This is a genomic window from Deinococcus sp. (assembly GCF_018260405.1).
Classification (GTDB): domain Bacteria; phylum Deinococcota; class Deinococci; order Deinococcales; family Deinococcaceae; genus Deinococcus.
Genome location: NZ_JAGLBG010000011.1, coordinates 1 through 41,370 on the forward strand (window position 1 = coordinate 1; position 41,370 = coordinate 41,370).

General features: G+C 63.4%; 38 protein-coding genes and 1 pseudogene. 22 read left to right on the forward strand and 17 right to left on the reverse strand.

Annotation, left to right across the window (positions count from 1 at the left end):
* A partial coding sequence (locus QZ269_RS02920; protein ID WP_291424135.1) for a malate synthase A occupies positions 1-1,043 on the reverse strand: 1,043 nt, incomplete at its 3' end.
* A 145-nt stretch (positions 1,044-1,188) separates the two neighbouring features.
* Here QZ269_RS02920 and uraD point away from each other — a divergent pair.
* The 7 genes from uraD (at position 1,189) to QZ269_RS02955 (ending at position 7,199) form a co-directional block, all read left to right on the forward strand.
* Positions 1,189-1,845: a 2-oxo-4-hydroxy-4-carboxy-5-ureidoimidazoline decarboxylase gene (uraD, locus tag QZ269_RS02925; protein WP_291424137.1), complete on the forward strand. Its 657-nt coding sequence runs from the start codon at positions 1,189-1,191 to the stop codon at positions 1,843-1,845.
* A gap of 318 nt (positions 1,846-2,163) precedes the next feature.
* Positions 2,164-3,051 (forward strand): factor-independent urate hydroxylase, encoded by an 888-nt coding sequence (gene pucL / locus QZ269_RS02930; RefSeq protein ID WP_291424139.1) that lies wholly within the window; start codon positions 2,164-2,166, stop codon positions 3,049-3,051.
* Positions 3,048-3,440: a hydroxyisourate hydrolase gene (gene uraH / locus QZ269_RS02935; RefSeq protein WP_291424141.1), complete on the forward strand. Its 393-nt coding sequence runs from the start codon at positions 3,048-3,050 to the stop codon at positions 3,438-3,440. Before pucL ends, uraH begins: the two co-directional genes overlap by 4 nt.
* A 267-nt stretch (positions 3,441-3,707) precedes the next feature.
* Positions 3,708-4,367, forward strand: coding sequence for an alpha/beta fold hydrolase (locus QZ269_RS02940; RefSeq protein WP_367272193.1), 660 nt, complete (start codon positions 3,708-3,710; stop codon positions 4,365-4,367).
* The gene (locus QZ269_RS02945; RefSeq protein ID WP_291424145.1) at positions 4,364-5,188 is read left to right on the forward strand and encodes an alpha/beta hydrolase; all 825 of its coding nucleotides are present in this window, start codon (positions 4,364-4,366) and stop codon (positions 5,186-5,188) included. Before QZ269_RS02940 ends, QZ269_RS02945 begins: the two co-directional genes overlap by 4 nt.
* An 80-nt stretch (positions 5,189-5,268) precedes the next feature.
* Complete coding sequence (locus QZ269_RS02950) at positions 5,269-6,441, forward strand: alanine--glyoxylate aminotransferase family protein (RefSeq protein WP_291424147.1); 1,173 nt, start codon at positions 5,269-5,271, stop codon at positions 6,439-6,441.
* 221 nt (positions 6,442-6,662) lie between these two features.
* Positions 6,663-7,199: a flavin reductase family protein gene (locus QZ269_RS02955; RefSeq protein ID WP_291424149.1), complete on the forward strand. Its 537-nt coding sequence runs from the start codon at positions 6,663-6,665 to the stop codon at positions 7,197-7,199.
* 94 nt (positions 7,200-7,293) lie between these two features.
* Here the strand turns inward: QZ269_RS02955 and QZ269_RS02960 are convergent, their stop codons facing one another.
* The 6 genes from QZ269_RS02960 to QZ269_RS02985 form a co-directional block, all read right to left on the reverse strand.
* On the reverse strand, positions 7,294-8,676 hold the full coding sequence (locus QZ269_RS02960; RefSeq protein ID WP_291424151.1) for a S8 family serine peptidase: 1,383 nt from the start codon (positions 8,674-8,676) through the stop codon (positions 7,294-7,296).
* Between the two features lie 202 nt (positions 8,677-8,878).
* Positions 8,879-10,837: an efflux RND transporter periplasmic adaptor subunit gene (locus tag QZ269_RS02965; protein ID WP_291424154.1), complete on the reverse strand. Its 1,959-nt coding sequence runs from the start codon at positions 10,835-10,837 to the stop codon at positions 8,879-8,881.
* A gap of 54 nt (positions 10,838-10,891) precedes the next feature.
* Positions 10,892-12,466, reverse strand: a complete 1,575-nt coding sequence (locus tag QZ269_RS02970; RefSeq protein WP_291424156.1) for an MDR family MFS transporter — start codon at positions 12,464-12,466, stop codon at positions 10,892-10,894.
* Positions 12,463-13,497 (reverse strand): TolC family protein, encoded by a 1,035-nt coding sequence (locus QZ269_RS02975; protein WP_291424158.1) that lies wholly within the window; start codon positions 13,495-13,497, stop codon positions 12,463-12,465. The genes QZ269_RS02970 and QZ269_RS02975 overlap by 4 nt, the downstream gene beginning before the upstream one ends.
* A 16-nt stretch (positions 13,498-13,513) precedes the next feature.
* Positions 13,514-14,914, reverse strand: a complete 1,401-nt coding sequence (locus tag QZ269_RS02980) for a TolC family protein (RefSeq protein WP_291424159.1) — start codon at positions 14,912-14,914, stop codon at positions 13,514-13,516.
* Positions 14,911-15,486 carry a MarR family transcriptional regulator gene (locus QZ269_RS02985; protein ID WP_291424161.1) on the reverse strand — a complete coding sequence of 192 codons (576 nt, stop codon included), beginning with the start codon at positions 15,484-15,486 and terminating at the stop codon, positions 14,911-14,913. The genes QZ269_RS02980 and QZ269_RS02985 overlap by 4 nt, the downstream gene beginning before the upstream one ends.
* A 447-nt stretch (positions 15,487-15,933) precedes the next feature.
* Here QZ269_RS02985 and QZ269_RS02990 point away from each other — a divergent pair, with 447 nt between their 5' ends.
* The 6 genes from QZ269_RS02990 (at position 15,934) to fetB (ending at position 22,124) form a co-directional block, all read left to right on the forward strand.
* Positions 15,934-17,253 (forward strand): ABC transporter substrate-binding protein, encoded by a 1,320-nt coding sequence (locus tag QZ269_RS02990; protein WP_291424163.1) that lies wholly within the window; start codon positions 15,934-15,936, stop codon positions 17,251-17,253.
* Between the two features lie 127 nt (positions 17,254-17,380).
* A complete protein-coding gene (locus tag QZ269_RS02995; protein ID WP_291424165.1) occupies positions 17,381-18,235 on the forward strand; it encodes a branched-chain amino acid ABC transporter permease in 855 nt (284 codons plus the stop codon).
* On the forward strand, positions 18,232-19,197 hold the full coding sequence (locus QZ269_RS03000) for a branched-chain amino acid ABC transporter permease (protein WP_291424167.1): 966 nt from the start codon (positions 18,232-18,234) through the stop codon (positions 19,195-19,197). The genes QZ269_RS02995 and QZ269_RS03000 overlap by 4 nt, the downstream gene beginning before the upstream one ends.
* Positions 19,194-20,711, forward strand: coding sequence for an ATP-binding cassette domain-containing protein (locus tag QZ269_RS03005; protein WP_291424169.1), 1,518 nt, complete (start codon positions 19,194-19,196; stop codon positions 20,709-20,711). The genes QZ269_RS03000 and QZ269_RS03005 overlap by 4 nt, the downstream gene beginning before the upstream one ends.
* 13 nt (positions 20,712-20,724) lie before the next feature.
* Complete coding sequence (locus QZ269_RS03010; RefSeq protein ID WP_291424172.1) at positions 20,725-21,309, forward strand: ATP-binding cassette domain-containing protein; 585 nt, start codon at positions 20,725-20,727, stop codon at positions 21,307-21,309.
* Positions 21,306-22,124 (forward strand): iron export ABC transporter permease subunit FetB, encoded by an 819-nt coding sequence (gene fetB / locus QZ269_RS03015; protein WP_291424174.1) that lies wholly within the window; start codon positions 21,306-21,308, stop codon positions 22,122-22,124. The genes QZ269_RS03010 and fetB overlap by 4 nt, the downstream gene beginning before the upstream one ends.
* Here fetB and QZ269_RS03020 read toward each other — a convergent pair.
* The gene (locus QZ269_RS03020; RefSeq protein WP_291424176.1) at positions 22,095-22,346 is read right to left on the reverse strand and encodes a hypothetical protein; all 252 of its coding nucleotides are present in this window, start codon (positions 22,344-22,346) and stop codon (positions 22,095-22,097) included. The genes fetB and QZ269_RS03020 overlap by 30 nt on opposite strands.
* 181 nt (positions 22,347-22,527) lie before the next feature.
* On the opposite strand from QZ269_RS03020, the gene QZ269_RS03025 reads away from it, so the two are divergent.
* Both QZ269_RS03025 and QZ269_RS03030 read left to right on the forward strand, forming a co-directional pair.
* The gene (locus QZ269_RS03025; RefSeq protein ID WP_291424177.1) at positions 22,528-22,878 is read left to right on the forward strand and encodes a potassium transporter TrkG; all 351 of its coding nucleotides are present in this window, start codon (positions 22,528-22,530) and stop codon (positions 22,876-22,878) included.
* 18 nt (positions 22,879-22,896) lie between these two features.
* Entirely contained in the window at positions 22,897-23,901 is a 1,005-nt protein-coding gene (locus QZ269_RS03030) for a potassium transporter TrkG (protein WP_291424179.1), read from the forward strand.
* Between the two features lie 252 nt (positions 23,902-24,153).
* On the opposite strand, the gene rimO is transcribed toward QZ269_RS03030, so the two are convergent.
* Complete coding sequence (rimO, locus tag QZ269_RS03035) at positions 24,154-25,653, reverse strand: 30S ribosomal protein S12 methylthiotransferase RimO (protein WP_291424181.1); 1,500 nt, start codon at positions 25,651-25,653, stop codon at positions 24,154-24,156.
* Between the two features lie 529 nt (positions 25,654-26,182).
* Between rimO and ribD the strand changes: the two genes are divergently transcribed.
* From ribD to QZ269_RS03060, 5 genes are all read left to right on the forward strand, one after another.
* A complete protein-coding gene (gene ribD / locus QZ269_RS03040; RefSeq protein ID WP_291424183.1) occupies positions 26,183-27,259 on the forward strand; it encodes a bifunctional diaminohydroxyphosphoribosylaminopyrimidine deaminase/5-amino-6-(5-phosphoribosylamino)uracil reductase RibD in 1,077 nt (358 codons plus the stop codon).
* Between the two features lie 177 nt (positions 27,260-27,436).
* The gene (locus QZ269_RS03045; protein WP_291424185.1) at positions 27,437-28,102 is read left to right on the forward strand and encodes a riboflavin synthase; all 666 of its coding nucleotides are present in this window, start codon (positions 27,437-27,439) and stop codon (positions 28,100-28,102) included.
* Complete coding sequence (locus tag QZ269_RS03050; protein ID WP_291424186.1) at positions 28,099-29,292, forward strand: bifunctional 3,4-dihydroxy-2-butanone-4-phosphate synthase/GTP cyclohydrolase II; 1,194 nt, start codon at positions 28,099-28,101, stop codon at positions 29,290-29,292. Before QZ269_RS03045 ends, QZ269_RS03050 begins: the two co-directional genes overlap by 4 nt.
* A 204-nt stretch (positions 29,293-29,496) precedes the next feature.
* On the forward strand, positions 29,497-29,961 hold the full coding sequence (ribH, locus tag QZ269_RS03055) for a 6,7-dimethyl-8-ribityllumazine synthase (RefSeq protein WP_291424188.1): 465 nt from the start codon (positions 29,497-29,499) through the stop codon (positions 29,959-29,961).
* A 73-nt stretch (positions 29,962-30,034) separates the two neighbouring features.
* Positions 30,035-31,660 carry a S41 family peptidase gene (locus QZ269_RS03060; protein WP_291424190.1) on the forward strand — a complete coding sequence of 542 codons (1,626 nt, stop codon included), beginning with the start codon at positions 30,035-30,037 and terminating at the stop codon, positions 31,658-31,660.
* Between the two features lie 45 nt (positions 31,661-31,705).
* On the opposite strand, the pseudogene QZ269_RS03065 reads toward QZ269_RS03060, so the two are convergent.
* From QZ269_RS03065 to uvsE, 4 genes and pseudogenes are all read right to left on the reverse strand, one after another.
* A pseudogene (locus QZ269_RS03065) lies at positions 31,706-31,807 on the reverse strand (IS5/IS1182 family transposase); the annotation flags it as partial.
* A 56-nt stretch (positions 31,808-31,863) separates the two neighbouring features.
* The gene (locus QZ269_RS03070) at positions 31,864-32,907 is read right to left on the reverse strand and encodes an MBL fold metallo-hydrolase (protein WP_291424192.1); all 1,044 of its coding nucleotides are present in this window, start codon (positions 32,905-32,907) and stop codon (positions 31,864-31,866) included.
* Positions 32,904-33,182 (reverse strand): hypothetical protein, encoded by a 279-nt coding sequence (locus QZ269_RS03075; RefSeq protein WP_291424195.1) that lies wholly within the window; start codon positions 33,180-33,182, stop codon positions 32,904-32,906. The genes QZ269_RS03070 and QZ269_RS03075 overlap by 4 nt, the downstream gene beginning before the upstream one ends.
* Before the next feature lie 183 nt (positions 33,183-33,365).
* Positions 33,366-34,256: a UV DNA damage repair endonuclease UvsE gene (uvsE, locus tag QZ269_RS03080; protein WP_291424197.1), complete on the reverse strand. Its 891-nt coding sequence runs from the start codon at positions 34,254-34,256 to the stop codon at positions 33,366-33,368.
* On the opposite strand from uvsE, the gene crtI reads away from it, so the two are divergent.
* Both crtI and QZ269_RS03090 read left to right on the forward strand, forming a co-directional pair.
* Entirely contained in the window at positions 34,257-35,912 is a 1,656-nt protein-coding gene (gene crtI / locus QZ269_RS03085; protein ID WP_291424199.1) for a phytoene desaturase family protein, read from the forward strand.
* A gap of 145 nt (positions 35,913-36,057) precedes the next feature.
* Positions 36,058-36,513: a PA2169 family four-helix-bundle protein gene (locus QZ269_RS03090; RefSeq protein ID WP_291424201.1), complete on the forward strand. Its 456-nt coding sequence runs from the start codon at positions 36,058-36,060 to the stop codon at positions 36,511-36,513.
* Between the two features lie 262 nt (positions 36,514-36,775).
* On the opposite strand, the gene QZ269_RS03095 is transcribed toward QZ269_RS03090, so the two are convergent.
* From QZ269_RS03095 to QZ269_RS03110, 4 genes are all read right to left on the reverse strand, one after another.
* Positions 36,776-37,768: an SDR family oxidoreductase gene (locus QZ269_RS03095; protein ID WP_291424203.1), complete on the reverse strand. Its 993-nt coding sequence runs from the start codon at positions 37,766-37,768 to the stop codon at positions 36,776-36,778.
* 208 nt (positions 37,769-37,976) lie between these two features.
* Positions 37,977-39,446 (reverse strand): aldehyde dehydrogenase, encoded by a 1,470-nt coding sequence (locus QZ269_RS03100; RefSeq protein WP_291424205.1) that lies wholly within the window; start codon positions 39,444-39,446, stop codon positions 37,977-37,979.
* A complete protein-coding gene (locus QZ269_RS03105; protein ID WP_291424207.1) occupies positions 39,443-40,591 on the reverse strand; it encodes a Zn-dependent alcohol dehydrogenase in 1,149 nt (382 codons plus the stop codon). Before QZ269_RS03105 ends, QZ269_RS03100 begins: the two co-directional genes overlap by 4 nt.
* Entirely contained in the window at positions 40,588-40,980 is a 393-nt protein-coding gene (locus QZ269_RS03110; RefSeq protein ID WP_291424209.1) for an SCP2 sterol-binding domain-containing protein, read from the reverse strand. The genes QZ269_RS03105 and QZ269_RS03110 overlap by 4 nt, the downstream gene beginning before the upstream one ends.
* Between the last annotated feature and the right edge of the window lie 390 nt (positions 40,981-41,370).

A 41,370-nucleotide genomic window follows, 5' to 3' on the forward strand; every position in this document is an offset into this window, starting at 1 on the left:
ACCTGCTCGAAGGCCCGCGCATTTTCTTCCTCGTTGCCCTTGACCGGAATAAACGCACTCATGCCACCAATCGCCGGTGCGCCGCGTCTGTGGCAGGTGCGGATGGCGAGCTTGGAGTAGCTCTGCATCATCGGGGTCGCCATCGTGACCTTGGCGCGGTCAGGCAGCACGCGGGTCTTGTCGCTGCGGAACTTCTTGATGTAAGAAAAAATGTAGTCCCAGCGCCCGCAGTTTAGCCCCGCCGAGTGGTCGCGCAGCTCATACAAAATCTCATCCATCTCGAAGGCGGCCACGATGGTCTCGATCAGTACCGTGCCCTTGATCGTGCCGTGTGGCACGCCCCGCGACTCCTCGGCGTAGGAAAAGACATCGTTCCACAGCCGCGCTTCGAGGTGCGATTCCAGTTTGGGCAGGTAGAAGTACGGCCCGCTGCCGCGTGAGAGCAGTTCCTTGGCGTTATGGAAAAAGTACAGTCCGAAGTCAAACAGACTGCCCGACATGGTCTGGCCATCGACCGTAACGTGCTTTTCGGGCAGGTGCCAGCCGCGTGGTCGGCACAGCAGGACGGCGGTTTTGTCATTTAGCTTGTAGCTTTTGCCGTTTTGTTCCAGCGAGATGGTGCGGCGAATAGCGTCGCGCAGGTTGATCTGGCCTTCTACACAGTTCTCCCAGGTGGGGCTGCTGGCGTCCTCGAAGTCGGCCATAAAGACCCGTGCGCCGCTGTTGAGCGCGTTGATAATCATCTTGCGGTCCACCGGCCCGGTGATTTCCACCCGGCGGTCTTGCAGGTCGGCGGGCAATGGCGCAATTTTCCAGTCGCCTTCACGCACACTCCTGGTTTCGGGCAGGAAGTCGGGCATCTCGCCTGCGTCCAGCTGCTTCTGGCGCTCCTCACGGGCCGCTAGCAGTTCCAGGCGGCGGGCACCGAAGCGGCGCTGCAAGTCGGCCACAAAGGTCAGGGCTTCGGGCGTCAGCACCTGCTCATAGCCTTCCTTGATGGGGCCAGTGATGTTCATTCCGTCGGGCAGTTTAAGGTCGGTCATGTTCGGAAACTCCTTGAATCGGGGTGTAAACGGGGCCAGCAGCAACTCAACTTTGAACGTTATTTTTCATTGTACAGCAATCGAGTTCATGGCGTGAAACTCCGGGCGGCCAGGCCGTCTCTATTGCAGGGACAGCTGAGGCGGCGTGACTGGGCGGGAAACTGACGCACGCGGCGTGGCGCAAGCGGAAAGTGGCGCTGCCTGGAACGGTGCTGCTGGGCGCGGGATTAGCGGCAATAATGCAGCCATGCCACAGCGTCCCCTGAGTCTGCCGGAGGTCAATGCCCTGAGTCCTGACGAATTTACCCGCTACTTTGCGGGCGTGCTGGAATACTCGCCCCAGTACGCTGCCTGGGCCGCGCAGCAGCGTCCTTTTGCCAGTGCCGAGGCTGTAGCGGGCGCCTTCAAAGACGCCGTGGCCGCCGCTACTGCCGAGGCCCAGCGCCAGCTGATCCGGGCCCATCCTGACCTCGCTGGCAAGGCCGCGCTGGCCGGTGAACTCACGGCGGAAAGTACCCACGAGCAGGCTTGTGCCGGTCTGGACCGCCTCAGCAGAGAGGAATACAGCGAGTTCCACCGCCTCAATGCCGCTTACCACGAAAAATTCGACTTTCCCTATGTGGTGTGCGTGCGTGAACATACCAGGGAGACCATCTTCGAGGGCGCACGCCGCCGACTGGCCCATACCCCCGAGGAAGAGCAGTTGGCCGCGCTGCACGAGATTAGCCGGATTGCCCGTCTGCGCGTGCTCGATCTGGTGCGCCAGGAACCGGGCGAGGAAAAGAACGAACAAAACAGGTGACCCGGCGACGATGCAGATCACGCCCTCTGCTGCCGCCGGGTCGGGTTCGTTGCCAGTCGCTGTCCACCTGCCTCAGCAGCGCGGGGGTCTGGCTCCGCGAATTTATGTGTTCTGTACGCTAACGCGTTCCTTTGCTCTCCCCGCTGCCAGCCTGCCAGCACGTCTCCCCGCTGCCGGAGACTGCTAGACTAGGCCGACCACAATGACATAGGCGTCTAAGTATCTTGCCTGGTCGTCTGTTTCCAGCGGTGCCCCCGGCCCCTTTCCGCGCTCGTAAAGCCTATGTTCGTAAAGTAGGTGCCCCCAGGAGCAAATAGCATGTCCGGAACCCAGCAGCCCACCCAGAAGGTCAAGGTTAACGTCAGGCTCGGCGACAACAACTACGGCAAGGCCGAAGTTCAGCTGATGAAAATTAGGCGTGATCGTCCCAGTCATGAACTCAAGGACGTGCGCGTGCGGGTGGGGATGTACGGCGATTTCGATGCCGCGCACACCAGGGGCGACAACACTGACCTGATCGCCACCGATACCGTGCGGAACACCATCTACGCGCTGGCCAAAGAAGGGTTTGGCGGCAGTATCGAGGAATTTGGCAAGGAACTGGTTAGGCATTTTGTGGGTACTGGCCCCAAGGTGACGGGAGCCTTCGCGGAATTTACTGAGCACCTCTGGGATCATGTGCAGGTGGCCGGGCAACCGCATAACCACTCCTTCGTGCGTCAGATGCCTAAGCACACCGCCCGCGTGGAGAGCCGTGACGGTCAGACCTTTCAGGTGACTTCCGGCATCGAGGAACTGTATGTCCTGAAAACCACGCAAAGCGGCTGGGAAGGCTTTTTGCTCAAAGAGCGCTTTACCACCCTGCCCGAAACAAACGACCGCGTGATGGCGACCTTCGTGACCGCCAAGTGGGAATACGCCGTGGACAGCTGCGACTACGACGCCGTGTGGCAGGCCGTCTTCAGCCAGATTCAGGAGACCCTGACCGACCACTACTCGCCCAGTTTGCAGCGCACCCTGTATCTGATGGGCGAGGCCGTACTGGGCCGCTGCCCGGAAATCTCGCGGATCTGGTTCCAGATGCCCAACAAGCATCACCTCAAGTACAACCTTGAACGCTTTGGCCTGGAAAACAACAACGAGATCTATCATGTGGACCCCGAGCCTTATGGCCTGATGGAAGCCTGGGTGGAGCGGGCCGAGTGAGTCAGCCCTCTCCCCGTGCTCCGGCCCATTCCGGCCTGACCACCCATGTCCTGGACACGGCGCGGGGAAAACCGGCTCAGGGTATCCGGGTCGAGCTTTACCGGGTGGCAGCCGAAAGCGGCGGCGAAACGCGCCAGAAGCTGACCGAGACGGTGACCAATCAAGATGGCCGCACCGACGCGCCGCTGATCGAACGCGGTTCGCTGATCCCCGGCACCTTCGAGCTGACCTTTTACGTAGCCGAGCATTTCCGGGGGTTTCCGGGCGTGTCTGAGCCGCCCTTTTTAGACCGGGTCACGCTGCGGTTTACCGTTCCAGACACCGCCGGGCACTACCATGTGCCGCTAGTAGTGACGCCGTGGTCCTACAGCACCTACCGGGGCAGTTGATCTGATCGGATAGAATCCGAAAAATTCCGTCTGGCGCGCTTATATTTTAAAGAAATAGGTAAACGCTTGTATGCAAAATAGCGGGAATAGTTTACCCATACCAGGCGTATATCGCTAGCTTACCGAGCGGTCAATACCCGTTAATCAGCTCTCCCGCGCCAGGCCACACCGACTTCCCGCTATGGTGTGGTCGTGCACGGTGTGACCACAGTCTTTGAGCAGGAAAATAGAAAACTACAAATTACCCGCTATGGGCAGGGTAGACCAGTGATCTTCATTCACGGCCTGAGCGGGTCGGGCCACTGGTGGAAGCGCAATCTGCCCGCGTTCACGCCGCATTTCGCGGTGTACGTTGTCGAACTGGTGGGGTACGGCAACGCCCACCGGCAGCGGTCGCTGGGTGTCCAGGCCGACGCCCGGATGATCGCCGCCTGGCTGGAGCAGGCCGACCTGACAAAAGCCGCGCTGATCGGCCACAGCCTGGGCGGGCAGATCGCCACGCGGGTCGTGGCCCTGGTGCCGGGGCGCATCCACGAGCTGGTGCTGGCCTGTTCCACCGGCCTGCTCCGGGGCAACCTGGTTCAGCTGGCTCTCAAACTGCCCCGCGCCGGGGTGTCGGGGCGACTCAGCTTTTTGCCGCGCATTCTGGCCGATTCAGCGCGGGCGGGCCTGCCGAACCTGTGGCGCACTGGCCAGAGCCTGCTGCTCGACGACGTGACCGAACTGCTGGCGCTTATGCAGGTCAAGACGCTGGTCATCTGGGGCGGGCGCGACGTGCTGGTACCCGCTTCACTCGGGCGGCAACTCGCCCAGGCCATTCCCGGTGCCCGCTTCTACGAAATTCCCCGTGCCGGACACGTCGTGATGGTGGACGCTCCCGAAGAATTCAATCGCACCGTCCTCGATTTCCTGAGCGCCGGAGGATGAAGGGCCGCAGCACGGCTCACCGGGAGGGAGGTCACTCCGAATTTACCCGCGTCGGCGGCTTGTGGACCCACGCCTGGGTGCGGGGGCAGGGGAGAGCGCTGGTGATCGTGCCAGGACTGGGCTGCGCGTCATGGATGTACCAGCGCGTTTCGCGTGAACTGGCGCGGGAACGCAAAGTCTATCTCTACGACCCCCCCGGCCACGGCTGGAGCCAGGGCGAACGCCACCTGCCCCGGCGTATAGAAGAATTGACCGACCACCTCGCCGCGTGGTTGCAGGCGGTGGGCCTGAGCCAAACCGCGCTGTTCGGGCACTCGCTGGGGGGCGAGGTGATTCTTGATCTGGCGGCCCGCTACCCGCACCTGATATCGGCGCTGATCGCCTGCGCCCCGACTGGCGTTCCAGACAATCCGCACATTACCTTGCAACTTCTGCGCCTGCTGCGCGACCTGCCGCGCGAGCGTCCCGGACTGCTGCCGCTGGGCCTCAGTGCCTACTGCCGCTGCGGAGTGCGCCGCATGTACGCTTTGGCCCGCGATCAGGAAAAGCACCAGACCCAGCCTTTGCTCGGGCGTATTCGGGCACCCACCCTATTAGTGGAGGGAAACCGCGACCCGGTCATTCACGCCTGGACCATCGAAACGATTGAGCGCGGAATTCCCGACGCCCTCTCCCGCACCATCTACGGCGGAACCCACGCCCTGACCGATTCAAACCCTAAAACAGTGGCCCGTCTGACCCTTGACTTTCTAAAACTGACTGAAGAGAAACGTGACACCAACTGGGCAAACAAACTGAAATCTGGCGAATCTGAGAAATAATGTTGCTTTACTCCCCGAATAATCAGGCCATCAAGCAATAGTGTTGCTAAATCCTGGGCCAAGCGGTGTAAGATGAACACATGTTTGAGGACACCCACAACGAACACGTCTTGCTGACTCCTGGCCCGACACCGATTCATCCCCGCGCGCAGAAGGCGCTGATGCGCGGGATGCTGGGCCATATGGACCCGGAAGTCTTTGCGCTTAACCGCGAGATTCAGGCCGATCTGCGCGTCATGTACGGCACGGAACCCGAAGCCTTTACCGCCCTACTGGCTGGAACAGGCAGCCTGGGGATGGAGGCGGGGTTTGCCAACCTGGTCGAAAAGGGCGACGAGGTTCTGGTCTGCGCCAACGGCAGCTTTGGCCGCCGCATGGCCGAGATGGCCGCCCGTTACGGAGCGAAGGTTCGGCTGGTCACGGCCCCGCTGGGCGAGGCGATCAACCCGCAAGACGTGGCGGACCATATCGACGGCGTGGCTATGGTCGCTGTCGTGCACGGGGAAACCAGCACCGGCGTACTGAATCCGGTTCCCGAAATCGCCGAACTCGTGCGCCGCAGCGGGGCCCTCTTTACTGTGGACGCCGTGACCACTGCCGGAATGGAACCGTTCAAGATGCAGGACTGGGGCGTGGACTATGCCTACACCGGGGCGCAGAAGTGCCTCTCGGCTCCTCCCGGCCTGGCCCCGATTGCCGTTAGTGAACGGGCCTTTGCCCGCTTTGATTCGCGCCGTAGCCCCACGCCGCTGTGGTACTGCGATTTCGGCGGTCTGAAGGACTACTGGATCGACCATACCTACCACCACACCGTCCCGGTCAACCTGCACTACGCCTTTCACGCTGCGCTCCAGGCCGCGCTGGAAGAAGGACTGGAAAACCGCCAGCGCCGCGTGCGACTGATGGGCCGCGTGATTACCCGTACGCTGGAGTTCTACGGCTTCTCGCACTACGTCCGCAAGGAAGCCGACCGCCTGCCGACGGTGCTGGCCCTGCGCCTGCCCGAAGGCTTCGACGATGCCGGGGTGCGCCAGGCCCTGCGTAAACGGGAAATCAGCGTTACAGGCGGCCTCGGCCCGACTGCGGGCGTGATCTGGCGGCTGGGTCTGATGGGCGAAAGTGCCCACCCAGAGCCTTACCGCAAGTTGATGGCGGCGCTGCAAGACCTGATGGGTGAACCCGGTCTGCTGGCCCGCTATGAGGAAGTGCTGGTCGAGGAAGCAGTCCAGAAACCCTCCCTACTCTCTGTCTGAGTGCCAGTGCTGGGCGGCGCTTTACTAGTGCCTCCCACTGGCGCCTCCAGCCGCGACAGCGACCTGCAACAACCCCGAGCCGCGTCCGCTGACTAGCCTTAGCACCGGGGCACCGCCCTCGACGGCTGGCAGGAGAGGCGCTGGCAGGAGAGGCGTGGGCACTGAGCACCCAGGGAAGTGCCGGGCTTGTTCCTTTGCCCCGGCTCAGCGAGACTGCGCCTATGACCGAAACTTCTGCGACTGGAACTCCACTGCCCCCCACCCTGGCCGACTCGTACAAGGCGCTGGCCCGTGCCTGGGCTGCCACCGTTACCGTGGTCACGCTGCTCGACCAGCACGACCAGCTTGACGGCTTTACTGCCACTGCCTTTCTAACCGTTTCTATCGACCCGCCGATCATTCTGGTATCGGTGCAGCGCACCTCGTTGGCCAGTGAAGCCCTGAAAAACAGCAAGGCGTTTGCCGTCAACCTGCTGGGCCAGGGTCAGTCGGAGCTGGCTAACACCTTTGCCCGCCCGGTGGCCCAGCGTAAGGCCGCCTGGGACACGCTGAAGTACGCAGCAGGCCCCGGCGGTGTGCCGCTGCTCCAGGGTACGGCGGGGGCCTTCAGCGCCAGGGTGCGTGAAGTGATCGAGGCCGGAGACCACCTGCTGGTGCTGGGCGACGTGCAGGATGTCCATCTGCATGAGGGCGGCCACACCCTGCTGTACCATAACCGCAAATACGGCACGGTCGAGTACCACCCCGAACAACAGTAGAGCGCCGCTGTGGTGTGCTAGCCCACCAGCTGCTGAAGCTCACTCTGGGCAGGGAAGGGGGTTCAGCAGCTGGCGGTGGTAAAGCGTGTAGGGTTCAGTTCGCCCGCAAAGCCGCTTTAACGGCGGCGTTGGCGTCTAGCAGAGGCAATCCGCTGGCCCAGTTCACACTGCCGATCAGCAGGGCGCGGGTCTGGCTGGCCGTTAGTTTCGGGTTGGCGGCCCGCATCAGGGCGGCGACGGCGCTGACCTGTGGGGCGGCAAAACTGGTTCCGGCGTCCAGTATGTAGCTGTTGTTCGGTGCCAGCAGCAGCAGGTCTTGGTCCAGCGTCGCGCCGTCACACCCGCCCTCGTACCCCGCGCCGCCGGGGGCCACGATATCCAGCGTACGGTCGATTCCGTTGCCGGGGCGGGCGCTGTAGCAGGCCAGGGCCGAGTCGCTGCTGCCGGTGCTGCCCACGGCAATCACGCCGGGCAGGTTGGCAGGGTAGTACACCCCCTGATCTGGCCTATTGCCCGCCGCGACGACCACCACTGCGCTTTGCTGCGCCTTGAGGATGCTGTTGGTCAGCACGGTATCCCCGCTGTTTCCCGGTTCGCCCAGACTCAGGTTGATGACCCTGGCCCCCCTACTGACCGCGTCGTCGATGCCCAGAGCAATCTGACTGGTCGTGCCGCCATCGGCGGCGAGCACTTCCTCGGAAAGCAGCTGGGCGTTCCAGACGATTCCGCTCAGGCCGCTGCCGTTGTTGGTATTCGCCGCGATCAGACCGGCTCCGGCGGTGCCGTGTCCGGTTCCGGTTGCGGCAGGGAGCCGCGCCGCCCCCACAGTGATCCGGTTTTTCAACTCGGAATGGGCCGAATCGAGCGGCGTATCGACCATGGCCGTCAGTGCCCCCTGCGGAGTTAGGCCGCAGATCGCCAGCGTGTTCCAGGCCTGCGGCACGCGGGTACGCGTCAGGTAGGTCTGAAACATTTTGAACTGGCCCACCAACAATCCGCTGTTGCCCGGAAAGCCAGGGTCGTCGACCATCCCCAGCGCGTGATAGATGAAGTTGGGCTGAACATTCAGCCCCGCCGCCCTCAGGGTTCTGGCAAACGCCTGATCGGTCTGGCCGCCGGGTGTTTCGGCCCGCTGCACGCCGGTTGCCACAGGCGTCAGCTTCAGGCCACTCAGTCTGCTGGTGGCCTGGGCGCTCAGTTGGCCGCTCCCGATAACCAGCACCTCGCCAGCAACGTGCGGGGCGGCCCAGTCCGGCGCGGTCTGCGTGCCTGGGCCAGTAGTCACGGCTTGCCCAGTGAGCAGGGCCGGGGCCATGACGGGGTTTAGCCCCGCTGGTTGACTGCTCAGTCCAATCGCGGTCTGGCAGGCGGCAGAAAGGGAACTGCCGTTGCCTCCCGTGGTTTTGGGCGACTGGGTGCAACTGGTGATCAGCAGGGTCAGGCCCAGCCCCAAGCAGAGAAGCAAAGAAACTTTCACAGTTGTTAGAGTACCGAGTTTAGGGGCCGCACAGTTCATTCTCAGGTGATACAGATTGCCGTCTGTTTCGTTGAGAGTTCGGAAGGACGCCGGATGGCTGACTCTACGCCTGGAACCCGTTTCCTTCCCACTCGCTCTGCGGCGCAGCCCTACGAGTCCGCTCGGGTTGCACGGTTTTTGCAGCTCTTCTTACCGGGCGGCCTTATTGGGCAGCCACAACTGCGCCGTCCCACAACGCATTGACGTTACTGGTCACGACTTTTTGCCCTATTGCCAGGCCGCCGATGACCGCCACCGCGTCCTCGGAACCCTGCTGACCGCTGAGGCCGAGCTGCACCGGGGTACGCACCGCCTTGCCGTCCTTGACCACGTACACGTAGTTCTGGCTGCCGATACGGGCCACGGCGCTGGTCGGCACAGTGGGGGTACCGCCGGGCACGTCGGTTTCGATGGTCGCCGTCGCCACCATCCCGGCGCGGAGTTCAGGGTTGCTGGTTGCCAGAGTCGCCTCAATCGGGTAGAAGTCCCCGGTCGCCACCGAGCTGGGGTTGATCGCCGTGATCTTGGCCGGGTAGACCTTGTTGGGGAAGGCGTCGAACTTGACTTTGAGCTTATCCCCGGTTTTGATTAGGTTGGCCTGAGTCGAGGGAATAGTCGCCACGATCTTGCGCGGCTCTCCGGCCACGATGGTCAGCAGCGGCAGGGCGGGCGAGGCCACTTCGCCGGGCTGGGCGTTGCGGGCCGAAACCACCCCGTCAATCGGGCTGGTGATCACGGTCTTGGCAAGCGTGACTTTCAGGTTGTTGATGACGGCCTGCGCCCCTTGCACCGAAGCCCCGCCCGCATTACGGCTGGCGACCACGGCGTTATCGTACTGGGTCTGGGCATTTTGCACCTCCTGAAGTGACGCGCCGCCGTCGGCGTACACCGCCTTGAGGCGATCAAGCGTGCGGGCGGCCTGCGCGAGATTGGTCTGCGCCGCCGTTCCGCCGTTCTGAGCCTGGGCCAGTCCGGCCTGAGCTTGGGCCAGTTGCGCCCGGATAGCGCTGTCATCAATGCGGGCCACCACCTCACCCCTGTGAACCTGATCGCCCACCTGCGGCGTCAGGCTCAGGATGGTGCCAGTCACCTGCGCCGTGATATTCACGTTGCTGCCCGAAGTCAGGGTGCCGACCACGTTTAGGTTGGTCTTAAGGGAGTTGGCCGCGGCAGTGGTGGTCTTGACGTTGACTGGCGTACTCGACGGATCACCCAGATCCACTGTGACCGAGGCGCTGGCCCCAGGCCGCAGTTTGGCGTGGTCGGCGTCGGTCAGGTAGATGGACACCGGAATGACCTGCTCGACTTTGGTGAAGTTGCCGCTGTCGGCCCCGCCGCTGGGCAGAATCGAGAACGAACCGGCGGTGGCCTGCCCGATTTGCTGCACCACGCCGGTCAGGGTCTGGCCGGGCAGCGAGTCGAGCTTGACGTGTACGGTCTGGCCGGGCTTGATCTTGGCGATCTGGCCTTCTTTGATGTTGGCCGAGATGTAAGAACTCCGGTCGTCGGCAATAACCGCCAGCGACTGCCCGGCAGCGACCATCTGACCGACCAGGGCGGCTGTCTGAATGACCGTCCCCGAAATGGGGGCGCGAATCAGCGAGCGCGAGGCGGTCAGCGGAGCGACCTGTGAGAGTGCCCCGGCGTTGGCGGCGCTCGATTGGGCCACGGTGCTGGTGTCGATCTGGCCGATCACGTCGCCCGCCTTGACGGGGGTGCCCACGGCCACGTTCCATTGCAGCACGCGCCCCGGAATTTCGGGGGTCACGGCGGCGGTGTTGGCCGCCACGCGGGCGTTATCGGTGCTGACGTGGTGCGAGCCGTTGTAGGCGTAGTAGCCCACGATGCCCGCCACCCCGAGCGCCGCCACCAGACCGATGGTGATGCCCATGGCCCGGTTGCGCTTGGGCTTGGGCGCGGCAGGCACCGTTTCCCTGACTGGCCCGTCTTCCCTGATCGGTTCAGCTGGTGTGGTCGGCCGCGCACTACCGGGGGCCGCGCTGCTGGAAGTCGAAACGGTGTTCACCTCGGGGGCGGCGGAAGCCACGATCACTTCTTTCGCTTGTTGTTCAGTGCCGGAAGGCTGGCGCGGGTTATCTGAATCTTTGTTGATTCTGGTCATAGGTTGTTTCCTTTTTCAGTTGAGTGGAGCGCACGGTTCGGTGGGGGCCGGAGCTTACTCCATGATGTGGCCGGGTTCGTCGGATTTGACCTGACCTTTGCGCAGGAAGAGGGCCAGTCCGGCGCACCCCACCAGAGACGCGGCGATGATGACCATCACGATGTCGAAGGTGTTGGTAAACGCGGTCGTCGCCATTTCGCGCTGCCACAGCGACATGAAGACGATCCGGGCCTGATGAAAGCTCATGCCGGTGGCCTGAAGCTTGGCGACGCCCTCTTGCATCAGGTTCGTCTGCACCGGGTTGCCCTGCTGCATCAGGTTGGCGTAACCCGCCACCTGCAAGTGGTTGTAGTGGTCGAACATCTGCACCATGATCACGATGCCGAAGGTGCCCCCCAGGCGGTTGACGATGTTGGTGATGGCGCTGGCCTGCCCGGACTGTGCGGGCGGAATTTCGGACATCGAAGCCGACTGCGTGGGAATCATGGCGAGGCCCATGCCTACCGAACGAACACAGTTCCACAAGATGATAGTTACGACCGGAGTGTCGATAGTCAGGTCACGGAACAAGAACATGCCGTAGGCCATCACCAGCAGCCCCACCGGAATCAGGATTTTGGGGCCGATCTTGTCGTACAGGCGCCCGGCAATCGGCATGATCATCCCGGTCAGCAGGGCGGGCGGCAGCTGTTGCAGGCCTGACTGGAACGCCCCGATGCCGCGAATGGTCTGTAGGTACACCGGCAGGTAGAACAGCACACCGAACATCGAAATACTGATGAGCATAAGCAAGACGTTGGCGATACTGAAACTCGGGTACTTGAACAGCCGCAGGTTGAGGAGCGGCTCTTCAATACTCAGTTCCCACCAGATGAAGGCGATAAAAGACATCAGGCTGATAAACAGCAGCAGCACCACCGGTTCGGCACTCCAGCCGCCCCAACTGGCCTGTTCGCTGGTCGCCAGCAGGAGCGTGAAGAGGGCCAGGGCAATACCGACCGCGCCGGGAAAGTCGAATTTGCCCGCATTGCCCGGCGGAAACTGGTGAACCCGCCGCAGGGCCAGAAAGATCCCGATGATCCCGATGGGCAGGTTAATCATGAAAATCCAGCGCCAGTTGACGAACTCGACGAGGTAGCCGCCCAGGGTCGGGCCGATGGCGGGGGCCAGCAGCACGGCCATGCCGAAGATGCCGCCCGCTGCCCCCAACTGGTTGCGCGGCACCATGCGGATCATCATGGCCTGCACGGCGGGCATGATCAGGCCGCCCCCCACCGCCTGGATGATGCGGAAGAAGATCATGCTGTTTAGGCTCCACGACAGCCCGCACAGCACCGATCCGATGGTAAAGATGACCAGGGCGACCATATACATGTTCTTCAGGCCGAATCTGGCCCCCAGCCAGGCCGAGAGCGGCGTGATCACGCCCAGGGCCAGGGTGTAGGCCGTCGAGACCCACTCGATTTTGGCCTGATCCACCCCGAAGATGTTCATCATGTCCGGGATGGCGACGTTCACAATGCTGGTGTCCAAAATGGCCATGAAGGCCCCGATCACCAGGATCAGTAGCGGGGCCATCCAGGTGTTGCCGGGCATGGTGGTGGGAGCCGCAGCAGCCGGGGCGCTCATTTCCCTCCGGCGCTCGCACTGGGGTTGGGGGTGCCTGCCAACAGGTTGTAGTAGGCGGTCAGCACGCTGTCGTCGGCCTGCTCACGGGCCAGCTTGGCCTGCCCGTAGGCGATCTGGCTTTGCAGCAGGGCCAGCTGGCTAATAAGGCCCTTGGCGTAACGCGCCTGGTCGGCGGCGTATTGCCGCTCGGCGTTTTGCAGCGCCGTGAGCTTGACGCTCCGGTTCTTGATCGCCTGGAGGTAAGAGTTGTACAGCCCCTGGGTCTGAATCCGCAGGCCGCGCGAGGCGTTTTGAGCCGCCGACTGTGTCTGCTGAAGCTGGGTCTTGAGCGCGTTGATCTGCGAGGCCGACACAGCGATGGGGTCGGCGAGATTCAGCTGGAGTTGCAGCGCGGCGCTGCCCTGCTGGGCCTGGATGTAGGCGGGGTTACGGGCCACCACGGTATCCACGACGCTGCTACTGACATTGTCGGGCACGGCGCTGGCCGGAATCGGGGCCACCGAGGTAAACGGTCCGACCAGGCTCATCAGGTTGCTGGTCGCCAGGTTCAGGCCGTCGCGGGCGGTATTCAGCGTCTGCTGCGCGGCGGCTGCCTGGTTCTGGGCAACCTGCGCGGCGATCTGGGTGCCGCCGCCCTTGGCGTACTGGGTCTGGGCGACTTTGGCGGCCTTGGTAGCCAGGTCGAGCGCCTGGGTTGCCAGGCTCACGCCGTCCTGAGCTTCAAGCACCTGGGTGTAGGCCTGGGCGATCTGGGCGTCGGCCTGGGTGTCAGCGCTCTTGACGCTCGCCACGGCCAGCTCATAGGCCTGCTGCGCCCGGAGCAGGGTGACCTTCGTCGCCAGCGGGTCGGCCTTGGCCTTGGCGTATTCGGACTGGGCGTTGCTTAGGGCGGTGCGGGCGGCGATCACGTTGGGCTGGTTGCCGCTCTTGGCAAGGGCGCTTGCCAGACTCAGCGTGGCGGCCTGGGCGGAAGCGGCGCTTAGCGAAAGCAGCAGGGCGGTGGTCTTCAGGAAACGGCTGGTGTGTGTCATTTTGTTCTCCGTGGGGTCAGTTCAGGGGCGTAAGAGGAAGGCCGAAGAAGGTGTAGAAGTTGCTGGCGGCAGTGGTCTGCGAGAGGGTCGCCTGATCGGCAGCCAGCTGCGCCTGATAGGTGGCGACGGCGGCCTGCGCCGCTTCGAGGGGCGAGATCAGGCCCAGATCGCGCCGGGCCTCGGCGTCTTTCTGGTTCTGGCGGGCCAGGTTCACGGCCTGCTGCCTAAGCGCCAGATCACGCTGGGCCTGCTGATAGGCGATGTTCAGGCCCTGGAGTTGCAGGTCCGACTGGCGCTGCGCCGCTGCAAAGCCTGCCTGCGCCTGATCCAGCGCATTTTTGGCGAGGGCGGGCGCTTCGAGGTTCGCCAGTGACGCGTCGAAGCTGACCCCCAGCGTGAGCTGATCGGTTATACGGTTGGTGGGCGCAGTCGCCGGGCCGTACGAAAAGCTGGCGGTGGGGGCCACATTGCGCGAGTCGATTCCTATCGCCAGATTGGCAGCGGCGCTCGAGGAACTGCTCAGGCGGTGGCTGTAGCTGGCCTGAAGATTCGGCAGGCTGTTCCACCTGGCCTGCTCGTAGGCGATCTGGGCGCGGCGCACGGCGAACTGTGCCTGAGCCACTGCCACACTCTGCATGTTGGCGGGCACGCCGAGAGGAGTCACTGCCGGAATCTCGGGGCTACCGGTCAGGTCGCGCAGCGTGGCGTGGGCCAGCGCCGAGTTTTCCTGCGACTGCTGCACGGCGCTTTGCGCCTGGGCCAGTGTCAGCCTGGCCTGTTCCAGCTCGTTGTGGGTCGCGCCGCCGCCGTCAAAGCGGGTCTGAATGGCTTGCAGCGCCATCTGAGCCGCCTGCACGCTCTGCTGCGCCAGTCCCACGCTGCTGTCGGCCAGCTGGGCACGCAGCGCGGCCACCACAACCTGACCTTCCAGGTTCGCCAGCGCGGTCTGATACCCGGCCCGGGCCTGATCTACCGCGATCTGGGCCAGTTGCCGCCGGGCACCGACGTCGCCGTAATTAAACGGCGTGGCTCGCAGCGAGGCGTTCACGTTCTGGACGCTGCTGGGCAGCGGGGCGCAGTAGGTCGTGAATTGCAGCAGCTGATTGGTCGTGCATAGACCCGGCGTGTCGTCGCTGTTCAGGATACGGGTGGTGCTGGCTGAAATGGTTCCGGACACCGGGAAATCCGCGATTTTTTGCTGCGTCTGGGCCGCTTCGAGCGCCAGGCGGGCCTGCGTCAGGCTGGGGTAACTGGTGAGGCCAGTGATAAGCGCGGGCGACAGCGCCAGACTGCTGGCCGGGGTGCTGGTGGGGGCTACTCCCGGCGTGCTGGGCGTGGCCGCGCTCTGGGCCGAGGCGAAGCTAAAGCTCAGCAGCGCCGCCGTGAGGCCAAGTAGGGTTGTTCTGCGAGTATTCAAGGTGTGGGGGCCTCCTTGTTGCTGTTGCTTTGAAACGCCATTTCTTCGAGTGACGCCATCCAGAAATGGAACAGACGGGTACCCAGGGGCAGCAGCTGCGCCCGCTCTTCAGGCGTGAGCTGCTTGAGCAGGTCTTCCAGACGGTCGCGTGCGTTCCGGTCGGCGATCTGATAGGCCAGCTGGCCCTTCGTCGTCAGGCGAATCATGACCATGCGGCGGTCATGGGCGTCGGGCTGGCGCTCCATCAGGCCGTGAGTGACGAAGTTGTCGGTCAGGCGCGTGGCAGTGCTCAGCGGCACCCCGATAGCCTCGGCCACCGCCCGCATGTTCATGCTGCCTTCTTCATTCATCAGCCGCCGACTCAAACGGTAAAAGATTGGCAACCACTGAAAATACAGCTCAGGATCCTGAAGTTCGATGTTCGCCTCGTTAAATTGCCTGACCAGTTCGTTGCGCCATTTTGGGCGGAGCAGCAGAGACTGCAAACTGAGTTTGGTGCGTCCGAACTGGCTGATCAGCTCAATCAGATCGTCCAATGCCGGGTCAACCGGGCCTTCATGACTCTTGCTCATTCTATTCTCACCTCCTTTTATGCTTCCATCTAAAAAAGTTTTCACGGTGGAAATAAATCGCCAGAAGTTAACGCTCAGATGAAATGTGGCCTAGCATCCGGAGCTTTTGGGTGGGACGGGTGGCGTGCAGAAAGGGGCCTGCCGGAATTTGGCGCAGTCCGTATAGAACCGGAAGAACCTAGATTGGAATGTGGTAAAATATCAGCGGCTTTTGCATTGCTACTGCCCCCAGGAGACCCATCGTACGAAGGTAAAACCCAAATGCCCCGCCGCAGTGAATTTCTCCGGCCCGGATGCGTTGAAAGGCGCACGTCTGGTTTCACGCAGCCAGAGGAGCCGTAAGGCATCTGACCTCCTCAGCTAGGTGCACGACTGACCCGCTTTCCGGTGCTGCGGCCATAACGAACATCACCTGGGTAGCTGCTGCGCCCCCATGGTGGAGGACCCATGAACTACCTAATACGGATTCCGTCTGTCTCGTTGACCATCCGCAAGGACGCCGGAGTGCCCACTGTGCGCCCGGAACCCGCTTCTCTTGTGCTTGCTCTGCGGGGCAGCTCTACAAGTCCGCTCGGGTTAAACCGTTTTGGCAACCTTTCGACCAGGGTTCATAGAACATTAAGGAATTCACTGGCCGTGGTTCTGGCCCTGAGCGCTGGAACGGCCCTGGCGCAGAACACCATAAAAGTGGGCGTGCTGCTGCCCGCCTCGGGCGTGTACACCCAGCTGGGGCAAGAAGGCTGGAAGGGCTTTAGCCTGTACATGGACTCGGTTGGTCATAAAGTGGCGGGCAAGACCCTCCAGTTTGTGCGCGAAGACGAGGAAGCCGACCCCGGCGTGGCGCTGAAAAAAGCCAACAAGCTGATCAACCAGGACAAGGTGGACTTGCTGGCGGGCGTGGTTCTCACACCCAGTGCCTACGCCCTGGCTCCGGTGGTCGAAAAGGCGCAGGTGCCGCTAGTCGTGTTCAACGCGGCGGGCAATGCCCTGACCCGCGACAAGAAAAACCCCTACGTGTTCCGGGCGTCGGGCAGCGTGTGGCAGTACAATTCCTCGTTCGGCAAGTACGTGGCCGACAAGGTCAGCAAGAACACCTTTCTGATCGCCGCCGATTACGCCTTCGGCAAGGAGTCGCTGGCCGATTTTAAGAAGTCGTACACGGCGGCGGGCGGCAAGGTCGCGGGCGAGGTCTACAGTCCGCTGGGCAGCAGCGATTTCAGCTCCTACATGGCCCAGATTTCGGCGGCCAAGCCCGAGGCGGTTTACGGCGTGCTGGCAGGCAGTGACGCCGTGCTGTTCCTGAAGCAGTTCGCGCAGTTTGGCCTGAATAAGACGGTCAAGCTGACCGTGCTCGGCGACATGGTCGACGAAACTGTGCTCAGCGCAGTGGGCGACAGTACCGTGGGGGCCATCAGCGCCCTGCCCTGGGTACAGAACCTGCCCGTGCCGCAGAACAAGGTCTTTACTGACGCCTACACCAAAAAGTACGGCACTTTGCCCGGCTCCTATGCCGAGCGCGGCTGGGACATGGCCCGCGTACTGACCGAGGCCTTCAAGAAGACCGGGGGTAATGTAAGCAACAAGCCCGCGCTGCTGGCAGCTATTCGCGGCGTGAACTTCCAGTCGCCGCGCGGCACCTTCAGGTTCGACCCCGTGACCCAGAACGTGATCAACCCGGTGTACGTGCGCCAGGTCGCCAAAGGCCCCAAGGGCCTCTATAACAAGATGGTCGTTAAGCTCGGAGAATTTCAGGATCCTGGCAAATAAGTCTGGGCTGGCCTTGACCGGTCGGCGGAGCAGCGCGGTAAAGGGCCTGCTCCGCTTTTCATATGCTTTTTTTGACAGGCAGCTTTGATACATAGCGGGGGGGGGTGAACCGGCGTTGCAATTGATTATGTTTCAACTGGTGGGCAGTCTGGCTTTCGGGATGCTGCTGTTTTTGCTCTCGGCGGGTTTCTCGCTGATTTTTGGGGTGGCGCGGGTCGCTAATCTGGCACACGGGGCGTTTTATGTGCTGAGTGCCTACATCGGCTACTCGGTCACGCAGGCCAGCGGCAACTTCTGGCTGGGCGTACTGGTCGCCACCCTCTGCGGCGCGGCGCTGGGTATGGCTGCCGAACGGCTGCTGCTGTCGCGCCTGCACGGCCATGAGCTGCGGCAGGTGCTTGCCACGCTGGGGCTGACCTTCGTGATGTCGGACGCCATGCGCCACATCTGGGGGGCCGATATCAAGAGCGTGTCGCCGCCCAAGCCCTTCGGCGGCCCGGTGGCTATCGGCGGCATGATGATTCCCAGTTATCCGCTGGTCTTGATCGTGGTGGGCGTCCTGGTTCTTATCGTCATGCGCCTGATTCTGCGGAACACGCTGGCCGGGGCCAAGATTCGCGCCGTGACCGCCGATCAGCAGATGAGTGCCACGTTGGGGCTGCCAGTGGCGCAAATCTCGATGCTGACCTTCGCGGCGGGCATTGGACTGGGGGCCTTCGGCGGCGCGGTGGGCAGCCCGCAACTGGCGCTGACCCCCACGCTCGATTCGACCATGACCCTTTTTGCGCTGATCGTGGTGGTTATCGGTGGGCTGGGCAGCATCGAGGGCGCTTTCCTGGCCGCCATTCTGGTTGGGCTGGTCAAGGGCTTCGGCGAAACCTACTTTCCGGCCATCTCGCAAATCGTCATTTTCGCGCTGATGATTCTGGTTATCGCCGTGCGCCCACAGGGGCTGCTGGGCCGCCGTCTGGGGAATGCATGAGCAACGCTGCGCCGGCCACTACCGCAGGACTGGGTCATTCAGGAGAGGGCCGCCCACCGCTGCCCTACCCGGTGCTGCTGGCCCTGCTGGCTGCGGCCTTGATCGCGCCGCTGTTTATTCACGGTTACACGCTTTACCTCGCCACTGAAGCTCTGTGCTGGGCCATCGCCGCCGCCGCGCTCGACCTGCTGATCGGGTACGCGGGTCTCACGCCGCTGGGCCACATTGCCATGTGGGGGCTGGGCGGGTATACGGCGGCGGTGCTCACCAAGTTGGGGCTGCCGCTGCCGCTGGTGCTGGCGGCCTCGGCGGTGCTGGCAACGGCCTATTCCGCCCTAACCGCGCCGCTGGCTCTGCGGGCCGGGGGCATCTTCTTTCTGATGATTACGCTGGCCTTCTCGCAGATGCTTCAGGTGGTCGCTGAAAAATGGACTGCCGTGACGGGCGGCACCGACGGTCTGACCTTCAAGTCGGGCCTGAGCGATACGGCGCTGTATCTCGTAACGCTGGTCTGCGCTGCCCTGACGCTGTTTTTGCTCTCGCGCATCGTCAGGTCGCCGTATGGCCGCATTCTGGAAGCCGTTCGCCAGAACGAGCCTCGGGCGCGGGCGCTGGGCTACGCGGTTTTCGCTTACAAGTACGGCGCGGTGCTCATCGCCTCGGCGTTCATCGGGCTGGCGGGGGCGCTGGGGGCCATGCACCGCGGCATCGTGACGCCCAGCGACCTGTTCTGGTTGCAGAGCGCGGTTCTCCTGATTATGGTGCTGCTCGGCGGAGCGCGTTCGCTGTGGGGGCCAGTTATAGGGGCGCTGCTGTACACCAGCCTGCAAGCGGTGGTCAGTTCGCACACCGACTTGTGGGCCGGGTTCGTTGGCCTGATTCTGATGGCACTGGTGCTGACTGGGCGCGGCGGTTTGTGGTCGCTGCTGCACAGGAAGCAGACACCCAGGAAGCAGGCATGACGGCTCCTGTCAATGCGGCGCCACTGCCCGTGCGCCCTGGCATCGCGCTGGACATTGAGAATGTTACCCGGCGTTTCGGGGGTGTGGTGGCCCTCAAGGACGTGACCATTCACGTTCCGGCGGGCGGGCGGCACGCGGTCATCGGGCCGAACGGAGCGGGGAAGAGTACGCTCTTTCGCGTGACCAGCGGCGAGTATCCGCCCAGTGAGGGTCATGTGCTGCTCGACGGGCGCAACGTTGGCGGCATGTCGCCCAACCGGGTCGCCGCGTTGGGGCTGGCGCGGTCTTTCCAGACCAGTAGCCTGTTTACCGAGGACACCGTGCTGGAAAATGTGGTGCTGGCGGTGCTGGCCCACCAGTCAGGGCGGCGTGACTGGTGGCGTCCCCTCGCGGCTCAGACGCAAGCGGCCCGCGTCGCCCAGGCCGCGCTGGAACGCATGGGCCTAAGCGCCCAAGCCCATAGGCCCGCCGGGGCGCTTTCGCACGGTGAAAAGCGCCAGCTGGAACTGGCGATGGTGCTGGCCCAGGAACCCAGGTTGCTGATGCTCGACGAACCGCTGGCCGGGCTCTCGGCCCACGAGCGTGAGCACGTCATGGGGCTTATTTTGAACCTGCCGCGTGAACTGACCACGGTGCTTATCGAACACGACCTGGCTTTTTGCCTGGACTTCGCCGACCACCTGACCGTGCTGAGCAACGGTGAATTGCTGGCGACCGGCACGCCGGAGGAAATCCGCACCAATGCCGAGGTGCAGGCCGTGTATGTCGGTTCGGCCCTTGAGCGTCAGGGCCGCGTGGTCTCGCCCGAAAGTCTGGCTGCCGCGCCGGTGCTGCAGGTGAGTGACCTAAGGGCCGCCTACGGCAGCGCGGTGGCCCTCGGGGGCGTGTCGCTCGCCGTCCGTCCCGGCGAAGTGGTGGCGGTTCTCGGGCGCAACGGCATGGGCAAAACGACCCTGATGACCACCGTAATGGGCTGGCGCAAGCCCACCGGCGGCGCGGTGACGCTGGCGGGGCAGGACGTGACTGGGCTGCGGGCCTCGACCCTCGCGGCGCGGGGGCTGTCGCTGGTGCCACAGGGCCGCCGCATGATGGCCGAGCTGACCGTGGAGGAGGAACTGCGCCTGGCCCTGCGCCCCGGCAAGTGGACTCTCGCCCGCGTCTACGAGACCTTTCCGCGCCTTAAGGAACGTCAGCGCAGCCTAAGCACCACGCTGTCGGGCGGCGAACAGCAGATGGTAGCGATTGGCCGCGCCCTGCTACAAAACCCCAGGGTGCTGCTGCTCGACGAACCCACCGAGGGCCTTAGTCCCCTGATGGTCACGGTGGTGCGCGACGTGCTGCTGCAACTGCGCGAAAGCGGCGAGACGATCCTGCTGGCCGAGCAGAATCTCGATCTCGCGCTGGCGGTGGCCGACCGGGTGTACGTGCTTGACCACGGCAGCGTTTCCTTCGCGGGCGACGCGGCGCACCTGGCCGAGAACCGCGCCCTTGTTCAGGAACTGATGGGCGTGTAGCTTGACGGGGCTGATGACCGACCTTGCCCCGCTGCTGACGGCCACCGACCTGCGGCGGAGTGTCGAGGGTCGGCTTTTATTTGAGGGCCTGTCTTTTAGTCTCGCGCCGGGCCAGAGGCTCATGGTGGTGGGGCCATCGGGGTCGGGCAAAAGCCTGCTGCTGCGGCAACTCGCCGGACTCGACCCGCTGGAAAGCGGCTCCATCACCTTCCGGGGAACATCCCAGGAGGCGTGGGCGCTGCCCGCCTTCCGCGCTGGGGTCATGCTGCTGCCCCAGCGGGCGGCGCTGGGCGCGGGGGTGACGGTGCAGGAGGTACTGGCGCAGCCATTTAACCTGAAAGCCCACGCGGGCCGGACACTTGATGTGCCGCAGGCGCGGCAACTGGCACAGGCACTGGGGCGCGGCCCCGAGTTTCTGGCGCTCGACTCGGTCACGCTCTCGGGCGGCGAGGGGCAACTGGTGGCGCTGCTGCGGGCGCTGCTGCTCTCGCCCACAGTGCTGCTGCTCGACGAGGCGACCTCGGCCCTCGATCCCGACACCACCGCGCGCGCCGAGGCCGTGCTCAGCGAGTGGTGCGCGACGGGGGTGACGGCGTGAGCCTGCACATCGCGCTGTGGCAGGTCGCGGCCTCGGCGGCGCTGCTGCTGGTCAGCATTGGCCTGTCGTGGTGGTTGAAACTGGGTCTGGGGCGTGAAATCCTGGTCGCGGGCGTGCGGATGACGGTGCAGCTGCTGCTGGTCGGGCTGATTTTGGCGTGGGTTTTTGCCCTCAAGCAGCCGCTGCCGGTGGTCGCCATCGGGCTGGTCATGACTCTGCTGGCGGCTCAGGCTTCCTCGGCGCGGCCCAAATACCGGTACCGCTCTTTGTTTCTCGACAGTTTCGTGGCCATTTTCGGCAGCTCCTTCCTGCTAACCGGGCTGACCCTTAGCGCTGTACTGCGTATTCACCCCTGGTTCGAGCCGCAGTACGCCGTGCCGATTCTAGGGATGATCCTGGGCAACTCGGTCACCAGCGTGGCTCTGGGGGCCGAGCGATTTACTGCTGACCTGCACGCCCGCCGGGGTGAGGTCGAGGGGCAACTTTTGCTGGGCGCGACCCGCTGGGAGGCCGCGCACCCGCTGATGGCCACTGCCGTCAAGACCGGGATGCTGCCGACCCTGAACAGCATGACCGTGATGGGCATCGTGAGCCTGCCGGGCATGATGACCGGGCAGATTCTGGCTGGGGAAAGCCCGCAAAACGCCGTGCACTACCAGCTGGTGATGATGTTCGTGCTGGCCGCCAGTTCGGCGCTGGGCAGCCTGGGGGTGGTACTGCTGGCATACCACCGCCTGTTCGATAACCGCGACCGGCTACGCCTTGAACGGCTAGGGGCCGAGCGGCTACGAAAGCCTGCCTCTAGACCCGGCTGACGCTTTCTCGGTGCGCCGCCAGCGCACGTTCCATTCGCCGCGCGGGTCAGTGCGCCCCAGTCGGATCAGACGTCCGTCGGGCAGCCGCCAGATCTCGACTTCCTCGGGCCGCTTGAACAGTGTGCCGGGCTTGGTGTAACGGTCGAGGCGGCTGATGGGCCAGTCAGGCTCGCCAGGAAGCTCAGTCAGCGTACCTGTGTCTCCCTGAAGCGTGACTTTCATAACAGTATTATCACTATAAGTTTCAGCCCAGTGTTTGCTGAAGCTGACGGGGCGGCGGGCGTGGTTCCCACTGCAAAGCGCTGAAGAAAATGGTTCCGGCAGATTGATCGCCGGTCGCGCCTCCGGAGAAGCGCGGCGGGTATGGGTGTAGACCGGGTTTGGGTGCCGGTATAGTGGCCCGGTGAGCAGTGGTTCTGCAACCGACGCCCCCGCAAATGGCCGAGATTTCCCCGTCGCTATCCGCTCGCCCAACGACTGGTTGATTGTCTGGGTGCTGGTGGCCCTGCTGGTGGGCACCCTGGGACTGCTGCTGCCCGCCGCGCACCAGGGCCACCTGAGCCTGATAGACGCGCTGCTGCTGGCGACCAGCGCCGTGTGTACTACGGGCCTGAGCAGCGTGAATGTCGGTCAGGTGCTCACGCCTGCCGGGCAGCTGTGGCTGGCGGTGCTGATCGAGGTGGGAGCGCTGGCCCTGCTGGTGCTGATCTTACGTTTTGTCGGCTGGGGCAAGCAGGCCGCCGCCGCCGACTGAACCCCCGAGGCGCTCGGCTTGCCCGAAGGCCAGAATTTCCGGCATCTGCTGCTGCGGGTCGTGCTGCTGACGCTGGGAATTCAGTTCGCCGGGTTCCTGGTGCTGCTGCCCGACATGATACGGCTGACTGGGCCGCTTCAGGGGGCACGCTACGCCCTGCTTCACGCGGTCATGGCCTTCGGGAACGCCGGATTTGGCCTGTGGCCCGACGGGGTGGCCCGCCTCGCGCCGCTTTCGCTGCTGACGCTGATGCTGCTGGTGGTGCTGGGCAGCACCGGATTTATCGGGCTGGATGAACTCGACCGCTACTTTTACGGGCGTTTTCGCCGTCAGACCCCCTTGCCTGGTCTCTCGGCCCAGACGCGGGTGGGCCTGAAAGTCACGACCTGCTTGCTGGTGGGCGGCGCACTGCTGTTTGCCCTGCTGGAATGGCACCGCCCCGGTACGCTGGGGCCGCTGGACCCGCCGCATAAGCTGCTGCACGCCGCCTTTCAAACCACTGTGACGCGCTCGGCGGGGTTTTCTACGCTGGATTACGGCCACTTTTCTGCGCCAACGCTGCTGCTTATTATGAGCCTGATGTTCGTGGGCGGTAACCCCGGTTCGACGGCTGGCGGGATCAAGACCACCGTCCTCGCCGTGCTGCTCTCTGCCACGCGGGCCACCCTGCGCGGACAGCCGCAGGCCCAGCTGGAAGGCCGCGCCATTCCGGTTCGCACACTGATGCGGGCGCTAACAGTAGTCACACTGGCGCTGCTGGCCGTCGGTCTGGGCACGGGGGCACTTATGTTCACTGATCACCAGCACCGGCCCATCGTCTTGGCGTTCGAGGCCGTGAGCGCGTTTACCACTTCCGGTCTTAGTGTCAATCTGACCCCGGTGCTTTCCGACCACGGTAAACTGGTGCTGGTCGCGCTGATGTTCTTGGGCCGGGTAGGCTTCCTGTCCTTGCTCCTGGCCTTTCATACCACTCACGCCATAGTCGACGAACTTCCCGAGGAGCAGGCGTTCAACATAGACTAAGAGCAGTTCTCGGAAATGATGGGCAGGTCGGAAAAACACCGCCGCCCCCTTCATTCCACGTCCTGTTCTTCCTTTTTCACTCGTTGCACTCGGCAAAAAGATGGTCAAAAGAGCGCCGTCTTTTTGCAAAATCCTCTAAGAGGCTATCCGGTGCCGTAAAATCCCAAGCCACTCAGCATTGTCCGGATGGGTTTTAAGGCAGGCCAGGGCGACTGCGCGGCCCACTGCGCTTCTCCCGGCCAGCATTCTAGGTCAGTGCCCCCGGAAGTGCCCCAGCTGCGGCACGTTTGGCTTCCACGCGGGGCGCTCTACCACTTCACCGAACAGGTCGTACTCGTCGCTGTCCTCGATTCTGGCCCGCACGATGTCACCAATGTTGACCTGCCCAGCGAACTCACCTGCGAACAGGTAGACCTGCCCGTCGATGCCCGGCGCGTCGCCCTGGGTGCGCCCGATCAGGCGGGTGCCTTTTTCGTCGCCCTCGTCGTCGTTGAATTCGTCGATAATCACGTCCATTACGCGGCCCACTTTCTCGGCCAGCCGCTCGGTACTGATGCGCTGGGCCACTTCCATGAAGCGCTCCAGGCGCTCGGCCTTGACTTCTTCGGGCACCGCACCCGGCAGCGCGTTGGCGTCGGCTTCTTCCACGTCGCTGTACGGAAAAGCCCCCACGCGGTCAAGGCGGGCGTCTTCCAGAAACTGCAATAGCTCCTGAAAATCTTCTTCCGTCTCGCCCGGAAACCCCACGATAAAGGTGCTGCGAATGGTCAGCTCGGGGCAGATTTCGCGCCAGCGCTGAATGGTGGCGAGCTGTTTGCCCGCGCCGGGCCGCCGCATCAGCTTCAGGATTCTGGGGCTGGCGTGCTGAAGCGGCACGTCCAGGTAAGGCAAAATCTTGCCCTGCGCCATCAGTTCCACGATCTTCTCGACGTGCGGGTATGGGTAGACATAGTGCATCCTGACCCACGCGCCCATCTCGCCCAGCTTGACCGCCAGATCGGTGAGGTGCGCCCGCACCTGCCCTCCTTGAAATTCGCTTTCGCGGTAGCGCAGGTCCACGCCGTACGCGCTGGTGTCCTGGCTGATGATCATGAGTTCCTTGGTGCCGCCCGCGATCAGGCGGTAGGCCTCGTACAGCACGGCCCCGGCGTCACGCGATACCTGAAGGCCACGCAGCTTAGGAATAATGCAAAAGGCGCAGGTATGATTGCAGCCCTCGGCGATCTTGACATAGGCGTAGTGCCGGGGCGTCAGCCTGACCGTAGGAGCGAACACGTCGCCGTGGCGGGTCTCTTCACGGGCCGGGGCTAGGGCGTCAGCCCGCGTACCCGGCGCGGCCACCGGCAGCAGCCCCGTAAAGGCGTGTTGATCCAGCGGCAGCAGCTCACGCACGTGCCCCATAACGTCGTCTACCGCTTCGCTGCCCGTGATGGCGGCGACTTTGGGGTGACGTTCCATAATTTTCTCGGGGCGCTCGCCCAGACAACCCGTCACGATCACCTTGCCGCCGTGCTCCAGTGCCTCCCCAATGGCCGAGAGCGATTCCTCGACGGCGGGCGTAATAAAGCCGCAGGTATTCACGATCACGGCGTCGGCCCCCTCGTAGCTGGGCGCGACCTCGTAACCCTCGATTCGTAGCTGGGTCAGAATGCGTTCACTGTCTACCAGCGCCTTGGGGCAGCCCAGGCTGATAAAGCCCACTCTTTTTGGCTGGACCTGGCTTTGGCCCGGCGATTGTTCTACTACGGTCATGTTCTGTCCTCCACGCGCCACTCCACCAGACGCGGGGCGCACTTTGAACCAGTTTACAGGCCAGTGCGCCTGGGAGATAGGGGACGACGTACCAAAGCCTCAGCGCTGGGCCGGGGCTGGGGCCAAACCGGGGACACACTGGGACTGCACTGGAGCCGCACTGGGACTGGCCCAAGGGCGAGTGTTCGGGGATGTTGAACAACTTTCCTTTTCACCTCACCATTTTGCTTTACCTTGCAGCTGGCCCCGCGCAGGTACCGGGCGGGGCCGACCTCTTTCGGGGCGGGGTGAGATTCCCCACCGGCGGTGACTCCTATACGTGGGACAGCCCGTGAAGCCCGCGCAATTCCATGACGCGCAGGCCCGATCCGGTGAGATTCCGGAGCCGACGGTAAACTGGCGCACGCGGGACGTGGCAAGCAGGGTAGGGGTGTCCCTCCGGCTTCACCTTCAGCTCAGGCGTCACTAAGTCCGGATGGGAGAAAGGGGGCAACGCCCGGCTGACCACCCCGGTCGGCGGCGTCACCATATGCCGTATGAAACTGTGCTGGAGCGTCCACCAGACGATGTTCACTTGATGACCCTGGCCCTGGCCGAAGCTGCTCGGGGCCTGGGCCGCACCAGTCCCAACCCGCCCGTCGGCTGCGTGATCGTGCGTGACGGCGACGTGATAGGTCGGGGCTTTCACCCGGTGGCCGGAGCGCCGCACGCCGAGGTATTTGCGCTGCGGGAGGCGGGCGAACGGGCATGCGGGGCCACCGCCTACGTGACCCTGGAACCGTGCAGCCATTTTGGACGCACCCCGCCGTGTGCCGACGCCCTGATCGCTGCTGGAGTGGCCCGCGTGGTGGTGGCGGCGGGCGATCCCGACCCGCGTGTGAATGGGCGCGGGCTAGAAAAATTGCGGGCCGCCGGAATCAGAGTGATGACGGGTGTGCTGGAGGCCGAAGCCGTGAGGCAGCAAGCTGGGTTCCGTTCGCTGGTGCAGCGTGGGCGTCCCCACGTGATCTACAAGTACGCCATGACCCTTGACGGCAAAGTGGCTGCCAGCGGCGAGGCCAACGGCCCGGTCAGCAGCCCCGAGTCGCGTCGGCGTGTCATGCAGTGGCGCAACGAGGCCGATGCAGTGGCGGTAGGGCGCGGCACGGTTATCCTTGACGACCCGCAGCTGGGCACCCGTGAGGTCGGGGGAGGGCGCGACGCCCGCGCCGTGATCTTTGACCCCGAGGGCCGCGTTCCGGCCACAGCGCGGGCCTTGCGAGAAGGCAGCGTGCTGGTCGTGCGTCAGGGCACGCATTCCCCGCTGTTCGGCGACTCTCGCCTGACGGTGGTGGCGGCCACCTCACTTGGCGACGCTCTGGGGCAACTGGGTCAACTTGGGCTGGCGACCGTTCTGCTTGAAGGTGGGCCGACCCTTGCCAGCGCTTTTTTTGCCGAGCAGTTGATCGACGAAGTGCGCGTGTTTGTCGCGCCCAAGCTGCTGGGGGCGGGCCTGTCGCCGCTGCTTGCGCCGCTGCGCTCCATGCACGCCGCGCCGCACCTGACGGACGTAAACACCGAACTGGTTGGTAGCGACGTGTTGATCACGGGCCTGCTTACTGACTAGCCTACTTACTGACTAGGCACACCAAAGTTGATCTTTGAATTAACCGAGCGAAGCAAGAATCGTCAGTACGTTGTACGTAACATCACAAGCTTTCGGAACAGCGCCGAAACCTCTCTATTCTCAAGACAACGTACTTAATTTAAGGCACTGAAGAGCGGAATAAATGAAGGAGTTCACATGTTTACTGGAATCATCGAACAGACGGGGCGCGTGACTAGCGCCGCCGAAACAAATGGCAATCTGAGCGTCACCATTGCTCCCGCGCAAATGTGGACCAACCTCGAACTCGGCGAGTCTATCGCCTGTGGCGGCGCCTGCCTGACCGTCAGCGGCTGGGACGCTCACGGCTTCAGGGTGGAGCTTTCCCGCGAAACCCTCGCCAAAACGGCGCCGCACTGGGAAACTGGAAAGCGGATCAACCTCGAACGCGCCATGACTGCCGACAAACGCTTCGGCGGGCATATGGTCAGCGGGCATGTGGACGGCGTCGGTGAGCTTCTGGAGGTGCGCGAGGAACCCGGCGCGTACACCATGCGGGTGCGTGCGCCCAGGGGCCTTGCCAGGTATCTGACTCCTAAAGGCAGCATTACGGTAGATGGTGTGAGCCTGACGCTGGTGGATGTGGGCGGCCCGGCGGGCAGCCGTCCGGAGTGGCCCGTGGACGAATTTACGCTGTGGTTGGTGCCGCACACGCTAGAAGTCACCACGCTGGGCGAGTGGCAGGCGGGAACGCGAGTCAATCTGGAAGCCGATCAGGTGGCGAAATATGTCGAGCGGCTGCTGGCTGTGCGGGAGCTGACCAGGGCCGAACTCGGCGGGCGCGGGCTGGAGGCTCAGGCATGACCGGCGTTCTTTCGACCATTTCCGAACTGCTTGAAGAACTCCGCGCCGGACGCCCGGTCATTTTGGTAGACGACGAAAACCGCGAAAACGAGGGCGACTTGCTGATGCCCGCCGCCACCGCCACGCCGCAGTGGGTCAACTTTATGGCGCGGGAGGGGCGCGGGCTGATCTGCGTGACGCTGATGCCGGAGCGGGCCGAGCGTCTGGCGCTGACGCCGATGGTGGGAAACAGCACCGACCCCAACGGCACGGCCTTTACCGTCAGTGTGGACCACCGCACCAACACCACCGGCATCAGCGCCTTCGACCGCGCCGCGACCATTGCCGCGCTGCTAGACGACACCGCCGTGCCCGCCGATTTCCGCCGCCCTGGTCACATTTTTCCGCTGGTGGCCCGGCCCGGTGGCGTGCTGCGCCGCGCCGGACACACCGAAGCCGGGTGCGACCTTGCGCGGCTGGCCGGTTTTGCGCCGGTGGGCGTGATCTGCGAAATCATGGGAGACGACGGCGAGATGTCGCGTCTGCCCGACCTGCTGACCTTCGGGCAAAATCACGGGCTGAAGGTCGGCAGCATCGAGGCCCTGATCGCTTACCGTCTTCAGCATGACCCCTTTATGCAGCAGGTGGCCGAGGCAAACCTGCCAACCCGCTCTGGCGATTTCTGTATCGTTGGGTTTCAGGACTCGCTAAGCGGCGCCGAGCATGTGGCGCTGGTCATGGGCGAAATCACGCCGGAGCCGCTGCTGGTGCGCGTTCACAGCGAGTGCCTGACCGGGGACGCGTTTCACTCGCTCAAGTGCGACTGCGGCCCACAGCTCGACGCGGCGATGGAACAGATCGCCGCCGAGGGGCGCGGGGCCGTGATCTACCTGCGGCAGGAGGGCCGGGGCATCGGCCTGCTCAATAAAATTCGTGCGTATGCGCTGCAAGACGGCGGGGCCGACACGGTAGACGCCAACCTGCAACTGGGCCTGCCCGCCGACGCCCGCGACTACGGTATCGGGGCGCAGATGCTGCACCTGCTGGGCGCCCGGCAACTGCGCGTGATGACCAATAATCCCCTCAAACTGCACTCGCTCTCGGGTTTTGGGCTGGAAGTCGTCGAGCGCGTTCCGCTGCATGTGGGCGAGGGCCAGCACAACACCGAATACCTGAAAACGAAACGGGAGCGGATGGGGCACCTGGGCTAAATGCCCTTGCTGTCGTCAGTTGCATCATCTCACAGACCTTTTTGACACCTAGAGCAGTTCTCCGAATGATGGGCATGTCGGAAAAACACCGCCGCCCCCTTTATTCTCCGTCCTGCTCTTTCTTTTCCACTCGTTCCATTCGGCAAAAAGATGCTCAAAAGAGCACCATCTTTTTGCAAAATGCTCTAAGTACAGGAGAACGCCATGCAAAAAATCGAAGCCAACCTGCTTGCCCATGACCTTAAATTCGCCGTCGTCTCGACCCGCTGGAACCACCTGATCGTGGACCGGCTGGTAGAAGGCGCGGAACTGGCCTTTGTGCAGCACGGCGGCAAAACCGAACATCTTGATCACTACCTCGTGCCCGGTTCCTACGAGGTGCCGCTGGTGGCCCGTAAGCTGGCCGAGTCGGGCAAATACGACGCGGTGGTCTGCCTGGGGGCTGTCATCAAGGGCGATACCGACCACTACGACTTCGTGGCAGGCGGCGTGGCGAGCGGCATCCTGAACACTTCGCTACACACGGGCGTGCCGGTCGCGTTCGGCGTGCTGACCACCGACACTGTCGAGCAAGCACTTAACCGCGCCGGAATCAAGGCCGGGAACAAGGGCGGCGAGGCGGTGCTGGCGATGATCGAAACGGCCAACCTCTTGCGGCAGATCGGCTGATCCCCCCGTATAGACTGGTATTAATAGACGGGGTGGCTAGGCACCAGCCAGTGCACACAGGATACTGCCTGGTATGAAACGACCCCTTCCTGCGCTGCTTGGTTTGACTCTGCTTTTGGCGGGCTGTGGCCAGCAGGCTTCTGAGGCCACGCCGACCATTTCCGGCACCACCAGCCCTGGCCCTGGGGTCGGCACAATCGTCAACGGCGGTGCGGGAACAGGAGGCACCACCGCGCCCACCACCAACACCTCGGCCAACGAAATTCCCCCTGTTCCCCGTGTCGTCTCGGCGACGCCCGATTGCACGCAACCGACGATTGCCGGGGAGATCGCCAGGACTGTCGGCCCGAATCTACAAGACCGTGGCACACTATTGCCCGCTCAGGTGTTGCCGGGCCGTGTGCAGGCGCAGGGCGTTACTGTCAAGCCTAATTCGGTCACCGACTTGCTTTACCAGTCCAAGCAGATCCTCAACGAGCTGTATTTCGGGTACAGCGCCGTAGACCTCAATGGGCTGCATGAGGCTGCCTACCAGTCATTCAAGACTACGTTTCCCAGTGCCCTTAACAGTTACCCGGTTACCGACGCGGTTGATCCCCTGATGGCCAGGTATATCGGCGGGGTAAAGGACGACCATACCTATTACCTTGACGCGGCACACATGGCGAATTTCAACGGCGCGACCACGAATGCCGCGCAGCCTGCTCCGCGCTTCGGGTTTGTGATGGTCGCTCCTACGACCACTGAAGGCGTCCTGATCACCGATGTACAGGCTGGTGGACCAGCTTTTGTCGCTGGGCTGCGCCGGGGTGATGTGGTGCTGGGTGTAGACGGGCAGAACCTGAAACGCACGGTGCAGCCGGGTCACAGTGCTGATGGTAGCGTGGACGATTCCCAGCAGGACGCCCTTTACAGCAGGTTATTCTCGGCAGCGGCCCTCAAGCAGACCGGCATTCCTTTTCTGGTTCGGCGCGGCAGCGAAACCCGCACGGTTACGGTGACTGCGGCGATTCTCGGCGGCACCGAACTTCCCTGGGGTGAAGTGCGCCAGGACGCGAACGGTAAGGCGTACTACTACTTGCGTATACCGTCTTTTGAAGGGAAGGGCATTGCCGACCAGGTTCACCGGCTGGTTGCTCAGGCCAGTGCTCAGAATGTCGGTGGGATTGTGGTAGACCTGCGCGACAACGGCGGGGGGATGGTTCGGGAGTACGTCGGAGCTGTCGGCGCTTTTGCGCCTGCCACCGCTGGCGAATCGATTCATTACCTGGACGCCTCGCAGACAACCATCAGTTACGTCAACGGTAGGGTGCAGTACGCGACAAATTGTAGCAACACCCCGCAGACCGCTCTGATAGTCAGTGCTCCGTCGCGCTGGTCTGGAAAGGTCGCGGTGCTGCTTGACCAGGGCAGCGCCAGCGCCAGCGAAATGTTCAGCCAGAACATCCGGCAGGGCGGCCATAGCATCCTGATTGGTGAGGAGAGCTATGGCGTGGGCAACACCAGCACCTTTGTTCTGCCCCTGCCAGTCAGCCGTGGCCTAAGTGTGACTGCTGGGCGAGTCTACGTGGGCAGCGTGGCCGCGACGGAGACTGTGAAGCCTGACATCAGGGTCGCCAACGATACCGAAGCTCTGGCCGTCACCGGGAATGACACCGCGCTGGCTCAGGCCTTTCAAAGCCTATCTGGACAGCCGTGAGGCTCGTGGGGCGAGTTTCCGCCAAATGATCGGGCAGGCGGCAAGTTAGACAAAACCCATGTCATGCTTGGCTTTTTTCTGCCACCGGATCAGAAGCCGCCGAAAACGGTTGAACCAATTGTGACTGCCCTCTACAACCCAACGGCGTGGGGGGGAGCGCTCTGGGTCAGTCGGTGAAGGTAACGCAGTTGGTGGTGTGCGGCTCACAGCACCCGAACATACTGCGCCGCCGCCTCCCCCTCCCGCCGCAACTCGCCGCGCTCCTCTTGATACTCCACCCAGGTCGCTACAGCCTGAAGCTGAAGCAGCGCCAGCGCCGGGTGCGAGGGGCCGGGGTAGAGGCCGCCCGCAAGTTGGGCGGTAGTGAGCGGCTCGGCGCAGCGGTCACGCACCACGCCGAGCCGCCCGAGGTGACTGCGGGTGAGCGCCGCTGCGCGGGCCTGAAAAGTGGGCCAGTCCATCGGGTCGTCGTGCCCCGCCAGCACAAGGCTTATCCCTTCCAGGGCGCTCAGGCGGGCAAGCGAGTCTAGGTACACCCGCAGCCCGCTTCCGGCCTCGTAGCTGTGTGGCACGAGGCGGGGGCTGGTGCCGGTCATCACCTGGTCGGCGCACAGCAGGAGGTCGTCCACGCGTAAGCACACCTGTCCGGAGGAGTGGCCCGCCGCCTCTATGACTTCAAAGCGGCTGTCCAGCACGTCGCCGCCGCGCAGGGTAGTGTGCACCGAAACAGGCGTCAGCCCCCGCACGCTGCCCTGCGGAAAGCGCTTCAAGTTGCCGAGCAAGGCGGGGTCGGCTCCGGCTTGCGCCAGAAAGCGGGCCATCCGCGCTTCCTCGTCGGCCAGTGCCCCGGCGGGGTCTTCCAGCACCTCCCGCGTGAGGCGCGAGGCCGCTACCGGAGCCGCCGTGCGCCCAAGCAGCCAGGGCAGGCCGCCGCAGTGGTCAAAGTGGGCGTGGGTCACGACGATGCGCGACAGGTCTGCCCATGTTACCCCCTCGCCCCACTCCCGCCGCACCGCTGCCAGACCCGCGTCCAACGCACCCAGGCTCTGCGGGAGCGGCGTTCCGGTGTCTATCAGGGCCGCGTAGGCGCCGTCTAGGTAAAGGTAAGCGTGGGCGGTGAACATTTCCAGAATAGGGACGGTGAGGGTATACACCCGCGCCCCCGACGCGGTGAGGTGACGGACAGGGCGGGTGTGGGCCTGGAGAGGCAACGCCGCGCCCTCAGCCCAGCGCGGGCGGCCCGTCACCTCACCGCCTGCGCGGATAGGGCGACCACCGGCTTGCCGAGTTTTTCAATACGCCTGAGTTGCGCGTTCACCGCTTCAATGCTGCCCAACGGCTCTTGTGCCTGGCCAAGCGGAGTCGCCAGAAAGCCATTGAGGTCGCCCCCGGCAAAGAAGGTGGACTTGTCCGGGCGCACCACCGCGCCTTTGATGTCCTGGTCGGCTCCTGGCCTGTCCAGCTTCAAGGAGAAGCTGGGCATGAAGTCGCCGTCTCTCTCATAGCGGATGTGGTTGCTCATGGTTGCGCTCCCTGGTGGTCACTGTCTTTGACGAAGTCCGTCCACCGCTCTAGCTCGTCTTACGTTCACCGTCTTGTCCGGCACGTTCAAGTCTGTCATAACGGTGCGGGCACGACTGGGAACGCCTCACTTTAAAGAGGTCGGTATCGTCCGCGCTCAGGCCCGCGCCGCTCCCGCCGGAGGTCAGGGTAACCGGGCCACCAGCGCCGCAATCGCTTCTTCTTTACCTTTGGCCTCCACCTCAATCCAGGGTACGTCGGCGTAGGCGTTGGGTAGCTGCGTAATCAAGTGACTGTGCCGCCGGTCCTGTGGGCCGTCAATCCCGTTGCTGAGGTGGACGATTTGCCAGTCGGGGGGCCGCCAGGTCTGCCGCGCCCGCAGCACCCATTCGCGCAGGCTAGCGTCTTGTAAGTCGCCCAGCTTTTCCCGCACCACGTGGTGATGGGCGTCAAACACGAAAGGCGTTCCGGTGGCCTCGCAGACCGGCAGCAAATCCTGGGGGCCATACGACCGCTCGTCGTTTTCCAGCCCCAGGCGCAGGCGCACCGCGTCCGGCAGGTCGGGAATCAGCGCCTGTAACTCCGCTGCCCGGCCTCCCTTGCCGCCGTGCAGCAGCAACAGATTCCAGGCCGAGCGCTCCAGCCCCAGCCCGTCCATCACGCGGGCGTGACTTTGCAGGGCGTGCAGGCTGTTTTGTCTGACCTCCGGGCGCTCGCTGTTCAGCACGATGAACTGTTCGGGGTGCATCAGTACGCGGATTCCGGCTTCACGGAATGCTTCACCTGCGGCCCGCAGTTCGGTACTGAGGCTTTGCAATACCGTCTGCCCAACGTCATCTCCAATCAGATCCAGCATTGGAAACAGGCTGGAACTCATGCGGTACAGCCGGATATTCCGGGACGCGCAGTAGGAGGCTGCCGAGTGCAGGATGCGGATATTTTCGGCGTAGATGGTGCGGAGCTTGGTTTCGCGCTCACTAGGTGTCAGCGTCCGGTAGCGGCTGAGGGTCACCGTCCTGAAGCGTAACTCGGGGCCAACAGTCAGGCACACCAGGCCGTAAGCTGGGGTCAACATATGACCGACTTCAATACTGTCAAGAACGAGGTTCCGACTCGCCCCAAGCGGGCAGTTATCATCGGTGCGGGGTTCGGGGGCCTAAGTCTGGGCATTCGCTTCCAGAGTCTAGGCTTTGAAACGCTGATTGTGGAGCGGCTGGACGGCCCCGGCGGGCGCGGGTATCAGTTGCGTACGCCCGACGGTTACGTGTTTGACATGGGGCCGACGGTGATTACCGCGCCGCACTTTATAGAGGAACTGTTCGCGCTGGAACGTGGAAAACCCAACTTGGACGCCCCCGATTTCCCCGCCGAAGTCCTGAACGCCCCCCGCGTCACGTCCGCCGAGTCGGGTGGGCCGCGCACCCGCGAGTACGTAAAGCTGGTGCCGATTTTGCCGTTCTACCGCATTGTGTTTGATGACGGCACCTACTTTGACTACGACGGTGACCCTGAAGGAACTCGCCGCCAGATTGCCGAACTCGCGCCCGGAGACCTGGCGGGCTACGAACGCTTTCAGGCCGACGCCGGGGCCATTTTTGAGCGCGGTTTTCTGGAACTGGGCTACACCCATTTCGGCGACATCCCGACTATGCTGCGGGCCGTACCTGACCTGCTGCGGCTGGACGCGGTGCGGACGCTGTTTTCGTTTACCTCCAAATACTTTCAGTCCAACAAGATGCGGCAGGTCTTCTCGTTCGAGACGCTGCTGATTGGCGGCAACCCGCTGAGCGTGCCCGCCATCTACGCCATGATTCACCTTGTGGAAAAGACCTGGGGCGTCCACTATGCCATGGGCGGCACCGGGGCGCTGGTGCGCGGGCTGGTGCAGAAGTTTGAGGAACTGGGCGGCCAGATTCGCTACGGCGCGGGCGTAGAGGAAATTATTGTCACCGACGACTGGGGCCAGCCTGTCACCAACTTGCTGGGCAAAAAAGTGGCGCGGGGTGTGGTGCTGGAAGGAGGAGAGCGGCTGGCGGCTGACCTGGTAGTCAGCAACGGCGACTGGGCCAACACCTACCTCAAGCGGGTGCCGAGCGCGGCGCGGCTGGTCAACTCGGATGTCCGCGTGAAGGCCGCCCGCCAGAGCATGAGTCTACTGGTGATTTATTTCGGCTTCCGCGACGATGGCCAGCCGCTTAACCTCAAGCACCACAACATCCTGCTGGGGCCGCGCTACGAGGCGCTGTTGACCGAAATCTTCGGGCAGAAGGTGCTGGGCCAGGACTTTAGCCAGTACCTGCACGTGCCCACCCTGACCGACCCGGCGCTGGCCCCGCCCGGACATCACGCGGCGTACACCCTAATTCCGGTGCCCCACAACGGAAGCGGCCTGGACTGGGCGGTGGAGGGGCCAAAGCTGGTTGAGCGCGTCTATGACTACCTAGAAGAGCGCCGGATTATCCCTGACCTGCGTGCCCGGCTGACCCACTCCGAGTACATTACGCCCGACTACTTTGCCGGAACGCTTGACAGCTATCTGGGCAACGCCTTCGGGCCGGAGCCGCTGCTGGTGCAAAGCGCCTTTTTCAGGCCGCACAACCGTAGCGAGGACGTGAAAAACCTCTATCTGGTCGGCGCGGGGGCGCAACCCGGCGGCGGCACCCCCAGCGTGATGATGTCGGCCAAGATGACGGCTCGGCTGGTGGCGCAGGACTTTGGGCTTATCAGTTAAATTTCCGTCATTTGCGAAATTATTAAAGCGAGTTCATTAATCCACATAATATGAGCAGCTTAATCAGTTTAGAGTAAGGTCATTCGCCGCGTCGAGACAGCCAAGCCCCAAAAAGGGCAGGCTGGCGCGGGCGAAGGGAGACGACATGGATACCAAAGCTGTAACCGACAAACTACAGTACCTGCTGGGCACCCTGCGCGACGGCCAGAACGGCTTTAAGGACGCCGCCGACCACGCCACCGCCGCCGACCTCAAGACCCTGTTCACCGAACGCAGTGCCCAGCGCGCCGCCCTGGCTGCCGACATCGAGCAGAAGCTGATTGCTATGGGTGAGCAGCCCCGTGGCGGCAGTGTGGGCGCCGCCCTGCACCGCACCTGGCTGAACGTGCGCGACACCCTGACCGGCAGCGACGATTACGCCGTGGTTGCCGAGTGTGAGCGCGGCGAAGATGTCGCCGTCAGCAACTACCAGGACGTGCTGAACGAAACCGAACTGCCCGCCGACATCCGCGCTTATGTGGAAGCCCAGTACACGCAGGTCAAAGCCAGCCACGACCAGATTCGTGACCTGAAGCACAAGATGGAAGCCGCCAAGCAGTAAGGCAAATGCAAGCTGCGGCCCCCGGTGACATGCCGGGGGTTTTTGCGACCATACGGACTCTGCTCCCTTCTGCCCGCTGTGGGGAGCGATCAGGCCCCATCCTGGGTGCCGTTCTGACCAAGACAACGGGCAGGTTTGCTCAAGCGAGTCCGTTTTGGTCAAGAAAGTAGTGCCTCTACCGCCACAGCGCGAAACCCGCAGTTTCCTGCTCGCCTCCGCCCGCATTGAATCTGCCATAACCAGAGTTAATCGGCGGTTGGTATTAACTCTGGTTCAAATCCCGCTCTGCCCCGCGTTTGAGGGGGTTTTCCAGGGTCAATTTGGTTTCCACTTCCTTGCCGAATTTGGAGGCGGTGTGGCCCGTCGGCCCCGGCATAAAGCGGTTGCTCAGCGCCATCACATCGGCCACCAGCTGCGGCGCGAGGGCCTGCGCGTACTTCAGGAGGTGAGCCGGAAGACCAATCATCGCCTCTGCGTCGCCCCGCACCAGCGCCTGAATGATGAGGCGGGCGGCGTCGGCGGCGTCTAGGGTGAGTAGCGGGACATTGTCCAGCGTGGCGAACATGGCGTATTCCTTCTCATAGTCGCCCTTGACCTCGGCCTGCTTGGCGCTGCCAGTACGCATCAGCCCAGGCAGGGCCACGGTCACACCAATGCCGTCGCGGGCCAGTTCACTTCTGAGAGCCTGGCCCAGCCCCGCCGAGGCGAACTTGCTCATGGAGTACGGCCCCAGGTGCGGCACGGCCACCTTACCACCCACCGAGGAGATAATCAGCACCCGGCCCTGGTTCTGCTGCAACTGCTCTAGCGCGGCCAGAGTGAGCCTCAGCGCGGCGAAGGCATTGACTTCCATGATGCGGCGAAAGTCGTCCTCGGTCATATCGCGCAGCGGCCCCGTCTGAATGATTCCAGCATTGTTGACCACAATGTCCAGCCGCCCAAAGTGGGCCACGGTTTCATCGACCGCCCGCTGAAGATCGTCTGCCGCTGTCACGTCGCCAGTGATGGCGTGCGCCTGACCGCCCCGCCCCATGATGTCCTGCACGGCGCGGGTCAGTTCGCCGGTGTCGCGGGCCAGCAGGCTGACTTTCGCGCCGCGTGCCACCAGTTCGCGGGCCAGCGCCAGCCCCAGGCCCCGTGAACCGCCTGAGATGAGAGCCACCTTGCCGCTGAGATCGTAGGCCGGAGAAAGCTGATGCCGGGCTGCCAGGGCCGCGACACCGGCAGCCAGAATGAACCTTTTGGGAATACGCATGGGGCAAGGCTAACCCGCCGCCAACTCTCCCGGATGGGCTGCGAGTGAACCAGAGCTTCACCGTAATACGGACTCCGCTCAATCCCGCCCGCAGTGGGGAAGCGACCAGGCCCCATCTTAAAGCCCGTATGACGACGCAGGAGCCGCTAAGCGAGTCGCCCAAGCTGTTTGCGTGGCACCTCTGAACCTGGCGGTGTACCCGGCGGAATCAGAACATCTGCATCGGCGTGTCGTTCAGGTCAACAATCACGCTCTTGGTTTCCAGGTACGGCTCCAAGGCCTGCGGCCCCAGTTCGCGTCCCAGGCCACTCTGTTTGAAGCCGCCGAAGGGCAACGTGGGCGAGAGAATCTGATAGGTGTTGACCCATACCGTTCCGGCTTGTAGGTCACGGGCAAAGCGCAACGCCCGTTTGATGTCGCGCGTCCAGACTGCCCCGGCCAGCCCGTATAGCGTGCGATTGGCGATGCTCAAAGCTTCTTCCTCGGTGTCGAAGGGAATGACCGCTAGTACAGGGCCGAAGATTTCCTCGGCGGCGATGGGCATTTCTGCCGTCACGCCGGTAAATACCGTGGGCGGCACAAAAAAACCGTCGCCCTCCACGTTGCCGCCACCTGTAAGTAATGTCGCGCCGGACTGTTTGCCCTGCGCGATGTAGCCGCGCACCCGTTCCCACTGCTCGCGGCTAACCACCGGGCCGATGTCGGAGGTAAAGTCACCCGCGTCGCCCACCGTCATTTCCTCCACGCGCTCCTTGAGGCGAGCGGTGAAGGCTTCATAAATTCCGCGCTGTACCAGCACCCGCGACCCTGCCTGACACACCTGCCCGCTGTTCAGGAAAATCCCAAACAGTGCCCCCGACACGGCTTCTTCCACGTCGGTATCGTCAAAGAAGATATTGGCGCTCTTGCCGCCCAGTTCCAACGTGACTCGTTTAAGGTGATCAGCTGCCGAGCGCATGATGTGCTTGCCGGTCTCGGTGCTGCCAGTGAAGGCGATTTTGGGCACGCCGGGGTGCGCGACCAGCGCCTTGCCCGCCTCGTCGCTGCCAGGAATGACGCTCAGGACGCCTTCGGGTATGCCCGCCTCGTGCAGCACCTCGGCCAGCAGCAGAGCGGTGAAGGGGCTTTGCGGCGCAGGTTTGAGTACACACGGGCAACCTGCCGCCAGAGCCGCGCCCACCTTCCAGACCGGCATCAGCAGCGGAAAATTCCAGGGGGTAATCAAGCCCGCCACGCCGACAGGCTGCTTGAGCGTCATGGCAAGATAATCACCCTGCGGCCCAGCTAGGCTAAACGGCGCGGTGACGCCCTTGGGCTGCGCAATCAGCGACCCGAAGAAATCCAGCGCGTTGGCGGCCATCGGGATTTCCATCCAGCCTGCAAAATTGAGGGTCATGCCCATCTCGGCGCTCATCACGGCGCTGAAATCGGCCTCTCGTTCGCGTATTAACTGCGCGGCGCGGCCCAGGATACGGGTGCGTTCCAGCGGGTCAATCCTTGTCCAGGCGCGGCTCTCATGGGCCGCCTGCGCCAGTTCAACCGCCGCGTCTATATCGGCAGCAGAACCTTCAACGCTGTGGCCGAGAAGCTGCGCGGTGGACGGGTTGATAACCTCCAGCGTCGTGCCGCGTTTCTGAAATTTGCCGTCCAGAAAGATGACGCCCTCGTGCAACTTCATGGTTGTTCCCCCATCAGAATCACGCCGCGCCGCAGTTCGCCGCGTTCCAGCGCCTCAAGTGCCTGCGGTAACTCGTCCAGCTTGTAGCGGTGGCTGATGAGTTCGTCCAGTTTGAGGCCGCCAGCGCGGTATTTTTCCAGAATCAGCGGCAAGTCGCGGCCTGCCACCGCCTGCCCGTACCAGCTGCCGGTAATCAGTTTGGACTCGGCGGGAAGGCTAAAGGCCCCCAGTTCCACCATCTGCTCGGGACTGGCGACGCCCACCACCACGACTTTTCCGGCCTTGCGGGTCAGTCCGTAGGCCAGCGAAATGGTCTCGGGGTGCCCCACCACTTCAAAGGTGTCGTCCGCGCCCAGACCGTCAGTCATGTCCAGTATGGCAGAAATCGGGTCACCGACCGTGGAGGTATCAATCACATCGGTGGCCCCGAAAGCGCGGGCATCTTCCAGCTTGCGGGCGTCGCGGTCAAGGGCAATGACCCGGGTCGCGCCGTCTAGCTTGGCGGCCTGAATCACGTTGAGACCTACGCCGCCGCAGCCAATAACCGCCACGCGCCGCCCAGCTACCCCGCCCGCCGTATTCATCACCGCGCCGTAGCCGGTCATGACCGCGCAACCGGCAATGGCGGCGACTTCAAAGGGCACACCCTCTGCAAAAGGCACTAGTGCCGTCTCGGGCACCACCGTATGCTCGGCCAGGCAGGAAGTCTGGCTGAACATGTAGATGTCCTCCGCTACGCCGCTTGCATCCAATTGCGAGAACGGTGTGGTGCCGTCGGGAAGGGTGCCCATCGTCATCAGCGCGAACGCCTCGTCGCACATGTCAGGGCGGCCATCCTTGCAGAAAAAACATTCGCCGCAGGACGGCACCCAGTTGAAAATCACGCGGTCACCAGGCTTCACGCGGGTGACGGCCTCACCGACTGCCTCCACGATGCCCGCCCCCTCGTGGCCCAGCACCAGCGGCGCAAGTTGAGGAATGGTGCCGTTGACTACGCTGAGATCAGAGTGGCACAGACCCGCCGCCACGACGCGCACGCGGGCCTGTCCGGGGCCGGGCGCGGCGAGTTGCACGCTCTGAATCTGCACGGGCTGGCCCACCTCGGCGAGCACCGCTGCCCGGACGGTCATGCCGCCATCGCTCATGGCAGCTCTCCGGCGCGGCCCCGCTCGGTCATCACTTGGCGGTAGGATTCGTACAGCGGGGGCATCAGCGGCAGCAGTTTCAGGGCTTTGGCGATACTGCCCGCCGCCCTGATTTGCCCGCGTGCCAGAGCCTGCGGCACGTTTAGGTTGCCTGCCCAGAAGCGGTGGCCTACGTCGGCGTTAAGGCTGAAAGTCACGTCCGGCGTGGGCGCTTCGTCACCGAAATAAAAGCCGATGGCCTGGCCCACGGGCGGGTTCTTTCCGTCCATGACCAGCCGCACCGAGGGGCCTTCATAAACGAACGCCACGGTCAGTCCCGCCTTGGCCAGACCCCGCGCCGTGTCGGTGTCCTGACCGCGCTCCAACACGGCCTGGAGGACGTCTTGCATTTCCTGCGCACTTGCGAATGTAGGCATAGGACAGGTTAAGGCCAGCGGAGGGCGGGAAAGAAGGCAACTGGTTGACAAAAAATGTTGAGTGTGTTTTGGTGGGAAACTCACCAACTGGCACCTTCGCATCTGAACCCGAATCAAATTGCTTCTGATGCAGCACCGGAAAAGCCCGTTTCTGTCGCTCGGTCATATTCAATTCTGAGCCATGTATTCTGTTTATAACATAAATCGCTCTACTCATTCTTCGGTCTTGCGACTTTGCGGTTGCCCTGCTGGCATATTGCGTTCAAACCCTTCGTCGGTAAATGTACTAGAGGCTGTCAGGCTAAAGAGCCAAGAATTGGCTTTAATTTGTTTAGGAGCGTAACGGATACAACGAGCCAGTGG

What these genes read in the sequence shown, in the direction of transcription:
- pucL (WP_291424139.1), top strand. Translation starts at nt 2,164, where the DNA reads ATGTCCGGAACCCAGCAGCCCACCCAGAAGGTCAAGGTTAACGTCAGG.
- QZ269_RS02945 (WP_291424145.1), top strand. Translation starts at nt 4,364, where the DNA reads ATGAAGGGCCGCAGCACGGCTCACCGGGAGGGAGGTCACTCCGAATTT.
- QZ269_RS02950 (WP_291424147.1), top strand. Translation starts at nt 5,269, where the DNA reads ATGTTTGAGGACACCCACAACGAACACGTCTTGCTGACTCCTGGCCCG.
- QZ269_RS02955 (WP_291424149.1), top strand. Translation starts at nt 6,663, where the DNA reads ATGACCGAAACTTCTGCGACTGGAACTCCACTGCCCCCCACCCTGGCC.
- QZ269_RS02965 (WP_291424154.1), bottom strand. Translation starts at nt 10,837, where the DNA reads ATGACCAGAATCAACAAAGATTCAGATAACCCGCGCCAGCCTTCCGGC.
- QZ269_RS02970 (WP_291424156.1), bottom strand. Translation starts at nt 12,466, where the DNA reads ATGAGCGCCCCGGCTGCTGCGGCTCCCACCACCATGCCCGGCAACACC.
- QZ269_RS02975 (WP_291424158.1), bottom strand. Translation starts at nt 13,497, where the DNA reads ATGACACACACCAGCCGTTTCCTGAAGACCACCGCCCTGCTGCTTTCG.
- QZ269_RS02985 (WP_291424161.1), bottom strand. Translation starts at nt 15,486, where the DNA reads ATGAGCAAGAGTCATGAAGGCCCGGTTGACCCGGCATTGGACGATCTG.
- QZ269_RS02990 (WP_291424163.1), top strand. Translation starts at nt 15,934, where the DNA reads ATGAACTACCTAATACGGATTCCGTCTGTCTCGTTGACCATCCGCAAG.
- QZ269_RS02995 (WP_291424165.1), top strand. Translation starts at nt 17,381, where the DNA reads ATGTTTCAACTGGTGGGCAGTCTGGCTTTCGGGATGCTGCTGTTTTTG.
- QZ269_RS03000 (WP_291424167.1), top strand. Translation starts at nt 18,232, where the DNA reads ATGAGCAACGCTGCGCCGGCCACTACCGCAGGACTGGGTCATTCAGGA.
- QZ269_RS03005 (WP_291424169.1), top strand. Translation starts at nt 19,194, where the DNA reads ATGACGGCTCCTGTCAATGCGGCGCCACTGCCCGTGCGCCCTGGCATC.
- QZ269_RS03010 (WP_291424172.1), top strand. Translation starts at nt 20,725, where the DNA reads ATGACCGACCTTGCCCCGCTGCTGACGGCCACCGACCTGCGGCGGAGT.
- QZ269_RS03020 (WP_291424176.1), bottom strand. Translation starts at nt 22,346, where the DNA reads ATGAAAGTCACGCTTCAGGGAGACACAGGTACGCTGACTGAGCTTCCT.
- rimO (WP_291424181.1), bottom strand. Translation starts at nt 25,653, where the DNA reads ATGACCGTAGTAGAACAATCGCCGGGCCAAAGCCAGGTCCAGCCAAAA.
- ribD (WP_291424183.1), top strand. Translation starts at nt 26,183, where the DNA reads ATGCCGTATGAAACTGTGCTGGAGCGTCCACCAGACGATGTTCACTTG.
- QZ269_RS03045 (WP_291424185.1), top strand. Translation starts at nt 27,437, where the DNA reads ATGTTTACTGGAATCATCGAACAGACGGGGCGCGTGACTAGCGCCGCC.
- QZ269_RS03050 (WP_291424186.1), top strand. Translation starts at nt 28,099, where the DNA reads ATGACCGGCGTTCTTTCGACCATTTCCGAACTGCTTGAAGAACTCCGC.
- ribH (WP_291424188.1), top strand. Translation starts at nt 29,497, where the DNA reads ATGCAAAAAATCGAAGCCAACCTGCTTGCCCATGACCTTAAATTCGCC.
- QZ269_RS03060 (WP_291424190.1), top strand. Translation starts at nt 30,035, where the DNA reads ATGAAACGACCCCTTCCTGCGCTGCTTGGTTTGACTCTGCTTTTGGCG.
- QZ269_RS03075 (WP_291424195.1), bottom strand. Translation starts at nt 33,182, where the DNA reads ATGAGCAACCACATCCGCTATGAGAGAGACGGCGACTTCATGCCCAGC.
- uvsE (WP_291424197.1), bottom strand. Translation starts at nt 34,256, where the DNA reads ATGTTGACCCCAGCTTACGGCCTGGTGTGCCTGACTGTTGGCCCCGAG.
- crtI (WP_291424199.1), top strand. Translation starts at nt 34,257, where the DNA reads ATGACCGACTTCAATACTGTCAAGAACGAGGTTCCGACTCGCCCCAAG.
- QZ269_RS03090 (WP_291424201.1), top strand. Translation starts at nt 36,058, where the DNA reads ATGGATACCAAAGCTGTAACCGACAAACTACAGTACCTGCTGGGCACC.
- QZ269_RS03095 (WP_291424203.1), bottom strand. Translation starts at nt 37,768, where the DNA reads ATGCGTATTCCCAAAAGGTTCATTCTGGCTGCCGGTGTCGCGGCCCTG.
- QZ269_RS03100 (WP_291424205.1), bottom strand. Translation starts at nt 39,446, where the DNA reads ATGAAGTTGCACGAGGGCGTCATCTTTCTGGACGGCAAATTTCAGAAA.
- QZ269_RS03105 (WP_291424207.1), bottom strand. Translation starts at nt 40,591, where the DNA reads ATGAGCGATGGCGGCATGACCGTCCGGGCAGCGGTGCTCGCCGAGGTG.
- QZ269_RS03110 (WP_291424209.1), bottom strand. Translation starts at nt 40,980, where the DNA reads ATGCAAGACGTCCTCCAGGCCGTGTTGGAGCGCGGTCAGGACACCGAC.